The 56,350-nt window shown below is 67.9% G+C and carries 50 protein-coding genes; 30 read left to right on the top strand and 20 right to left on the bottom strand.

All coding sequences use genetic code 11. From position 1 onward, the window contains the following. Positions 1-48 precede the first annotated feature (48 nt). From DM194_RS24050 to DM194_RS24035, 4 genes are read left to right on the top strand one after another with little or no spacing between them, the layout of a single operon-like run. Positions 49-1,647, top strand: a complete 1,599-nt coding sequence (locus DM194_RS24050; RefSeq protein WP_111070074.1) for an MBL fold metallo-hydrolase — start codon at positions 49-51, stop codon at positions 1,645-1,647. A gap of 2 nt (positions 1,648-1,649) precedes the next feature. Continuing rightward, positions 1,650-2,843: an HlyD family secretion protein gene (locus tag DM194_RS24045; RefSeq protein ID WP_111070073.1), complete on the top strand. Its 1,194-nt coding sequence runs from the start codon at positions 1,650-1,652 to the stop codon at positions 2,841-2,843. Further along, on the top strand, positions 2,840-5,716 hold the full coding sequence (gene rbbA / locus DM194_RS24040) for a ribosome-associated ATPase/putative transporter RbbA (protein WP_111070072.1): 2,877 nt from the start codon (positions 2,840-2,842) through the stop codon (positions 5,714-5,716). Before DM194_RS24045 ends, rbbA begins: the two co-directional genes overlap by 4 nt. A gap of 3 nt (positions 5,717-5,719) precedes the next feature. Continuing rightward, positions 5,720-6,847 (top strand): ABC transporter permease, encoded by a 1,128-nt coding sequence (locus DM194_RS24035; RefSeq protein ID WP_176581496.1) that lies wholly within the window; start codon positions 5,720-5,722, stop codon positions 6,845-6,847. Positions 6,848-7,004: 157 nt separating this feature from the next. Here DM194_RS24035 and pgmG read toward each other — a convergent pair whose 3' ends face one another. The 3 genes from pgmG to galU all read right to left on the bottom strand — a co-directional run bounded on the left by pgmG (position 7,005) and on the right by galU (position 10,838). Further along, positions 7,005-8,405, bottom strand: coding sequence for a phosphoglucomutase/phosphomannomutase PgmG (pgmG, locus tag DM194_RS24030; RefSeq protein ID WP_111070071.1), 1,401 nt, complete (start codon positions 8,403-8,405; stop codon positions 7,005-7,007). 38 nt (positions 8,406-8,443) lie between these two features. Beyond that, a complete protein-coding gene (locus DM194_RS24025) occupies positions 8,444-9,775 on the bottom strand; it encodes a UDP-glucose dehydrogenase family protein (RefSeq protein ID WP_111070070.1) in 1,332 nt (443 codons plus the stop codon). Between the two features lie 193 nt (positions 9,776-9,968). Then, positions 9,969-10,838 (bottom strand): UTP--glucose-1-phosphate uridylyltransferase GalU, encoded by an 870-nt coding sequence (gene galU / locus DM194_RS24020; protein WP_111070069.1) that lies wholly within the window; start codon positions 10,836-10,838, stop codon positions 9,969-9,971. A 390-nt stretch (positions 10,839-11,228) separates the two neighbouring features. Between galU and DM194_RS24015 the strand changes: the two genes are divergently transcribed. The 4 genes from DM194_RS24015 to DM194_RS24000 all read left to right on the top strand — a co-directional run bounded on the left by DM194_RS24015 (position 11,229) and on the right by DM194_RS24000 (position 14,393). Next, a complete protein-coding gene (locus DM194_RS24015) occupies positions 11,229-11,960 on the top strand; it encodes an RluA family pseudouridine synthase (RefSeq protein WP_246024566.1) in 732 nt (243 codons plus the stop codon). Between the two features lie 91 nt (positions 11,961-12,051). Then, a complete protein-coding gene (locus DM194_RS24010; protein WP_111070068.1) occupies positions 12,052-12,324 on the top strand; it encodes a GNAT family N-acetyltransferase in 273 nt (90 codons plus the stop codon). Positions 12,325-12,471: 147 nt separating this feature from the next. Next, positions 12,472-13,494, top strand: a complete 1,023-nt coding sequence (locus tag DM194_RS24005) for a sodium-dependent bicarbonate transport family permease (RefSeq protein ID WP_111070067.1) — start codon at positions 12,472-12,474, stop codon at positions 13,492-13,494. 23 nt (positions 13,495-13,517) lie between these two features. After that, a complete protein-coding gene (locus tag DM194_RS24000) occupies positions 13,518-14,393 on the top strand; it encodes a LysR substrate-binding domain-containing protein (RefSeq protein WP_111070066.1) in 876 nt (291 codons plus the stop codon). 81 nt (positions 14,394-14,474) lie between these two features. Here DM194_RS24000 and DM194_RS23995 read toward each other — a convergent pair whose 3' ends face one another. Further along, positions 14,475-15,341, bottom strand: coding sequence for a GNAT family N-acetyltransferase (locus DM194_RS23995; protein ID WP_111070065.1), 867 nt, complete (start codon positions 15,339-15,341; stop codon positions 14,475-14,477). Positions 15,342-15,796: 455 nt separating this feature from the next. Here DM194_RS23995 and DM194_RS23985 point away from each other — a divergent pair, with 455 nt between their 5' ends. Both DM194_RS23985 and DM194_RS23980 read left to right on the top strand, forming a co-directional pair. Further along, positions 15,797-17,065 carry an O-antigen ligase family protein gene (locus DM194_RS23985; RefSeq protein WP_246024565.1) on the top strand — a complete coding sequence of 423 codons (1,269 nt, stop codon included), beginning with the start codon at positions 15,797-15,799 and terminating at the stop codon, positions 17,063-17,065. Beyond that, positions 17,062-18,000: a glycosyltransferase family 9 protein gene (locus DM194_RS23980; RefSeq protein WP_111070063.1), complete on the top strand. Its 939-nt coding sequence runs from the start codon at positions 17,062-17,064 to the stop codon at positions 17,998-18,000. The genes DM194_RS23985 and DM194_RS23980 overlap by 4 nt, the downstream gene beginning before the upstream one ends. On the opposite strand, the gene DM194_RS23975 is transcribed toward DM194_RS23980, so the two are convergent. Then, a complete protein-coding gene (locus tag DM194_RS23975; RefSeq protein ID WP_111070062.1) occupies positions 17,997-19,625 on the bottom strand; it encodes a glycosyltransferase family 39 protein in 1,629 nt (542 codons plus the stop codon). The two genes, DM194_RS23980 and DM194_RS23975, sit on opposite strands and share 4 nt — an antisense overlap. Positions 19,626-19,893: 268 nt before the next feature. On the opposite strand from DM194_RS23975, the gene DM194_RS23970 reads away from it, so the two are divergent. The 4 genes from DM194_RS23970 (at position 19,894) to DM194_RS23955 (ending at position 26,345) form a co-directional block, all read left to right on the top strand. After that, the gene (locus DM194_RS23970; protein ID WP_246024564.1) at positions 19,894-20,424 is read left to right on the top strand and encodes a DUF2934 domain-containing protein; all 531 of its coding nucleotides are present in this window, start codon (positions 19,894-19,896) and stop codon (positions 20,422-20,424) included. A gap of 87 nt (positions 20,425-20,511) precedes the next feature. After that, positions 20,512-20,862, top strand: coding sequence for a four-helix bundle copper-binding protein (locus DM194_RS23965; RefSeq protein WP_111070060.1), 351 nt, complete (start codon positions 20,512-20,514; stop codon positions 20,860-20,862). A 199-nt stretch (positions 20,863-21,061) separates the two neighbouring features. Beyond that, positions 21,062-22,927 carry a dihydroxy-acid dehydratase gene (ilvD, locus tag DM194_RS23960; protein WP_111070059.1) on the top strand — a complete coding sequence of 622 codons (1,866 nt, stop codon included), beginning with the start codon at positions 21,062-21,064 and terminating at the stop codon, positions 22,925-22,927. Positions 22,928-23,171: 244 nt separating this feature from the next. After that, a complete protein-coding gene (locus tag DM194_RS23955; RefSeq protein ID WP_111070058.1) occupies positions 23,172-26,345 on the top strand; it encodes an ATP-binding protein in 3,174 nt (1,057 codons plus the stop codon). A gap of 5 nt (positions 26,346-26,350) precedes the next feature. Here the strand turns inward: DM194_RS23955 and DM194_RS23950 are convergent, their stop codons facing one another. Further along, positions 26,351-26,512, bottom strand: coding sequence for a ribbon-helix-helix domain-containing protein (locus DM194_RS23950; RefSeq protein ID WP_246024622.1), 162 nt, complete (start codon positions 26,510-26,512; stop codon positions 26,351-26,353). 279 nt (positions 26,513-26,791) lie between these two features. Here DM194_RS23950 and DM194_RS23945 point away from each other — a divergent pair, with 279 nt between their 5' ends. The 5 genes from DM194_RS23945 (at position 26,792) to DM194_RS23925 (ending at position 30,407) form a co-directional block, all read left to right on the top strand. Beyond that, positions 26,792-26,989 (top strand): hypothetical protein, encoded by a 198-nt coding sequence (locus DM194_RS23945; RefSeq protein WP_111070057.1) that lies wholly within the window; start codon positions 26,792-26,794, stop codon positions 26,987-26,989. A gap of 121 nt (positions 26,990-27,110) precedes the next feature. Continuing rightward, a complete protein-coding gene (locus tag DM194_RS23940) occupies positions 27,111-28,382 on the top strand; it encodes a YcaO-like family protein (RefSeq protein ID WP_111070056.1) in 1,272 nt (423 codons plus the stop codon). Further along, on the top strand, positions 28,379-29,131 hold the full coding sequence (locus DM194_RS23935; RefSeq protein WP_111070055.1) for a TfuA-like protein: 753 nt from the start codon (positions 28,379-28,381) through the stop codon (positions 29,129-29,131). Before DM194_RS23940 ends, DM194_RS23935 begins: the two co-directional genes overlap by 4 nt. 77 nt (positions 29,132-29,208) lie before the next feature. Then, complete coding sequence (locus tag DM194_RS23930; RefSeq protein ID WP_111070054.1) at positions 29,209-29,919, top strand: Crp/Fnr family transcriptional regulator; 711 nt, start codon at positions 29,209-29,211, stop codon at positions 29,917-29,919. 179 nt (positions 29,920-30,098) lie between these two features. After that, entirely contained in the window at positions 30,099-30,407 is a 309-nt protein-coding gene (locus DM194_RS23925; RefSeq protein WP_111070053.1) for a ribbon-helix-helix domain-containing protein, read from the top strand. 71 nt (positions 30,408-30,478) lie between these two features. Here the strand turns inward: DM194_RS23925 and DM194_RS23920 are convergent, their stop codons facing one another. Genes DM194_RS23920 through DM194_RS23905 form a run of 4 tightly spaced genes read right to left on the bottom strand, consistent with a single transcriptional unit; the run spans position 30,479 to position 33,998 of the window. Beyond that, the gene (locus DM194_RS23920) at positions 30,479-31,267 is read right to left on the bottom strand and encodes a 3-hydroxybutyrate dehydrogenase (RefSeq protein WP_111070052.1); all 789 of its coding nucleotides are present in this window, start codon (positions 31,265-31,267) and stop codon (positions 30,479-30,481) included. A 13-nt stretch (positions 31,268-31,280) separates the two neighbouring features. Further along, complete coding sequence (locus DM194_RS23915) at positions 31,281-31,928, bottom strand: 3-oxoacid CoA-transferase subunit B (RefSeq protein ID WP_111070051.1); 648 nt, start codon at positions 31,926-31,928, stop codon at positions 31,281-31,283. 16 nt (positions 31,929-31,944) lie between these two features. Continuing rightward, the gene (locus tag DM194_RS23910; protein WP_111070050.1) at positions 31,945-32,604 is read right to left on the bottom strand and encodes a CoA transferase subunit A; all 660 of its coding nucleotides are present in this window, start codon (positions 32,602-32,604) and stop codon (positions 31,945-31,947) included. Positions 32,605-32,606: 2 nt separating this feature from the next. Further along, entirely contained in the window at positions 32,607-33,998 is a 1,392-nt protein-coding gene (locus DM194_RS23905) for a GntP family permease (RefSeq protein WP_111070049.1), read from the bottom strand. A 428-nt stretch (positions 33,999-34,426) separates the two neighbouring features. On the opposite strand from DM194_RS23905, the gene DM194_RS23900 reads away from it, so the two are divergent. Then, the gene (locus tag DM194_RS23900) at positions 34,427-34,627 is read left to right on the top strand and encodes a heavy-metal-associated domain-containing protein (protein ID WP_111070048.1); all 201 of its coding nucleotides are present in this window, start codon (positions 34,427-34,429) and stop codon (positions 34,625-34,627) included. A gap of 90 nt (positions 34,628-34,717) precedes the next feature. Here DM194_RS23900 and hemP read toward each other — a convergent pair whose 3' ends face one another. The 4 genes from hemP to ftsE all read right to left on the bottom strand — a co-directional run bounded on the left by hemP (position 34,718) and on the right by ftsE (position 37,294). Beyond that, on the bottom strand, positions 34,718-34,885 hold the full coding sequence (gene hemP, locus DM194_RS23895; protein ID WP_111070047.1) for a hemin uptake protein HemP: 168 nt from the start codon (positions 34,883-34,885) through the stop codon (positions 34,718-34,720). Positions 34,886-35,009: 124 nt separating this feature from the next. After that, on the bottom strand, positions 35,010-35,642 hold the full coding sequence (locus DM194_RS23890; protein WP_246024563.1) for a YdcF family protein: 633 nt from the start codon (positions 35,640-35,642) through the stop codon (positions 35,010-35,012). A 13-nt stretch (positions 35,643-35,655) separates the two neighbouring features. Continuing rightward, complete coding sequence (locus DM194_RS23885) at positions 35,656-36,549, bottom strand: cell division protein FtsX (RefSeq protein WP_111070045.1); 894 nt, start codon at positions 36,547-36,549, stop codon at positions 35,656-35,658. 4 nt (positions 36,550-36,553) lie between these two features. Beyond that, the gene (ftsE, locus tag DM194_RS23880) at positions 36,554-37,294 is read right to left on the bottom strand and encodes a cell division ATP-binding protein FtsE (protein ID WP_111070044.1); all 741 of its coding nucleotides are present in this window, start codon (positions 37,292-37,294) and stop codon (positions 36,554-36,556) included. A gap of 147 nt (positions 37,295-37,441) precedes the next feature. Between ftsE and DM194_RS23875 the strand changes: the two genes are divergently transcribed. From DM194_RS23875 to DM194_RS23860, 4 genes are all read left to right on the top strand, one after another. Next, entirely contained in the window at positions 37,442-38,224 is a 783-nt protein-coding gene (locus tag DM194_RS23875) for a lysophospholipid acyltransferase family protein (protein ID WP_111070292.1), read from the top strand. Between the two features lie 129 nt (positions 38,225-38,353). Further along, positions 38,354-40,195: a DUF2491 family protein gene (locus DM194_RS23870; protein ID WP_111070043.1), complete on the top strand. Its 1,842-nt coding sequence runs from the start codon at positions 38,354-38,356 to the stop codon at positions 40,193-40,195. A 25-nt stretch (positions 40,196-40,220) separates the two neighbouring features. After that, positions 40,221-40,646 carry a DUF350 domain-containing protein gene (locus DM194_RS23865; protein WP_111070042.1) on the top strand — a complete coding sequence of 142 codons (426 nt, stop codon included), beginning with the start codon at positions 40,221-40,223 and terminating at the stop codon, positions 40,644-40,646. Positions 40,647-40,763: 117 nt separating this feature from the next. After that, the gene (locus tag DM194_RS23860; RefSeq protein WP_111070041.1) at positions 40,764-41,534 is read left to right on the top strand and encodes a hypothetical protein; all 771 of its coding nucleotides are present in this window, start codon (positions 40,764-40,766) and stop codon (positions 41,532-41,534) included. 121 nt (positions 41,535-41,655) lie between these two features. On the opposite strand, the gene DM194_RS23855 is transcribed toward DM194_RS23860, so the two are convergent. Continuing rightward, the gene (locus DM194_RS23855) at positions 41,656-42,357 is read right to left on the bottom strand and encodes a hypothetical protein (RefSeq protein WP_111070040.1); all 702 of its coding nucleotides are present in this window, start codon (positions 42,355-42,357) and stop codon (positions 41,656-41,658) included. A 307-nt stretch (positions 42,358-42,664) separates the two neighbouring features. Here DM194_RS23855 and DM194_RS23850 point away from each other — a divergent pair, with 307 nt between their 5' ends. Then, positions 42,665-43,528, top strand: coding sequence for a HEPN domain-containing protein (locus DM194_RS23850; RefSeq protein ID WP_111070039.1), 864 nt, complete (start codon positions 42,665-42,667; stop codon positions 43,526-43,528). A gap of 88 nt (positions 43,529-43,616) precedes the next feature. Here the strand turns inward: DM194_RS23850 and DM194_RS23845 are convergent, their stop codons facing one another. After that, positions 43,617-45,005 carry a replication initiation protein gene (locus DM194_RS23845; RefSeq protein WP_111070038.1) on the bottom strand — a complete coding sequence of 463 codons (1,389 nt, stop codon included), beginning with the start codon at positions 45,003-45,005 and terminating at the stop codon, positions 43,617-43,619. A gap of 711 nt (positions 45,006-45,716) precedes the next feature. Further along, positions 45,717-46,469: a TSUP family transporter gene (locus DM194_RS23840; protein ID WP_111070037.1), complete on the bottom strand. Its 753-nt coding sequence runs from the start codon at positions 46,467-46,469 to the stop codon at positions 45,717-45,719. A 118-nt stretch (positions 46,470-46,587) separates the two neighbouring features. Here DM194_RS23840 and DM194_RS23835 point away from each other — a divergent pair, with 118 nt between their 5' ends. From DM194_RS23835 to DM194_RS23825, 3 genes are all read left to right on the top strand, one after another. Next, positions 46,588-47,478 carry a LysR substrate-binding domain-containing protein gene (locus tag DM194_RS23835; RefSeq protein ID WP_111070036.1) on the top strand — a complete coding sequence of 297 codons (891 nt, stop codon included), beginning with the start codon at positions 46,588-46,590 and terminating at the stop codon, positions 47,476-47,478. Positions 47,479-47,606: 128 nt separating this feature from the next. Next, positions 47,607-48,824 carry an MFS transporter gene (locus tag DM194_RS23830; RefSeq protein ID WP_111070035.1) on the top strand — a complete coding sequence of 406 codons (1,218 nt, stop codon included), beginning with the start codon at positions 47,607-47,609 and terminating at the stop codon, positions 48,822-48,824. Between the two features lie 24 nt (positions 48,825-48,848). Further along, on the top strand, positions 48,849-49,817 hold the full coding sequence (locus DM194_RS23825) for an aldo/keto reductase (protein WP_111070034.1): 969 nt from the start codon (positions 48,849-48,851) through the stop codon (positions 49,815-49,817). Positions 49,818-50,080: 263 nt separating this feature from the next. On the opposite strand, the gene DM194_RS23820 is transcribed toward DM194_RS23825, so the two are convergent. Continuing rightward, positions 50,081-50,284 (bottom strand): hypothetical protein, encoded by a 204-nt coding sequence (locus DM194_RS23820; protein ID WP_246024562.1) that lies wholly within the window; start codon positions 50,282-50,284, stop codon positions 50,081-50,083. A 309-nt stretch (positions 50,285-50,593) separates the two neighbouring features. After that, positions 50,594-52,924, bottom strand: a complete 2,331-nt coding sequence (locus tag DM194_RS23815; protein ID WP_111070032.1) for a carbohydrate-binding domain-containing protein — start codon at positions 52,922-52,924, stop codon at positions 50,594-50,596. Positions 52,925-53,333: 409 nt separating this feature from the next. Here DM194_RS23815 and DM194_RS23810 point away from each other — a divergent pair, with 409 nt between their 5' ends. After that, positions 53,334-53,819 carry an acyl-CoA thioesterase gene (locus DM194_RS23810; protein ID WP_425457321.1) on the top strand — a complete coding sequence of 162 codons (486 nt, stop codon included), beginning with the start codon at positions 53,334-53,336 and terminating at the stop codon, positions 53,817-53,819. A gap of 124 nt (positions 53,820-53,943) precedes the next feature. Beyond that, a complete protein-coding gene (locus DM194_RS23805) occupies positions 53,944-54,369 on the top strand; it encodes an Lrp/AsnC family transcriptional regulator (RefSeq protein WP_111070031.1) in 426 nt (141 codons plus the stop codon). A 66-nt stretch (positions 54,370-54,435) separates the two neighbouring features. Here DM194_RS23805 and pyk read toward each other — a convergent pair whose 3' ends face one another. Then, on the bottom strand, positions 54,436-55,860 hold the full coding sequence (gene pyk, locus DM194_RS23800; protein WP_111070030.1) for a pyruvate kinase: 1,425 nt from the start codon (positions 55,858-55,860) through the stop codon (positions 54,436-54,438). Positions 55,861-56,350: the final 490 nt, after the last annotated feature.

The raw sequence follows: 56,350 nt of genomic DNA, 5'->3' as shown, positions 1-56,350 counted from the left end.
GCTCTTTCTCCTCCGGGGGCGAGGGATGCAAACCGAAGGAGCCGAACCATGTCCCTGTCGCTGACCTTCCATGGCGCCGCCGGAACGGTGACCGGTTCCTGCTTCCGCCTCTCCACGCCCGAAGGCGACGTGCTGATCGATTGCGGCATGTTCCAGGGCACCAAGACGATCCGGGAACTGAACTACCGCCCCTTTCCCTTCAATCCGGCCTCGATCAAGGCCGTCCTGCTGACCCATGCCCACATCGACCATTCCGGCCTGCTGCCCAAGCTGACCCGTCTCGGCTTCCGCGGCCGCATCCACGCCACCGCCGGCACGGTGGACCTGCTGGAATACATGCTGCCCGACAGCGGCTACATCCAGGAGGGCGAGGTCGAGCGCCTGAACCGCCGCAACCGCCAGCGCGGCCGTCCGCCGGTCCAGGCGATCTACACCCAGGACGACGCCATCCGCAGCCTGCGCCGGCTCCGCCGAGTCGAGTACGACCGCTGGACCGAGATCCTGCCGGGCCTGCGCGCCCGCTTCTGGCAGGCCGGCCACATCCTGGGCTCGGCCTCCATCGAAGTCGAGGCCAGGAACGGCGCCTCCGGCCCCACCCGCATCCTGTTCTCCGGCGACCTCGGCCCCGGCGGCAAGAGCTTCCACGCCGATGCCGACGGGCCGGAGCGGCCGGACTGGATGGTGCTGGAGACCACCTATGGCGACCGCGACCGCACCGACCTGGACGAGGCGGGCCGGCAGGCGGTGCTGCGCGCCGAGGTGTCCACCGCCCTGGCGGCCGGCGGCGTCCTGCTGATCCCGGTCTTCGCGGTGGAGCGCACGCAGGAACTGCTCTACGACCTCGACTGCCTGTTCGACAGCGGCCAGCTGCCGGCGGTGGACGTCTTCCTCGACTCGCCGCTCGCCGACGCGGTGACCGGCGTCTTCCGCCGCCATCTCGACGATCTGGAGACCGACGGCGATCCCTTCACCCGCAGCAATTTCCACCATGTCCGCAGCGTGCAGGAGAGTCAGCGCCTGAACAGCGTCTCCGGCGGCGCCATCATCATGGCGGCCAGCGGCATGTGCGACGCCGGCCGCATCCGCCACCATCTCAAGAACCGGCTGTGGCGCCCGCAGGACACCGTGCTGCTGGTCGGCTACCAGGCCCCCGGCACGATGGGCCGCCTGCTGCAGGAGGGCGCCCCCCGCGTCCGCATCCATGGCGAGGAGATCGCCATCAAGGCGAAGATACGCTCCATCGACGTCTATTCCGGCCATGCCGACCGCTCCACGCTGCTGGACTGGGTGGAGGCGCGCAAGGGCGTCGGCCATGGCCTGTTCCTGGTCCATGGCGAGGAATCCGCCCGCGCCTCCATCCGGCAGGCGCTGATCGACAGGGGTTGGGCGCCGGATTCCATCGCGCAGCCGGCGCTGGACGACCGGCTCGATCTCGCCGCCCCGCGCCCGCTGGAGCCGGCCGAACGCCACCCGCGCCTCGCCCCCGCCGACCTCGGCGGACGGGACTGGCACAACCATTATGCCGAAGCGCTGTTGACCCTGCGTCGCACGCTGGATGCCGCGCCCGACGACGCGGCGCGGGAACGCATCCTGGCCGGCGTGATGGGCGCGCTCGACACCACCGGCAACGCAGGCAAGGGAGCGTAGCCATGACCGTCAGACGCCTTCTCATCGCCGTCGTCCTGCTGGCGATCCTCGGTGCCGGGGCCGCCTATGGCTGGCGGGCGATGCAGGGCAACCGCCTGCCCGCCGGATTCGCCTCCGGCAACGGCCGGATCGAGGCGAACGAGATCGACGTCGCCACCAAATACGCCGCCCGCGTCCAGACCATCCCGGTGCAGGAGGGCGATCTGGTGGAGGCCGGCGCCGTCATCGCCACGCTCGACACCCGCGACCTGGAGGCGCAGCTCCGTTCCGCCGAGGCCCAGCTGCGCCAGACCCGGCGCGCCCGCGAGGAAGCCGCCGCCCTGGTCGCCCAGCGCAGCAGCGAGGCCGACTACGCCGCCAAGGAGATGGAGCGGGCGCTGGTCCTGTTCGGCAAGGGCCATATCGCCGAACAGCGCGTCGATCAGGCCCGCAACGCCCGCCGCACCGCCGACGCCGCGCTGGAGGCCGCCAAGAGCCGCCTCGCCAGCGCCGACGAGGCCATCGACGCCGCGGCCGGCGACGTGGACCGGCTGACCACTCTGGTCGCCGACGGCGTGCTGAGGGCTCCGCGCAAGTCCCGCGTCCTCTACCGCTTGGCCGAACCCGGCGAGGTTCTCGGGGCCGGCGGCAAGGTGGCGACTCTGCTCGACCTGTCGAACGTCTACATGACCTTCTTCCTGCCGACCGACACCGCGGGAAACCTCGCGCTGGGCGCCGACGCCCGCATCCTGCTGGACGCGGTTCCCGACACCGCGATCCCCGCCGCCGTCACCTTCGTCGCGCCCCGCGCCCAGTTCACGCCCAAGCAGGTGGAAACCAAGTCCGAACGCGACCGCATGATGTTCCGCGTCAAGGCCCGCGTCCCGGAATCGCTGGTCACCCGCTACATCGACCGGGTGAAGACCGGCCTGACCGGCATGGCCTATGTGAAGCTGGACGACGCGGCGGTCTGGCCGGACTGGCTGGAATCGAGGCTGACGCGGGCAGAGACCTCGTCCTCATCCCTTATCCCCCCCTCTCCCCCGCCTCAATCCCCCTCTCCCCCCCGGGGAGAGGGTCGGGGTGAGGGGGGCGCGCCGCATGACTTCGCCGATAATCAGACACCCTCCGCTTCCCAATCCACCCCACGCAACCCCCTCACCCTAACCCTCTCCCCGGGGGGGAGAGGGGATCCCTCGCAAGGGTCGAGGTCATGACCCCCGCCTCCGCCGTCTCGCTGTCCGGCGTGCGGCACCGCTATGGCGGGACGGTGGCGCTGGAGCATGTGGCTCTCGACATTCCCACCGGCACCAGCGTCGCGATCATCGGCCCGGACGGCGTCGGCAAATCGACCCTGCTCGGCCTGATCTCCACCGCCAAGAAGATCCAAGAGGGCAGCGTCCGCGTGCTCGGCACCGACGTTTCCGACCGCCATGGCCGCGCCGCGCTCCAGCCGCGCATCGCCTACATGCCGCAGGGGCTCGGCCGCAACCTCTACGCCGAGCTGACCGTCGCCGAGAATCTCCAGTTCTTCGGCCGCCTGTTCGGCCTCGACGCCGCGGAGCGCCGGCGCCGCATCGCCGACCTGCTGGAATCCACCGGCCTCGCCCCTTTTCCCGACCGCCCAGCCGGCAAGCTGTCCGGCGGCATGAAGCAGAAGCTCGGCCTGTGCTGCGCCCTGCTGCACGACCCCGACCTGCTGATCCTCGACGAGCCGACGACCGGCGTCGATCCGCTCTCCCGCCGCCAGTTCTGGGAGCTGATCGACCGCATCCGCGCCGGCCGTCCCGGCATGACGGTGCTGGTCGCCACCTCCTACATGGACGAGGCCGAGCGCTTCGACCAGGTGGTGATGATGAACGCCGGCCGCCTGCTGGCCTACGATACCCCCGCCGCGGTGAAGGCGCAGACCGGCGCCGCCGATCTGGAGGGGGCGTTCGTCGCCCTGCTGCCGGAGAATGCCCGGCGCGGCTACGAACGCCTGACCGTTCCGCCCCGCCCGCCCGAGCCCGTCGGCGCGGAGCCGGCGATCGAGGCGATCGGCCTGACCCGCCGCTTCGGCGATTTCACCGCGGTGTCGGACGTCAGCTTCCGCATCGGCCGCGGCGAGATCTTCGGCTTCCTGGGGTCCAACGGCTGCGGCAAGACCACCACGATGAAGATGCTGACCGGCCTCCTGCCCGCCAGCGCCGGCGAGGCGAGGCTGTTCGGCAAGCCGGTGGACGCCGGCGATCTGGAAAGCCGCCGCCGCGTCGGCTACATGGCGCAGGCCTTCTCGCTCTATGGCGAGCTGACGGTGCGCCAGAACCTGGACCTGCACGCCCGCCTGTTCGACCTCGCCGACGCCGACAGCCGGCTGGCGGCGCTGGTCAAGCGCTTCGGCCTGTCGCCCTACATCGACGCGGTGGCCGACAGGCTTCCGCTCGGCGTGCGGCAGCGGCTGTCCCTGGCCGTCGCCATCCTGCACGGGCCGGAACTGCTGATCCTCGACGAGCCGACCTCCGGCGTCGATCCGGTGGCGCGCGACCAGTTCTGGCGCGACCTGATCGCGCTTTCGCGCGACCAGGGGGTGACGATCTTCGTTTCCACCCATTTCATGAACGAGGCGGCGCGCTGCGACCGGGTGGCCTTCATGAACGCCGGCCGCGTCATCGCCTCCGGCCCCCCCGACGAGCTGCGCCGCCAACAGCAGGCCGACAGCCTGGACGACGCCTTCATCGGTTTCATGCGCCAGGCGGAGGGGGAGCAAACCGAGGAGAATCGCCCTCTCCCGCCCCGGGAGAGGGAGGGGCCCCACGAAGTGGGGAGTGTGAGGGGTGTTCCAAGCATCCCGAACCCCATGGACCAGATCCCCATGGACCAGATCCCCATGGCCCAGCCCCCCATGGCTTCCGGCCTCTCCCCTCACCCTTCCCATGCTCCGCATGGGCCCCTTTCCTCTCCCGGGGCGGGAGAGGGAGGCTCCTCCTTCTCCCGCCGCCGCCTGCTGGCCTACGCATGGCGCGAGACGCTGGAGCTGCGCCGCGATCCCGTCCGCCTGACCGTCGCCCTGCTCGGCACCGTGCTGCTGATGCTGGTCTTCGGCTTCGGCATCACCATGGACGTGGAGAATCTGAGCTTCGCCGTGCTCGACCACGACCGCACGCCGGAAAGCCGCGCCTATATCGAGCAGTTCGACGGCTCGCGCAGCTTCCGCGCCACCCCGCCGGCCGTGGATGCCCGCGACCTCGCGCTGCGCCTGCAGCGGGGCGAGGCGTCGCTGACCATCGAGATCCCCGAGGGCTTCGGCCGCGACCTGCGCCGCGGCCGGGTGCCGGAGGTGGCGGTGCGCATCGACGGCGCCATGCCTTTCCGGGCGGAGACCATCCAGGGCTACGTCTCCGGCCTGCACCAGCGCTTCATCCAGGACGCCGCCCTCGCCGCCGGCGTCTCCCTGCCCACCGCGGCGGCCACCGTGGAGATGCGCTACCGCTACAACCAGGCCTTCCGCAGCCTCGACGCCATGGTCCCGGCCGTCATCGGCCTGCTGCTGGTCTTCATCCCCGCCATCCTCGCCGCGCTCGGCGTGGTGCGGGAGAAGGAGCTGGGCTCCATCACCAACCTCTACGTCACCCCGGTGACGCGGCTGGAATTCCTGCTGGGCAAGCAGTTGCCCTACATCGCGCTCGCCACCTTCAACCTGCTGCTGATGGTGGTGATGGCCGTCCTGCTGTTCGGCGTGTCGGTGAAGGGCAGTCTCGTGGGGCTGTTGCTGGGCGGGCTGATCTATGTGGTGGCGACCACGGCGCTGGGGCTGCTGATCTCCGTCTTCACCTCGACCCAGACGGCGGCGGTGTTCGGCACCGCCATCGTCACCATGCTGCCGGCCACCCAGTTCTCCGGGATGCTTCAGCCGGTCTCGACCCTGGAAGGCGGGGCGTGGCTGTTCGGCACGCTGTTCCCGACCACCCATTTCCTGAAGCTGTCGGTCGGCGCCTTCACCAAGGGCCTGGGCCTGACGGAACTCCTCCCCTTCATCCTGGCGACCGCCGCCTTCGTCCCCGTCTTCCTGGCGCTGGGCGTCGCCTTCCTGCCGAAGCAGGAGCGCTGAACCATGATGCGCTTCCTCCGCAACAGCCTGACATTGGCGCGCAAGGAATGGATCAGCCTGCTGCGCGACGTCTTCATGCTGGCCTTCGTCGTCTATTCCTTCACCTTCTCGGTCTATTCCCAGGCGACCGGCATCTCGCACGATCTGCACAACGCCGCCATCGCCATCGTCGACGAGGACAATTCCACCCTGTCGCAGCGGCTGATCTCCAGCTTCCGCGCGCCGGAGTTCCAGAGGCCGGCCATGATCGGCCATGCCGAGGTCGATCCGGCGATGGATGCCGCGCGCTACACCTTCGTCCTCGACATCCCGCCGAACTTCCAGGCCGACGTGCTGGCCGGCCGCAGCCCGACGATCCAGCTGCTGATCGACGCCACCGCGATGATGCAGGCCGGCATCGGCGCCGGCACCATCCAGGGCATAATCGAGGACGAGGTCGGCCGCTTCGTCCGCCGCGAGGCCGACGGCAGCGCCGCTCCGGTCGATCTCCAGCTCCGCATCGCCTACAACGAGGGGCTGGATACGAAATGGTTCACCGGCACCATGTCGGTGGTCAGCAACATCACCATGCTGGCGGTGCTGCTGGCCGGCGCCGCCCTGATCCGCGAGCGCGAGCACGGCACGCTGGAGCATCTGCTGGTGATGCCGGTCCGCCCGGCCGAGATCATGACCGCCAAGGTGCTGGCCAACGGCTCGGTGATCCTGCTGCTGACGCTGGTGTCGCTCTACGTGGTGCTGCGCGGCATGCTGTCGGTGCCGCTGGCCGGATCGGTCCCGCTGTTCCTGGTCGGGACGGCGCTCTACCTGTTCTTCGCGACGGCGCTCGGCATCTTCCTCGGCACCGTGGCGCGGTCGATGCCGCAGCTGGGGCTGCTGTTCATCCTGATCGTGCTGCCGATGAACATGCTCTCCGGCGGCTTCACCCCGCTGGAAAGCGAGCCGGAATGGCTGCAGATGGCGATGCAGCTGTCACCCTCGACCCATTTCGTCGCCTTCGCCCAGGCCATCCTGTTCCGCGGAGCGGGCTTCGACGTGGTATGGCCGCGCTTCGCGGCGACCGCCGGCATCGGCGCGCTGTTCTTCGCCTGGAGCCTGGCGCGATTCAGGCGGCATCTGGCGAGCTTCCGGTGAGGGCGGCGCCCTGCCCCCCTCCCCGACCCTCCCCCGCCCAGCTCTCGCACAAAGCTTCGCTTTGTGCTGACGCGACAGGCGGACCGTGGGTCCGCTGAGAGCGGGGGGAGGTTAGGTGGGGGCACCGTCAACCGACGATTCCCCCACCCCCTGAACCTCAGTGCGATCCGCCGCCCTCGAAGGACGGCGCGCTCAGCCCCGAGGCCACCAGCTGCTCGATCAGCGCGGTCTTCAGCCGCTCCAGACCTTCCTGGCTGTAGGACTCGGCGCGGGCCACCAGAACGTCCTGAGTGTTGGACGCGCGCAGCAGCCACCAGCCGTCGTCGGTCGTCACGCGGACGCCGTCGATGTCGTTGACCTTGGCGCCCGACGCCTTGACCCGGCCCTTGACCTCCTCGACCACAGCGAACTTGCGTTCCTCGTCGATCTGGAAGCGGGTCTCCGGGGTGTTGAGCATGTCCGGCAGGGCGTCGCGCAGCGCGGCCAGCGTGGTGTTCAGCTTGCTGACCAGCCCGACGAGGCGGACGCCGCAATACAGCGCGTCGTCGAAGCCGTACCACTTGTCGGCGAAGAAGATGTGGCCCGACATCTCGCCGGCCAGCGGCGAACCGGTCTCCGCCATCTTGGCCTTGAGCAGCGAGTGGCCGGTCTTCCACATCAGCGGGTTGCCGCCATGCTTGGCGATCTCGTCGAACAGGGCCTGGCTGGCCTTGACGTCGGCGATGATGGTGGCGCCCGGATGGCTCTTCAGCACGTCGGCGGCATAGAGCGCGACCAGCTGGTCGCCCCACACCACGCGGCCCTTGTGGTCGATGGCGCCGATGCGGTCGCCGTCGCCGTCGAAGCCGATGCCGAGGTCGCAGCCATGCTCCGCCACCGCCTTCTTCAGGTCGACCAGATTGGCCTCGACCGTCGGATCGGGATGGTGGTTGGGGAAGTTGCCGTCGATCTCGTCGAACAGCAGGATATGCTCGCCCGGCAGCTTGGCGGTCAGGCGGCGCAGGATTTCGCCCGCCGCGCCGTTGCCGGCGTCCCAGGCGACCTTCAGGTCGCGCGTGCCGTCATAGTCCTTCAGCAGACGGGCGACATACTCGTCCTGGACGTCGATCTTCTCCGACGAGCCCTGGCCCTGCACCCAGTCGGCCTTGGCCGCCATGGTGCCGAGATCGAGGATCTGCTGGCCATAGACCGGGCCCTTGCCCAACATCATCTTGATGCCGTTGTAGTCCGGCGGGTTGTGCGAGCCGGTGATCATGATGCCGGCCGCCGCATCGCGGTCGCGGGTGGCGAAATACAGCATCGGCGTGGGGCCGAGCCCGATGCGCAGGACGTGCAGGCCGGTGGAAACCAGCCCCTCGACCAGCGCCTCCTCCAGTTCCGGCGAGGACAGACGGCCGTCATAGCCGACGCAGACCGTCTTGCCGCCCTGGCGCACCACCACGGTGCCGAAGGAGCGGCCGACCGCGCGGGCGTCGGCGGGAGTCAGCGTCTTGCCGACGATGCCGCGGATGTCGTACTCGCGCAGCACCGTGGGGTGGAAGGTATGGGCTTCGCTCATGATCTCGTTAGTCCTCTGTTGGACGTCGTCTTAGGACCTTAACCGCGGTCCATCCCGCCGGCCGGCGACGGCCGGCCGATGGAGGTATAGGTGAAGCCGGCCTTTGCCATGTCCTCTGGGTTGTAGATGTTGCGCAGGTCGATCATAACCGGCCGCTTCAGCATCGACTTGACCCGACGCAGGTCGAGCGCGCGGAATTCGTTCCACTCCGTGAGAATAGCGACGCAATCGGCCCCTTCCAAGGTGCCGTAGGCGTCCTTGGCCCACTCCACGCCGGGCAGCAGCTTTTCGGCCTCGTGCATCGCGGCGGGATCGAAGGCGCGCACATGGGCGCCCGCCGCCTGCAGCGCCGGGACGATGTCCAGCGACGGGCTGTCGCGCATGTCGTCGGTGTTCGGCTTGAAGGCGACGCCCAGCACCGCGACGGTCTTGCCGTCCACCGACCCGCCGCAGGCGGCGATGATGCGCTCGGCCATCTGCTTCTTGCGCTTGTCGTTGATGTCCACCACCGTCTCGATGATGCGCAGCGGGCTGCCGACCTGCTGGGCGGTGCGGACCAGCGCCAGCGTGTCCTTCGGGAAGCAGGAGCCGCCATAGCCCGGACCGGGGTGCAGGAACTTCCTGCCGATGCGTCCGTCCAGCCCGATGCCGCGCGCCACGTCGTGGACGTTGGCGCCGACCTTCTCGCAGAGGTCGGCGATCTCGTTGATGAAGGTGATCTTGGCGGCCAGGAAGGTGTTGGCGGCGTATTTGGTCAGCTCCGCCGTCTCCAGCGAGGTCACCACGATCGGCGTCTCGATCAGGTAGAGCGGGCGGTAGAGCCGGCGCATCACGTCGCCCGCGCGGTCGGAGGTGGCGCCGATGACGACGCGGTCGGGCCGCATGAAGTCGCCGATGGCGGAGCCTTCGCGCAGGAACTCGGGGTTGGAGGCGACGTCGAACTCGGCGTCGGGGCGGGCGCGGCGGATGATCGCCTCGACCTCGCGGCCGGTGCCGACCGGGACCGTCGATTTCGTCACCACCACCGTGTAGTGGTCGAGATGCCGGGCGATCTCCTCGGCGGCGCCATAGACATAGGACAGGTCGGCGTGGCCGTCGCCGCGGCGCGACGGGGTGCCCACCGCGATGAACACGGCATCGACGCCCTGCATCGCCTCCTTCAGATCCATGGTGAAGGACAGGCGGCCGGCGGCGACGTTGCGGGCGACGAGGTCGTCCAGCCCGGGCTCGTAGATCGGAATCTCCCCGCGCTTCAGCCGCTCGATCTTGCCGGCGTCCTTGTCGACGCAGGCGACATGCACGCCGAACTCGGAAAAGCAGGCGCCGGAGACCAGGCCGACATAGCCCGTACCGATCATCGCTATGCGCATCGCGTCCCCCCTCAAGTCCTTGAAAAATCAGAAAACCCGTCAATCATTGGATTACCCCGGCGGGGGCGTTCCTCACGTCCGGCCTTGTTCGCGCGGCCGGTTCTTTTTGAATGCGTCGGTCCAAACGCACGTGCCCGCCGCCGTCCGGATCAGGGGACGGGGCGGGCGCGGCATCAGGGATGCTGCCCGTCGGTCAGCAATATTTGCGCAGCATCTCGCGCACCTTGTCGGCCATGTCCGGCCGGTTCAGCGCGTGGGCAAGCGTCGCCTCGATGAAGCCGACCTTGTCGCCGCAGTCGTAGCGGGTGCCTTCGAAGCGCAGGCCGTGGAAAGGCTGGTTGCCGATCAGCTTGGCCATGGCGTCGGTCAGCTGGATCTCGTTGCCGGCGCCGCGCTGCTGCTTTTCCAGATGGTCGAAGATTTCCGGCTGCAGGATGTAGCGGCCGATGATCGACAGGGTCGAGGGCGCTTCGGCCGGCTTCGGCTTCTCCACCAGACCGCGGACGGTGGCCAGACGGCCGTCGTCCTTCTCGACGTCCAGGATGCCGTAGCTGCTGGTGCGTTCGCGCGGCACGTCGACGACGGCGACGATGTTGCCGCCGACCTCCTCATACGCCTCGACCATCTGCTTCAGGCAGGGGGTCTTGCCCTGGACGAAGTCGTCGGGCAGCACGATGGCGAAGGGGTCGTTGCCGATCAGGGCGCGGGCGCACCAGACGGCGTGGCCGAGGCCCAGCGGAACCTGCTGGCGGGTGTAGAAGCAGCGGCCGGGGGCGATCTCGCTGTGGCGGACCTCCTCCAGCGCGTCCATCTTGCCGCGCTCCTCAAGCGTGCGGTTCAGTTCGGTGTCGGCGTCGAAATGGTCTTCGATGGCGCGCTTGGAACGGCCGGTGACGAAAACGAAATCCTCGATGCCGGCGGCGCGCGCCTCTTCGACGGCGTGCTGCAGCAGGGGGCGGTCGACCAGGGGCAGCATCTCTTTCGGGATTGCCTTGGTGGCCGGCAGGAAGCGCGTGCCGAGACCGGCGACCGGGAACACCACCTTGCGCACGGGTTTCCGCATTGGACGTCTCTTGTGGTTGAGGCGAAGTCAAATCCATGGTTCCACGGCATTGCCCGACCGCAAGCGGAGCCGGCGGAAGCACTACCGTGGTTACGGGCTTTCTGCCACGCCTTCCCCGACTGCGCAACAAACCTTCCGAGACCGGGCAAAAGGCTAGTCCTGGCGGCCGAAATCAAATGAAAACCGGCCGAATGTCCTCGTTCAGTCCGGTCTTTATCCGCAAGGTCCGACGCCGCCCCGGACCTTTCTCATAGGCAGTATCGATTGTAAAAGGTTGGAAAATCAAAGGCGCGACACCGTGCCGCTGCCGGCAGCGGTCCATCCCGCCGCCATCGCTGAGCCCGCCCGCAATCCGTGGGTCATGCGGTTCACGGCCCTTGCGCGGGAGGCATGGCGGCGGCCATGTTGCGCGCCATGACCCCCGACTCGCTGCGCGCCCGCGTGCTCCACCAGGACGAGCTCTGCTTCGTCATCGACAAGCCGGCCGGCCTGGCCGTCCACAAGGCCGGACGCATCACCGACCATCTGGAGCTTTACCTGCCTTTCCTCGGCGGACCGGACGGGGAGCCGCCGAAGCTGGCCCACCGGCTGGACCGCGACACGGCCGGCTGCCTGATCCTGGGCCGCACCCCCTGGGCGCTGAAGCGTCTCGGCCAGATGTTCGCCGCCGGCCATGTGGAGAAGACCTATTGGGCGGTCGCCGACGGCATCCCGAAGGCCGAATCCGGGGTGATCGACCTGCCGCTGCTGAAGCGTATCGAACCCAAATCCGCCGCGGGGGCCGGCCGCTCCTCCTGGACCATCCTGCCCGATCCGGCCGGGCAGCCGGCGGTCACCGAATACCGCGTCCTGGGCACCAGCGCCGATGGCCGTTCCTGGCTGGAGCTTCGCCCGCGCACCGGCCGCACCCACCAGATCCGCGTCCATTGCGCCGCCATCGGCTGTCCGCTGGTGGGGGAGCCCTTCTACGGCCCCGAACGCCTGCCCCCCGGCACCCTGCACCTGCTGGCCCGCTCCGTCGCATTCCGCATGGCCTTCGAATATGCGGCGGTCGATGCCGCCGCCCCAGCGCCGGCGCATATGAGGGACGCTCTGTCGGCCTGCGGCTGGCCGGGCGGATAAGGGAGTTTCCACGCAAAAGGAGGGCTGCCGCCCTGTTCGACGCATTCCACTGTTAGAGGTCGAGAACCCCACAACCGACGGAGCGATCAGGATGGGACAGGCGGTCACCGACAACCAAGCCATGAACCGGTTCGAACTGGCGGTCGGCAACCAGACGGTCTACGCCGATTACCGCCGCAACGGAGGGACGCTGGTGATTTCCTATGTCGAGGCCCCGCCCTCGCTGCGCGGCACCGGCGCCGCCGGCCGCCTGATGGAAGGCGTTATGGAGGCCGCCCGCGCCGAAGGGCTGAAGATCGTGCCCCTGTGCAGCTACGCCGCCATGTGGATGCGCCGCAACCGGCAGGACGACCTGCTGGCGTGAGGCCCTCCGCCTCCCATTGAGAAAATCAATGGAAGCCCCGAAAACTATCAATTTCCCATGAAGGCCATCCCTCGTTAGCGTCCGCCCAATGGGTTGCCGCAGTGCGGCAAAACCCGCACCAGCGATCTTGACGAGGGATGATCCATTATGGACGCGCTGCTGTCCGCACCGATTCTGTTCTTCGGCCTCGGAGCCGCGATCGCGCTGACCGGGGCGCGCATTCCATTCCCGGAAGGATTCGGCAAGGCGCTCGCCGCCTATCTGCTGGTCGCCATCGGCCTGAAGGGCGGCGTCGCGCTGGCCGGCGCCGATGTCGGCTCCGTGCTGCCGCTGCTGCTGACGGCGGGGCTGCTCAGCCTGCTGATGCCGATCCTGGGCTTCGCCCTGCTGCGCTCGGCGGTCGGGCTGGATCAGGTCAATTCGGCCGCCGTCGCCGCCCATTACGGATCGGTCAGCCTCGTCACCTTCGTCACCGCCACCAAGCTGCTGGAAAGCCAGGGCGTCACCTTCGGCGGCCACATGGTCGCGGCGCTGGCGATCATGGAAGCCCCGGCCATCGTCAGCGGCCTGCTGCTGGCCGGCGCCACCGGGATGGTGTCCGGGGCCGCGGCGGGCGGAAACGGCGGCACAATGCCGGTCCCGCTCGGCGACGCGGGCCGCGGCGGGCCGGACCAGGGCGGTTCGATCAAGGACGCGATCCGCGAGGCGGCCTTCAACGGCTCGGTCCTGCTGCTGGCCGGGTCGCTGCTGGTCGGCCTCGTCATCGGCAAGCCCGGCCTGCAGAGCCTGCACGGCCTGTTCATCGCCCCCTGGGACGGCGTGCTGTGCCTGTTCCTGCTGGAAATGGGCTATCTCGCCACCTCCCGCCTGCGGGAAGCGGCCTCGCTCAGCCCGCGGCTGGTCGCCTTCGGCATCGCCATGCCGCTGATCGGCGCCGGCATCGGCCTTGCCGCCGCCTCGGCCCTGGGGCTCGGCCTCGGCGACGCCGCCCTGCTGGTGACGCTGTGCGCCAGCGCCTCCTACATCGCGGTGCCGGCGGCGCTGCGCCATGCCCTGCCGACGGCGGAGCCGGGCCTGTCGCTTCCGCTGTCGCTGGGCATCACATTTCCTTTCAACATCCTCGTCGGTATTCCACTCTACCTCGCAGTGAGCCGGGCGGTGCTGACCTGACCGGCCGAGCCGGAACCACCGCCATGCCCGCCCCGCTGCCGCCCTTCGACCTCGACCTGCTGCGCACCTTCGTGACCATCGTGGACAGCGGCGGCTTCACCCGGGCGGCGGAGCGGCTGGGCCGCACCCAGTCCACCATCAGCCTGCAGATCAAGCGGCTGGAGGACGGGCTGGGCAAGCGCCTGTTCCTGCGCGAGGGCCGCGGCCTGGACCTGACCCCCGACGGCGAGGTACTGCTGACCTACGCCCGCCGCCTGCTGGGCATGGCGGGCGAGGCCTGCGCCCTGCTGATGGAGCCGGAGGTGGGCGGCGTGGTGCGCCTCGGCACGCCGGAGGATTTCGCCACCACCCATCTGCCCGACGTGCTGTGGCGCTTCTCCCGCGCCCATCCCCAGGTGGCGCTGGAGGTTCAGTGCGACTTCACCGTCAACCTGCTCGACCGCTTCGCCCGCGGCGAATACGATTTGGTGCTGTGCAAGCGGGAGCCGCAGGGTCCGGCCGGCGGCGTGAAGGTCTGGCGCGAGCCGCTGTTCTGGGTGGCCTCCGACCGCCTGATCCTCGACGCGGGCGCCCCGGTCCCGCTGGTCCTCGCCCCGCCGCCGGACATCCACCGCAAGCGCGCCATCGACGCGCTCGACGCCCGCGGCCGTCCCTGGCGCATGGCCTACACCAGCCCCAGCCTCGCCGGCATCAAGGCGGCGGTGACCGCCGGGCTGGGGGTGACCATCCTGCCCAAGGACATGCTGGCCCCCGGCTTCCGCATCGTGAACGCCGAACACGGCCTGCCCGCCCTGCCCGACATCGAAATCGCCCTCTACCGTCAGCCCGGCCCCCAGCCCAAGGCGGCGGACCTGCTGGCCGAACACATCATCCGCTCGCTGGAGAAGACGGCGGGGTGACAGACGATTGGAAAGGCTTGGTTCCGAAGGTGTATCGATTCAGGATTCACACGCGGAACGAGGGGGCCCAAGCAATATTGTCTAGCCCAACTCGAAGCTCGTGATCCCGAACACCCGCGCCGGATCGGTCACCGGCGCCGGCCCCAGATACATCCGCGCCGTCTCGAACTGCGGCGACAGACCCAACTCCTCCGCCATCCGCAATCCGGCCCCGTTCGGTTCCGGCACGTCGAGGAACACCGGCCCCTCGCCGGCCGCCCGGCCCAGCGCCACCACCAGATCCCGCGCCACCCCGGCATCGGCGGCATAGAGCGGGCCGATCTTGCAGCCGCTGTGGCAAGGCCGGATCACCCCGAAACCCGTCACCTCGCCATCCCTCACCGCCGCCAGCGCCGTGGCGCCGGGAAGGGCGATCCAGTTGGCGAGAAAGCCGGGGCGCGGCGCCGGGAACAGTTCCGCATCCAGCGCCGTCAGCCGGTCGAAGGGCACCGTGTTCGCGTCCACCAGCGTGGTCCGCGCCTCTCCGCCGTCCGGGATGCCGCCACCGAAGCGGATGTTGCGATGGGACAGCGCGAAGCCGGATTTGCGGTAGTTCTCCTGCTGGGCGACCACGCCGTCGAGGCCGACGGTGCAGCCTTCGAGATAGCGCAGCCCCGCCTGCCACAGCCGCCAGCCATGGCCCCGCCCGCGCGCCTCCGGCCGCACGATGTAGAAGCCGAGGAAGCCGAAGCTCCCCGGATACCGCACGACGGACAGCGAGGCCACCGGCCGGCCGTCGAGCAGTCCGACCAGAAAGCCCGCCGGATCGACGGCATGGAAGGCGCCGGCATCGTGCAGGCCGGGGTTCCAGCCCTCCGCCCGCGCCCAGTCGACGGCCAGATCGAGTTCGGCCCGGCTCATCACGCGGATCCGGTAACCGTCCGTCCCCTGCTCTTCGTTCCCCTGCATCTCCGCGACTCCTCCAAACAGGCGCCCACCGCGAGACACAGCGTAACCGTCAGCTTGCGGCACGGAAAGGATCCCCTCTTCCCCGGAGCGCGAGAGGTAGTCGCGCGCAATTTTCACCCACCCTTTTCCCACAGCCCGGCATCCATGATAGGAATATCATCCCGAAAATCGCCGGGAAGGGACCGCCATGCACCACCCTGCCGCCGCTCCGCCGCCGGATGAAACGATGGAACACCCCCCGAAATCCTGTTTCACCGCGTTTCAAACGTTCAGTCCGGCACCGCTCCCGTGCCGCTCCGCCATCGGTTGAAACAGTGGAACGCCACCCGTCATCCTGTTTCACGGCGTTCCAAATGTCCCATCCGGCGCCTCTGCGCCGCAGGCCGCGCGCCGTTGCTTTCGCGGCGGGAGTGCGGTTAAGTCCCCGCCGGTTTCCGCTGATCCTCTCCGAGTCCATGCCCGCCAACTCCCCGGACCTCACGACGCCCCGCCCCGACCCGACCTCGGCGCCCGCCGCTGGCGGGGTCGATGCCGTGCCGCGGGTGCTGGCCGGGGCCGCCGCCCTGCTGCTGGGGCCTGTCGCCGCGGTCGCGCCGCGCGGGCTGCCGGTGTGGGCGATCCTGGTGCTCGTGCTGTCGCTGGCGGGACTGGCGCGGCAGGGCGCGTTCGGGCGCATCCTGCGGCTGACTCCTGCGGTCGCGGCGGTCGCCGCCTTCCTGGCGCTGGCGCTGGCCTCCTCGCTGTGGAGCCCGTCCGACCGCGCGGCGGCGACGGTGGGGGAGATCGGCTACATCGCGCTGGGGGCGCTGGCCGGCGGCGCCTGGATCGCCGGGCTGCCGGGACCGGAGGTGCGGCGGCTGGCCGGGCTGTTCCTGGCCGGCGGGCTGGCCGGCGGGCTGCTGTTCGCGGCGGAGGCGGCGCTGGACTTCCCGCTGAACCGCTGGTGGAACGGAGTCCCCGACGACCAGCTGCCCAACCTGCTGAACGGCAATGTGCCGAAGCGGACGGCGGCGCTGCTCTGCCTGCTGGTCTGGCCGGCCGCCCTGGCGGTGGACCGCTACGGACGCCGGGCGCTGGCGCTGCTGCTGCCGGCGGGCTATGCGCTGGCCTGCCTGCCGCTGACCAGCCGGTCGGCCATGCTGGGCATCGCCGCCGGGCTGGCGACGCTAGCCGCCGCCCGCGCCTCCGCCCGCTGGACCCGCCGGCTGTTCGCCGCCGCGGTGACGGCAGCCTTCCTGCTGGTGCTGCCGGCCGCCCTGCTGTTCTCCGGCCCGCTCGATCTCGACAATTCCGGCCTGCTGTTCCGCTCCGCCCAGCACCGGGTGGAGATCTGGGGCCATGCGGCGGAACGGGCGTTGCGCACCCCTGTCTTCGGCCAGGGCATCGACGCCTCACGCTCCCTGCCGCCGGAAGGGGCGGTGTCGGAATTCTCGCCGATCGGCGACAGCCTGCTGCCGCTGCATCCGCACAACGCCTTCCTTCAGGTCTGGCTGGAAACCGGGGCGGTGGGGGCGGCGCTGGTGCTGGCCGTGCTGCTGATGCTGCTGGCCGCCACCGCGCGGCTCGACCGCCGCGCCCAGCCCTTCGCATTGGCGCTGTTCGCCTCGGCGCTGGCGATGGGCAGCACCGCCTACGGCATCTGGCAGCCCTGGTGGATGTCAGGCTTCCTTGCCGCCGCGCTGATGCTGCGGCTGGCCGCCCGTATCGGGGAACAGACACGATGAGCAAGCGTCCGCTCCGCATCCTGGTCATCAAGCTGGGCGCCTTCGGCGACTTCTTCCTGGCCCAGACCGCCTTCGCCGCCATCCGCCGCCATCATGCCGGCGACCGGGTGACGCTGCTGACCCTGCCCTCGCTCGCCCCGCTGGCCCGCATGAGCGGCCTGTTCGACGAGGTGCTGGAGGATCCGCGCGACCGCTCGCTGTCGGCCTATCTGGCGATCCGCAGGACGCTGCGCGCCCACCGCTTCGACCGGGTCTACGACCTCCAGGCGCAGACGCGCACCGACCTGTACCACCGGCTGCTGTTCCCCGGCCCCTGGCCGGAATGGTCGGGCACCGCCCGCGGCGCCAGCCATCCCGACCGTTACGAGGGACGGCGCAAGGTGCCGGTGCGCGAGCGCTATGTCCGCCAGCTCGCCCCCTTCGGCATCGTGCCGGACGAGGCGCCGGACCTGTCCTGGCTCGACGCCGACATCTCGAAGTTCGGCCTGCCGGAGCGCTTCGCCCTGCTGGTCCCCGGCTCCTCCCCCGGACGGCCGGACAAGCGCTGGCCGGTGCGCCGCTATGCCGAGGTGGCGGCGGCACTGGCGGAGCGCGGCATCGTGCCGGCGGTGATCGGCACGGGCATCGAGCGCGACCTCGCCCGCGCGATTGCGGACACCTGCCCGCAGGCGGTCGACCTGACCGACCGCACCAGCGTGCCGGAACTGGGCGGGCTGGCCCGCCGGGCCTGGGGGGCGGTCGGCAACGACACCGGCCCCACCCATCTGATCGCCGCGGTCGGCTGTCCCACCGTGGTCGTCTTCTCCGACGCCTCCAACCCGATCCACAGCACCGGCCCGCGCGTGCTGATCCACCACCGTCCCGACTTCGCCGACATCGACAGCGCCGGCGTAATCGAGGCGCTGGACCGCGCCCGCGGAGAGGCGGGGGCCTAACGGCAGAAGGGAAACGGCTCGACCTTGGGCATGTAGATCGGGATCCATTCGCAATGGGTCACCGGGTTGGGCAGGCGGCGGGTCTCGATGACCGGCCAGGCATGGGCCGCCGCCACCACCAACGCCACGCCCGCCAGGATCCAGCGCCGCGGCTTCGCCCGGTCCAGCAGCTCCGGCATCCGCGCCAGCACCCAGGCGGCGGACAGAATCGCCAGCGGGTCGGTGTAGGCGGCATAGGCGCGCTGGAATCCGCGCAGCGAGAACAGCGCCTCCAGCCCCCACGCCACCAGCAGCAGGAACAGCGCCTGCGCCGCTGCCAGTCTCTGCCCGCGCCGCCACAGCACCACCGCCCCGGCGATGGCGAACCACTCCACGACGATGGTCTGCGGGATGTTGTCGGGGTGGAGGACGATGGTGCGGATCGCCAGCGTGCGGCCGATGCCGGCCAGCAGAAGTCCCAGCGTCCCCTGCCCGACCACGCTCCCCTGGTCGTTGAGCGTCGCGCCATGCCGCCAGGAGGAGAAGACGAACATGTGCTCGACGAAATTCGCCACGGCGATGGCGTTCTGCTCGTTCCAGCGGATGTCGAGCGCCAGCAGCCCGACCGACAGCCCCAGCAGCACCGCCGCCGCCCCGGCCGCCGCCCGGCTCGCCGGCACCCGATGCACCACCGCATGGACCAGGATGCCGACCAGCACCCAGCCGGCGACGATGCTCTGATAGCCGCCGCCCGACAGCCCGCCGACGGGGGTGTAGGGGTAGACCGCCCGCCCCCAGCCGGCCAGCCCGGCCTGGATCAGCGCGAAGGCCGGCACCGCCGCAGCCGCCGCCAGCAGCCCGACCAGCGCCGCGACGCCCCAGCCCTTCCCCTTGCCCGATGGGAAATCAGTCTCCGCCCGCCGCCCGAACAGGATCGCCGCCACCGGCAGCCCCATCGCCAGGAACACCGCCTGCACCTTGGTCACCATGGCGAGCCCGACCAGCAGACCGCCCGACGCCAACCGAATGAGCGACGCGCCATCGCACGGGCGGCCATCGGCCGGCCGTACCGCCCGCAGGACCAGCAGCAGTCCCAGCACGACGAAGCCGGCCGACAGCAGGTCGGTGCGCATCTGCCGCCCCTGCGCCGTCAGCCCGACGCCGAAGGCCAGCAGGATGCCGGCCAGCAGCGCCACCCGCCGGTCGTCCACCAACCCGCGCAGCAGGGTGGTGTAGCTGACGGCGAAGGCGGCGGTCAGCAGGATCGACAGCGCCCGCCCGGCCTGGATCAGCGATTGCCATGCGGCTTGCGTCGCCGCGACGTCGCTGCCCGGCGGCAGGGCCGACAGGCTGGCGACCGGCAGGAATCCAAGCGCGTGCAGCAGCCGGTACCAGACGTCGATCACCAGGAAATAGCCGTAGCCGGGATGGTCGAAGTACTCCTGCGGCAGCCCGTCACCGAACAGAAGCCCATGATAGGCCAGCACCAGATCCTGGTCCGAATGCACCCAGTAGGGCAGCCGGAAACCCACCAGCAGGATCGACAGCGCCATCGCCGCGGCCAAACCGGCGCAAAGCAGCCACCAGGGCGCCGCCGCGACGCGGTCGAGAAGGGACGGGCTGGCGGTGGAGGGAACGGGCTTCATCGGCTTCCTGCGCTCACGGTTCAGGTCGGCGGGCGCCTTGTGGCATGGAATGCGCCGGTTGGGAACCGTCTGCCGTCCCGCCCGAAAACCGTCTCCCCGTTCCCTGCGGGAACCACTCCGATTCCACGGTGTTGCCCTCATGGAACGGCGGCGTCGGGAGTCTCCGCCTCTTTCGTGGTGCCTCACAGGAGTGGCTTTGCAATGTTGACGGGCCGCTGCCACAAAATACGGTATGGCAGACCCGCCGCGCAGACAAATGGGGGACTCGATGGCCGATACCGACGATATCCAGGAGCGTATCCGACGCCGTGCCCATGAGCTGTGGGAAAGCGAAGGCCACCCGCACGGCCGCGATGCCGACCATTGGGCGCAGGCGGAAGCGGAAATCCGCGGGGCCGGTGCGCTGGAGCCGACCGAAAAGGTCGCCGGGTCGCGCAGGAAGGCCGGCACCTCCAAAACCTCGGGCAAGAGCACCCGCGCCGCCGCCGAATCGCTGTCGGAGGTCGCGAACGCCCCGGCGGAAGCCCGGCCTGACACCGCCGCGGCACCCAAGGCGAAGGCCTCCGCCAAGCCGCCTGGCAAGTCGAAAGCCGCAGCAAGCCCGGCGGAGGAGACGCCGGCCCCCGAACCGGCCCCCGAGCCTGCCAAAGCTCCTGCGGCGAAGTCCCCGGCGAAATCCGCCGCCAAGGCTTCGGCAGCCAAGACTCCGTCTGCAAAATCTCCGTCCGCCAAGACTGCTTCCGTCAAGCCGCCGCGCGCCGCGAAGAAGGACAACGGCAAGACCGCTCCGGCCGGCTGAGGCCAAAACCCGCATTCGATTTCGGAACCCTGCGGCGCCGGGGCCGGTTGGCAGGTCTATCCTGCGACCTTCCCCGGAGGACCGATCATGTCCGCCCCAGCCGTGCCGTCGATGGACGACTGCATCCGCGACTGCACCGACTGCCATACGATCTGCCTTGAAACCGTCGCGTATTGCCTGGGCAAGGGCGGTGCGCATGCGGAGGCCGGACATATCCGCCTGATGCTGGACTGCGTCGACATCTGCCGCGCCAGTGCCGATTTCATGATCCGCGGCTCCCGCTTCCATCATCTCACCTGCGGCGCCTGTGCCGAGATCTGCGCGGCCTGCGCCGACGACTGCGACCGCATGTCCGACGACCCGATGATGAGGCGCTGCGCCGACATGTGCCGCCGCTGTGCCGAAAGCTGCCGGGCGATGTCGCGGATGACCGCGTAACGGACGGCGGCCGTCAGGATTCCCCTCACGCAAAGCACGTCCCCGCGCCCTCCGCCGCCGCAGTCCTCACGGCGTGCATGGCAGGGCAACACCGCTGTCGCGCCTCTGGCGTCCGCGACAGGAGATTGCTAAGGTGCCCAGCCATTTCGTTCCATTCCTTTCGCCAACTCGCCGAAATCGACCAGCTGAGGACCGATCCATGCCGCACTACCGTTCCCGCACCTCCACCCATGGCCGCAACATGGCGGGCGCGCGCGGCCTGTGGCGGGCGACCGGCATGAAGGACGGCGATTTCGGCAAGCCGATCATCGCCATCGCCAACTCCTTCACCCAGTTCGTTCCCGGCCACGTCCACCTGAAGGATCTGGGGCAGCTGGTGGCGCGCGAGATCGAGAAGGCCGGCGGCGTGGCGAAGGAGTTCAACACCATCGCGGTGGACGACGGCATCGCCATGGGCCATGGCGGCATGCTTTACAGCCTGCCCTCGCGCGAGCTGATCGCCGACGCGGTCGAATACATGGCGAACGCCCATTGCGCCGACGCGCTGGTCTGCATCTCCAACTGCGACAAGATCACCCCCGGCATGCTGATGGCCGCGATGCGGCTGAACATCCCGGCGGTCTTCGTCTCCGGCGGCCCGATGGAGGCCGGCAAGGTCAACTGGCGCGGCAAGGTCAAGTCGGTCGATCTGATCGACGCCATGGTCGCCGCCGCCGACCCGACCGTCTCCGACGAGGAGGCGGCGGAGATGGAGCGCGGGTCCTGCCCGACCTGCGGATCCTGCTCCGGCATGTTCACCGCCAACTCGATGAACTGCCTGACCGAGGCGCTCGGCCTGTCGCTGCCCGGCAACGGCACCATCCTGGCCACCCATGCCGACCGCAAGGAGCTGTTCCTGGCCGCCGGCCGCCTCGCCGTCGACCTCTGCCGCCGCTGGTATCAGGAGGAGGACGCCACCGCCCTGCCGCGCGGCATCGCCAGCAAGGCGGCGTTCGAAAACGCGATGACGCTGGACATCGCCATGGGCGGCTCGACCAACACCGTGCTGCACATCCTGGCCGCGGCGCAGGAGGGCGGCATCGACTTCACCATGGCCGACATCGACCGGCTGTCGCGCCGCGTCCCCAACGTCTGCAAGGTCGCCCCGGCGGTGTCCGACGTCCACATCGAGGACGTGCATCGCGCCGGCGGCATCTTCGGCATCCTGGGCGAACTGGACCGCGCCGGCCTGCTGAACCGCGAGGCTCCGACCGTCCATGCCCCGACGCTGGGAGAGGCGCTGGACCGCTGGGACGTGATGCGTACCCAGGATTCCGCCGTCCACACCCTGTACCGCGCCGCGCCCGGCGGCATCCCGACGGTCGTCCCCTTCAGCCAGGAGCGCCGCTGGCCCGAGCTCGACCTCGACCGCGAGAAGGGCGTGATCCGCAAGGCCGAGAACGCCTTCAGCCAGGACGGCGGGTTGGCCGTGCTGTACGGCAACATCGCGGAGAACGGCTGCATCGTGAAGACGGCGGGCGTCGACGCCTCCAACCTCGTCTTCGCCGGCCCGGCCCGCGTCTTCGAAAGCCAGGACGACGCCGTCGCCGGCATCCTGGGCGACGTGGTCAAGGCGGGCGAGGTGGTGGTCATCCGCTACGAGGGTCCGCGCGGCGGCCCCGGCATGCAGGAAATGCTGTACCCGACCAGCTACCTGAAGTCGAAAGGACTGGGCAAGGCTTGCGCGCTGGTCACCGACGGCCGTTTCTCCGGCGGCACCTCGGGCCTGTCGATCGGCCACGTCTCGCCGGAAGCGGCGCAGGGCGGCGCCATCGGCCTGGTGCAGGACGGCGACCGGATCGAGATCGACATCCCCAACCGCATCATCCGCCTCGCTGTCGGCGATGAAGAGATGCAGCGCCGCCGCGACGAGATGAACGCCAAGGGCCTCGATGCCTGGAAGCCGGCCAGCCGCGAGCGCGTGGTCTCCCCGGCACTCCGCGCCTACGCCGCCCTGACCACCAGCGCCGACCGCGGCGCCGTGCGCGACGTGACACAGGTGGAGAGTATCGCCGTCCGCCGCTGAACGGGGCACCGTCCGCCTGCACTCGTGTCGTATCTCTCCGAGTCAGGCACGTCGAACATGCATCACAAGTAACAATCGAGGCGCCGCGCAAGTCGCGGCGCTTTCTTTTTGAGGCAGAACTACATACGGGGATATGCCACCTTCCGGCTGCGCGAATTTCTGGAGTGCCGCATCGCTCGGATGTTCGCAAAATTCGAAATACATGCTCTAATATGCCCGCGCGATATTCGCGAGGGGGGCGGGCATGGCGGACGCCATGTGGAGCACAGCGACCGACGACGGCGGTCCCGGACAGGATGCATCGCGCCTGTCCGTCGATAAGCCGCGCGAACGCAAGGTGGTGACGGCGATGTTCGTCGACATCGTCCGCTCCTCCGCCATGGTTGCCGGCCGCGATCCGGAAGACGCCGACGACCTGCTCCTGTCCATCCTGAACCGGGTGACGGAGGCGGTGCCGCGTTTCGAGGGCACGGTGACCCAGATGCTGGGCGACGGCTTTCTGGCGACCTTCGGCGCTCCAGGCGCCAAGGAGGACCACGCCCTGCGCGCCTGTCTGGCCGCCCAGGACATCCTCGGCGCCACCCGCGACGAACAGGGCCGCCCGCTCTTCCACATCCGCATCGGCATCAGTTCCGGCGACGCGGTCGCCCATGTGGTGACCAACGGCCTGTGGACGGATTACCGGGCGGTCGGCGAATGCGTGCATATGGCGGCCAAGCTGCAGCAGCGCGCCGCTTCCGACACCGCCCAACTCACCCGCGACACGCTGGACCTGATCCCGGTCGGCGTCGCGGTGCGCCCGATGGGAAGCCTCCGCTTATCGGAGGAGGTGGAGCCGATGCCGGCCTTCCTGCTCGACGGGGCCCGCGCCGTGCGCCGCACCGCCACCGACCTCCTGTCCGCCACCAATGCCCCCTGTATCGGCCGGGAGCGGGAGGTCGCGGCCCTGTTCGCAATGGCCGATGCGGTGGAGGGCGGGACACCGGTTCAGCTCCTGCTGCAGGGAGAGGCCGGGATCGGCAAGTCGCGCCTCGTGGGCGAATTCCTGCGCGACCCGCGCAGCCGGCGCTGGACCCTGCTGCAATGGCCGCAGATGCCGATTCGGCGGCTGGCCGATCCGGACGATCTGGAGGCGGTGGCGCTGAGCTTGGCGGAGCAGGTGGCCGGCTGCGCCAGCGAACAGGGGATCGACTGGGTTTGCGAAGCGGCCTCGCGCCGTTCCGGCTCGCTGTCCGGCGACGCGGTGCGCGCCCTGTTCGGCCGGCCGAGCCTGGACCCGCTATGGACCGGCCTGGACGCCGCGCAGCACCTGTCGCTGGGGATCGAGGGGCTGGTGGGCGCGACGCTGGAACTGGCGGCTCCGCTCCGGTGCCGCGACGGCGTCGAGGCCGCCGACGAGGCGATGGACGGCGTCGTCGGCCGGCCGCTGCTGGTTCTTGTCGAGGACGCCCATTGGGCGCGGCCGGTGATGGTGCGGCTTCTCGAACGGCTGGCGGAAGCGCTGCCGGGCTCCGGCTCCCGCCTGCTGCTGCTCGCCACCCGGCGGCCGCCGCCGCTGGGGCCCGAGTCGCAGGAGCAGGGCTGGAACGGCCGGGCGGGCGGCCGGCGTATGGAACTGGGCATGCTGTCGGCGGAACAGGTGCAGAGCTTCCTGGCGCATTGGCTGGGACCGGACTGGTCGCTGGTCGAACTGAAGGCCCAGGTCGCCGCCCGCTGTCAGGGCGTCCCGCTCTATCTGGAGGAGGTCCTGCGCACGCTGGAGGCCACCAACGCCATCGAGGGCACACCGGGCGCCTACCGCCTGATCGATCCGCTGGTGGTCCACCGGCTGCCGCGCACGCTGCACGCCCTGCTGGCCGAACGCATGGACCTGATGTCGTTGGAGCGGCGCCGGCTGCTGATGAACGCGGCGGTGATCGGTACGACGTTCGACGTCGGACTGCTCCAGGCCCTGGCCGGCATGCCGATGACGAAGCTGTCCGACTGCCTCGCCTATCTGGAGCGCGCCGGCTTCGTGCTGCGCACCCGCCTGCTGCCCAACCTGGAATATTCCTTCAAGCACGCGCTGATCCAGGAGGTCGCCTACGCCACCCTGACCAAATCCGACCGCCGGGCCCTGCATGCCCGTGTTCTGGAGGCGCTGCGCCACCGCCGCGACCACGACCTGCCGAACCGCCTGGATCTGCTGGCCCACCATGCCTTCATGGCGGAAAGCTGGCCGGCCGCCCACCTGTTCGGCCGCCGCGCCGGCGTACGGGCGGAGTTGCGCTCCCGGCTGGAGGATGCGAGCCGGCATTACCGAAACGCGTTGGATGCACTGAATCGTTGCCCAGATCGGCCGCGCAAGCCGTTTCAACGGATTGACACTTCCATTTCGTTAGCACGAGCCAGAATGCCGCGCGGCTTCACCGATACCGGCCAACTGCTGGACGAAGCTCGGAAGCTGTCAATTTCTGTGGGAGATCCGCGCCGCTATGCGCGGGCGTCGTCTATGTTTGCCGCAGTTGAGTGGTCAAACGGCAATATAGACAGAGCCATTCATTTCATTCGCGAAGGGCTTGCTGCCAATGATGGAAGCTTTGATCGCAGAATACAGATACAACTTCTTGGAAGGCTGGGCGGAATATTAGCGGAAAAAGGTCTTTATCTCGATGGGTACAACGTGCTGCGGTCTGCGCGCGAAATGCTACCCCCAAACTGCCTCCATGAACGATTCGGACTTGCTGTGATCGGCAAAGTTGGAGTTTGTGCCAATCTCGCAAGAAATTGTGCCGAAATTGGCTATGAGAGCGAAGCTATCAGTACGGCCATTGAAGCTGTTGAGGCTGCAGATGCAAGCAATCACAATTTTTCCAGACTCTACGCTTATGAGCATATGGGTTGGTCGTATCTGTTGTTGGGGAAAGCGAGAGAGTCAATTTCTTATCTCGAAACCGCGCTTGATATCTGCGAACTGACGCACTCAAAACTTCATAAGCCATTTTTGTTGGGAGCCGTTGCCTATGCAAACGTGCTGATCGGCAGAGCCAATAATGGGCTGACGCTCTTCGAGCAAGCGTTGGCGATCGCCGAACAAGAGCGGGTCAATGCCTATATCAGTCAGGTCCATCTTTGGCTGGCCGAGACACACCACCTGATAGGGGAGCTGGAACAAGCAAGAAAACAGGCAGCGCTTGTCAAACAGTCGGCATCAGCATCGGGCAGGATCGGCTATCTCGCAAAGGCAGATGCGCTGGACGCGGAAATGGCCTTCGCAATGAATAACGGTGCCGAAGGTTCACGGCAGGCTTTAGAGCTTGCGGAACGAAATGCACGGATTCTGTCTCTGACCCGTACCGCCAATAGATGCGCCAGGATATTGGCGGGGAAGGGCTTGAAGTTCGAAAGGCAAGAAGCGACCTCCCATTTAGTTTCATAAAATTTTTAGCGGAAATCGGACCTCCGGAAATAATCGAGCACATAACTGCGGATTGCGTTAGTCAACGGCATCGTTGTCGGTCGAGAAGAATCGACTTCTTGACAGAGTTCACGGACAGGTCGTTCTTCTTTTTTCGCAATTTCGTCCAATCCACTCCAGATTGCCATTTCCAAGCGCAGCTTTGCACGGCGATCCGTAAGAGGAATGGTCCGGGAGACCACTGACGGCCAAACCATCAGGCTACGCAGATCGGTGCCATATGTCACATCAAATAAGGATTTCCTTTGAAAATGCATAGGCCGCTCCTAATGCTGGACGGATTGATGTCGTCGCCCGCGACCACTACACTGGCCCAACCTCAAGCACTGTGAAGTTCTTCACAGCGGAGCATCCCTTCGCATGTGAAGAGTTGGTACATCAGCCACACACACTTGAAGGGCACTCTCATGAATATGTCGATCTCCCAGGCTTCGATGATCCGTGGCGCTGACGGTCGTCTCTATGCCGTGACAGCTCATGGCGTTACGGAAATCGCCGACGCCGCCATCGCCACCGCTCGCACCCATGTCCGTTCCGGTGACCGCGCCGGCTTCGAAACCGCAGATCATGAAGCTGCCCGCACCATGATCGCTCCGGGCGCCTGATCGGGTTCCCGGTTCCGGTTCTTCGGACCGTGGCCACCGGCACCGCTTCAGGCGCTGACCGGCCACGGACCCGGGAACGGGACGCACCCTCTCGATTTTCCTCCGCCCCGGACAAGCCGCGATGCCCTTCGATCTGCTCGATGTCAAAGCCTCCGTTTCGGATGCGGTGAAGGCTCACACGGTCGGCACCCACCGGGTCATGGCGCCCGAACAGACCCTGGCTCGGGTCGCCCCGTTCCTGCCGATCATGGGGATCACCCGGGTCGCGAACGTCACCGGACTGGATGCCGTCGGCATTCCGGTGGTGATGGTGACGCGGCCGAACTCGCGCTCCATCTCGGTGTCGCAGGGCAAGGGGGTGACGCTCGCCGCCGCCAAGGCGTCGGGGGTCATGGAATCGATCGAGAGCTATCACGCCGAACGCATCACTCTGCCGCTGAAGTTCGCCAGCTTCGAGGAGCTGCGCTGGACCCACCCGGTGGTGGATGTCGACCGCCTGCCCCGACTGTCGACCGGCAGCTTCAACCCCAACAGCCCCATCCTGTGGATCGAGGGGCAGGATTTGCTGAACGGCGGCCCGAAATGGGTTCCGTTCGAGATGGTCCACCTGAATTTCACCGTACCGATGGCCCCCGGCCACGGCGCCTTCCTGGCCGGCTCCAACGGTCTGGCGTCGGGCAACCACAAGGTCGAGGCGATCAGCCACGCCGTCACCGAACTGGTGGAGCGCGATGCGACCACCCTGTGGCGCCTGCAGGATCCGGTTGCCCAGGCGGCGACCCGCATCGACCTGGACAGCATCGACGATCCGGTCTGCCGCTCGCTGATCGACCGGTTCGAAGCGGCGGGCGTCGCCGTCGGCGTGTGGGAGACCACCAGCGACGTCGGCCTGCCCGGCTTCCTCTGCCGCATCGTCGAGCGCGAGGAGCTGCCACAGCACTCCATCCGCCCGGCCACCGGCATGGGCTGCCATGTGGCGCGCGAGATCGCCCTGTCCCGCGCCCTGACCGAGGCGGCGCAGAGCCGCCTGACGTTCATCGCCGGCGCCCGCGACGACATGCCCCGTGCCGAATACGAGCGCCACCTCGACCCGGCCCACCATGCCCGCTGGAAGGCGATGATCGTCGATGGCGCCGGCCGGCGCTCCTTCCATCACTGCCCGACCAGCACTGCCCCCACCATCGAGGCCGACCTCGCCCACCAGCTCGACCGGCTGCGCGCCGTCGGCATCCAGGAGGCGGTGGCGGTCGACCTGACCAAGCCCGAATTCGGCATCCCCGTCGTGCGCGTCGTCGTGCCGGGGCTGGAGGGTGCCGACGAATCCCCCGATTACCTGCTGGGCGAACGCGGCCTGCGCGTGCTCGGCGCCCAAGCCATGGAGAAGGCGGCATGAGCGGCGTCTATGTCTTCCTCGGCCCCACCCTGCCGCGCGAGGATGCGGAGCGGGAGCTGGACGCCACCTACCTGCCGCCGGTCGCCCAGGGCGACGTGCTGCGTCTGTGCGCTGAGAAGCCGGCGGCCATCGGCATCATCGACGGCTTCTTCGAAAGCGTGCCGTCGGTCTGGCACAAGGAAATCCTCTACGCCATCCATGCCGGCATCCCGGTGTTCGGCGCCTCCAGCATGGGGGCACTGCGCGCGGCGGAGCTGTATCCCTTCGGCATGATCGGCGTCGGCGCCATCTTCGAGGCGTTCCGCGACGGCCGGCTGGAGGACGACGACGAGGTCGCGGTGATCCACGGCCCGGCCGAGCTGGGCTACACCGCCCTGTCCGAGGCGATGGTCAACATCCGCCGCACCCTGTCCGACGCGGTGGCCGACCGGGTGCTGACCGCCGGAACCTCCCTGCGCCTGGAATCCATCGCCAAGGAACTGCCCTACCGCGAGCGCGGCTATGGCAGGATGCTGCGGCTGGGCGGCGACATCGGGCTGCCGGCGGACGAGCTGGCGGCTTTCCGCGGCTGGCTGCCGCAGGGCCGCTTCGACCAGAAGCGCGACGATGCCAAGACCATGCTGCGCAGCATGGCACGAAGCCTGGGCCGTCCCACCGGCAACGATGCGGCGCCGGAAGCCCGTTTCCATTTCGAACGGACCGTCCTTTGGGAACGCGCTCTGCGGGATGCGGTACCTCTCGCGATGTAGGTGCGTTTCCGGTAGATTGATCGCGCCGGGGTGGCGACCATCGCCGCCGCGGCGTGAAACCGTGCCGGGACGGATGGATGAACGCGCCTGTGGATGTGGCGGCGGTGCTGAGGCGCAACCGCCTGCTCGGAGAACTCGACGTCGGGCAAATGGCGGAAATGCTGGGGCTGGGCCGTATCGTCCGCTTCGATGCCGACCGGATCATCTTCGACAAGGGCGATCCCGGCGACAGCCTGTTCGCCGTATTGAAGGGCCAGATCGCCATCCGGACCTCATCGGCGGATGGCAAGACCATGCTGCTGAACATCCTGGAGGCCGGCGATGTCCTGGGAGAGATCGGCCTGATCGACGGCCGGGAACGCACGGCCGCCGCCGTCGCCCTGCGCCCGGTCGAGCTTTACCGCATCGACCGGGCCGATTTCATTCCCTTCCTGGAACGCCACCCCCGCCTGTGCACCAGCATGATGGTGGTCCTGTGCGACCGGCTGCGCTGGGTGTCCGAGAACATCGAGGATGCCGTCTTCCACGATGTCCCGCGCCGGCTCGCCCGCAGGTTGCTGCTGCTGTCGGACAGCTACGGACAGCCGACCCCGGCCGGCTTGCGCCTGACCTTGCCGCTGTCGCAGGAAGCACTCGCCAACATGCTGGGCGTCACCCGCGAAATGGTGAACAAGTGTCTCGGCGCCCTGCGCAAAACCGGCGCAGTGACCTATGCCAAAGGCTTCATCGTCATCAACGATCTGGCCTTGCTCAAGGACATGGCCGGGGATCCCGAAAGGACTCCCTAGGGAGAGTCCTAACAAGCCGAAAGTTTTGTTCCCAAAGCCGGTTATGGTCGCGTTATAGTGGGCGCGCGGTGGGGGCAACCGCAAGGGCAGGACGAGGATTCGATAAAATGTCGAGCGATGGGAACAACAGGTCGCGAGTATATCAACTTTCTGGTGTCGCCTCCCTGGTCTCCCGCACCATGAAATTGTCCGGCCGCGAGGTCTCCATCCGTCTGGAGCCATCCTACTGGGAAGGGCTCGCGGAGATCTCCGAGCGGGAAGACCTGACGGTGGAAGAGCTGTGCGGGGATGTCCGCGACCGCATGGAACAGCAGGGCCGCCATTCCTCCCAGTCCGGCGTATCGCTCGCGAACGCACTGCGCGTCTTCGTGGTCGGCTATTTCCGGCAGGCTGCGACCGAACGCGGCCATGCCCGCGCCGGTCACGGCCAGGGCCGCCCGTTCATCGCCACCCCCTTCGACAAGGTTCCCGCCACCAGCGAAAGCTGAGAAGGCCCGGGCGTCCGGGAAGGGGCGGGCAGTTCGGCCCACCCCCACCCTGAGACATCGGAAGCGCCGCCTTACTGGGCGGTCCAGCCGCCATCCATGGTGAGTGCGACCCCGCGCATGTTGCCGGCCGCGTCCGAGCACAGGAACACCGCCAGTTCACCCAGCTGTTCCGGCGTGACGAAGGATTTCGACGGCTGCTTCTCGCTCAGCAGTTCGCGTCCGGCTTCCTCCACCGACAGGTTGCGCGAGGCGGCCAGCGCATCGATCTGCTTCTGCACCAGCGGCGTCAGCACCCAGCCCGGGCAGATGGCGTTGCAGGTGATGTTGGTCTCCGCCAGTTCCAGCGCCGTCACCTTGGTCAGGCCGATCACGCCGTGCTTGGCGGCGACATAGGCCGATTTGTTGACCGACGCCACCAGGCCGTGCACCGAGGCGATGTTGATGACCCGGCCCCAGCCGCGCGCCTTCATGCCCGGCAACGCCGCGCGGGTGCCGTGGAAGACGGCCGACAGGTTGATGGCGATCACCGCGTCCCAACGCTCCACCGGGAAGGCGTCGACCGGCGCCACATGCTGGATGCCGGCATTGTTGACGAGCACGTCCAGCCGGCCATAGGCCGCCTCGGTGGCGGCGACCATCGCCTCGATCTCCTCGGGCTTCGACATGTCGGCGCCGTTATGGGCGACACGCACGCCGAACTCCGCCGACAGCGACTGGCACAGATCGGCGATGTAGGCGGCGTCGCCGAAACCGTTCAGCATCAGGTCGGCGCCCTGGCCTGCCAGCTGCCGTGCGATTCCGAGGCCGATCCCGCTGGTGGACCCAGTGACGAGCGCGGCCTTCCCCTTCAGATTGGTCATTGTTCTTTACCTTTTAGAGCGGCATGGGACGGAGATCCGGGGCGATGATCAGCTCGCACCCGGTATTGGCGATCACCTGCTCCACCGTGACGGCGGGGGCGGTTTCCTTCAAGACGAGGCCGACGTCGGTCGGCTCGATGACGGCGAGGTCGGTCACCACCAGGTCGACCCGGCGGACCGAGGTCAGCGGCAGGGCGCAACGCTCGACGATCTTCGGTTCGCCCTTGGCGCTGTGCTGCATGGCGACGATCACCCGGCGGGCGCCGGTGACGAGATCCATCGCCCCGCCCATGCCCGGCACCATCTTGCCCGGTACCATCCAGTTGGCGAGCCGCCCCTCGCGGTCCACCTGCAGGCCGCCCAGGACGGTGACGTCCAGATGGCCGCCGCGGATCAGCCCGAAGGAGAAGGCGCTATCGAAGGACGCCGCTCCCGGCAGGGCCGAGATGGGCGAGCCGCCGGCATCGGTCAGGTCGTGGTTCTCCGCCCCGGTGATCGGGCCGGACATGCCGAGGATGCCGTTCTCCGACTGGAAGAACACATGGCGTCCGACGGGGACGTAGCGGGCAACCAGGGTCGGCAGGCCGATGCCCAGGTTGACGAGGTCACCGTCCATCAACTCCAGCGCAACGCGCTTGGCGATCAGGGTCTTTTCATCCATGGCTCGATACTCCCGATCAGCGCGGCGTCGCGGTGACGATGTGGTCTACCAGGACCGACGGCGTCATCACCGCATCGGGCGGGATGCAGCCGACCGGCAGGATATCCTCGGCCTCGGCGATCACGGTGGCCCCGGCCATCGCCATCAGCGGGTTGAAGTTGCGGGCGGTCAGCGCGTAGGTCAGGTTGCCGTACAGGTCGGCCTGCTTGGCGGCGACCAGCGCGAAATCGGCCTTGATCGGCATTTCCAGCAGGTAGGTGACGCCGTCGATCTCGACCTTGCGCTTGCCTTCCTCCACCGAGGTGCCGACGCCGGTGGAGGTCAGGACGCCGCCCAGCCCGACGCCGCCGGCGCGGATGCGCTCGGCAAGCGTGCCCTGCGGCACCAGTTCCACCTCGATGGCGCCGGCGATCATCTGCTTCTGCGTCTCGGGATTCAGACCGATGTGGCTGGTGACGATGCGGCGCACCAGCTTCTCCACCACCAGCTTGCCCAGGCCGTTGTTGGGCCGGGCCGTGTCGTTGGCGATGATGGTCAGGTCGCGCTTGCCCTGGCGGATCAGCTCGTCCACCAGCCGGTTGGGGCCGCCGACGGCCATGAAGCCGCCGATCAGCAGGGAAGCGCCGTCGGGAATGAGCGCGACGGCCTCTTCCAGGGAAACGAGTTTGTTCTTCATGATCAGACGATCCCGGTCAGGTAATAGACGGCGATCACGAAGAAGACCGCCAGCGTCTTGATGCAGGTGATGACGAAGATGTCGCCGTAGGACTGCCGGTGCGTCAACCCGGTGACGGCCAGCAAAGTGATGACGGCGCCGTTGTGCGGCAAGGTATCCATGCCGCCGCTGGCCATGGAGGCGACCCGGTGCAGAACCTCCATCGGAATGCCGGCGGCGTTGGCGGCGGCGATGAACTGGTCGGACATGGCCGCCAGCGCGATGCTCATGCCGCCCGACGCCGAACCGGTGATGCCGGCCAGCACGGTGACGGTCACCGCCTCGTTCACCAGTGGGTTGGGGATGGCGGCCAGCGCGTCGCGAATGACCAGGAATCCCGGCAGCGCTGCGATCACCGCGCCGAAGCCATATTCCGAGGCGGTGTTCATGGCGGCCAGCAGCGACCCGCCGATGGCGGCCTTGGTTCCGTCGGCGAAACGCCGGGACACCGGCTTCCAGGCGAAGGCAAGCACCATCAGGATGCCGCAGAGCAGCGCCCCTTCCACCGCCCAGATGCCGGCGACGGAGGAGACCTGCGTCACCAGCGGCGTGGCGCCGGGAGTCAGCGCCACCTCATTGGTGGTGCCGTAGATGATGGGAATCGCCATGGTGAACAGCTTGTTCAGCACGCCGACGGCGACCAGCGGCGACAGGGCCAGGATCGGGTTCGGCAGCGCTTCCGAGGCGACCGGCTCCGGTTCGTTGATGTGGCCGCTGCCATAGCCCTCGCCCCGCGCGATGGCCGAGCGCACCCGCCATTCCAGATAGAGCAGACCCAGCGCCAGGATGAAGATCGAACCGATCACGCCCAGCCAGGGCGCGGCATAGGCAGTGGTCTTGAAGAAGGTGGTGGGGATGATGTTCTGGATTTGCGGCGTGCCCGGCAGCGCATCCATGGTGACGGTGAAGGCGCCGAGCGCGATCACGCCGGGGATCAGGCGCTTGGGGATGTCGCTCTGCCGGAACATCTCCGCCGCGAAGGGATAGACGGCGAAGACCACGACGAACAGCGACACGCCGCCATAGGTCAGCAGAAGGCAGACCAGAACGATGGAGGTCACCGCGCGCTCGCGCCCGATCAGTTTGATGACGGCCGAGACGATCGACTTGGAGAAGCCGGACAGTTCGATCACCTTGCCGAACACCGCGCCCAGCAGGAAGACCGGGAAGTACAGCTTCACGAAGCCGACCATCTTGTCCATGAACAGGCCGGTGAAGATCGGCGGCACGGCGGACGGGTCGGTCAGCAGCACAGCCCCCATCGCCGCGATGGGCGCGAAGAGGATGACACTGAAGCCCCGGTAGGCGACCAGCATCAGGAACGCGAGCGCTCCCACGCAGATCAGGAAACTCATTCGGACGATGCTCCCTCGGTCATTCCTGTCGGACTGTGACCGTCACGGGTGTGTTCTCGGGATTCATGGCTGAAGCAGAAGGGTACGGTAGCGGTGGGTTCCGGAGGGCGGGGTGAAACCGTAAAAGCAAGGGTCATGCCAGGATTGCATGGACCGATAGTGACGGCAGAAACCTTTGATAAGGCTGATTTTGTGCTTTGCACACAAAATCTCCCGGCCACCTAATAATCTCTTTTTCGAGATTTCTCAGAGGAGATTGTCTCATTTTAGAGATAAAGTCTCGAATAATAGACGGAGACGGCCAAGCGTAACGAACGCTTCTGAAGGTGATTGAGCCGACTGGTGGAATGCCGCTTGACCTTCCAATCGCTGGAAGGCCCAGCCTATGGCAATCTTGTGCATCGCCGCACCGCCAAGGGAGAAGATCCATGCTGACGTTGAAGGTATCCGGTATGTCCTGCGGCCACTGCGCCCAGACCGTGACCAAGGCGGTGGAAGCGCTGCCGTCGGTCGAACGCGCCCTGGTCGATCTGCAGGAAGGCCGAGTGACGGTCGAGGGCAACGCCGACGAATCCGCCATCCGGCAGGCCATCGAGGACGCCGGCTACGAGGTGCAGGGCCGCGCCTGAGGCGCCGTCCGCAAATGAGAATGGGCGCCGGACCATGTGGCCGGCGCCCATTCCCGATGGCGTTTCCCGGAAGGTTCTATTTGACGGTGTTTACTTGGTGAGGATCAGCTTGTTGGCGCGGGTCACGCGCAGGCGATAGCTCTGCCCGGCGTGCTGGATCACGATCTCGCGGCTGCCCGACATCAAACGGGCGGATTCGACCACCGGCAGGGACGCGGCGATGAAGGAGGCGGGAACGGAGACGGCGCTGTCGTGCATGGCGTGTCTTTCTTGCTGGACGGGCGTTGCGGTCGGCGATGTCCGGGCGTGAACCCTGAACCGGACACTACGCCCGCCCGAAGCCAATTGCAAGTCATTCTCATTCGCTCTTGGGCGTAGGCAATCAATCCTGAACCGCCTGATGCACCATCCAGCGCAGGCCGACCACCAGCAGCTTGTTGTACTCATTGATCAGAAGGTTCGCGGTGCCGGGCCACGCCCACCATTCGTCCAGATGGACGGTGGGGGCGACGACGGGATGGGGCACCAACTCCACGTCGGGCATTGCCATCGACAGTTCCAGCAGGCTGCGGCTCATGTGATAGTTGGCGGTCACCAGCCGCAGCGACCGGAATCCCTGGTCACGCATCCAGTCCGCCGTCTCATAGGCGTTGCCGATGGTGCTGTCCGCCGAATAGCCCAGCGTGATGCAGCATTCCAGTTCGGTCGGCGAACGGCGGGACAGCTTCAAAAGTTCCTGCACCTCCACCCCGTCATAGACGCCGGAGACGAACAGCTTCCTCGCCCGGCCGGCGGCCAGCAGTTCCAGCCCGGTGCCCAGCCGGTTGCTGCCGCCGGTCAGAACGACGATGGCATCGGTCGGCCGTTCGGCATCGGCGCCGGCGGGGGATGTGCGCGGCACGTTGGCGGCGTACCAGACCAAGCCGCCAAGCCAGAGGATGGCCGCCACCAGCAAGCCGGACAGCAGATAGGCCGCCGCCCGCGCCACCGCCCCGCCCCGCCGCCCGGCTCTCATCGCGCGCCCCATCTCACGGCATGGACTCCAGCGTGCGCAATACGGTCCAGCGTGCGGTCGCCAAGGCCAGCAGGGCCAGCATTCCCGGCACCAGGAGCAGCACCGCCCACTGCCAGGGCTGCAGCGACAGCTCGGCCAGCAGGCTGGCCCGCAGCCCCAGGGACGCCCGGTACAGCCCATACAGCGTGCCGCCGGCCAGCAGCAGACCGATGGCGCCGCCGCGCAGGCTCAAGGACACCACATGCCGCTCGAACTGGCGGGACACATAGCGGTCGGTGGCGCCCATCAGGTGCAGCAACTCCACCACCGGACGGTGGATGGCCAAGCCGGTGCGCACGGCGAAGACCACCGTCATCACCGCCGCCGCCCCGATCAGCACCACCACCCCAAGCGCCGCCAGCCGCACCGCCCCGGCGAAGGAGCGCAGGTCGGCCAGCCACACCGCATGGTCGTCCAGCGTCGCCCCCGGCGCCGCCGACGTCAGGCGAAGCCGCAGGGCCGCGACGTCGACCGGCCCGTCAGCGGCGACGTCGATCAGCCGCGGCATCGGCAGCAGCGGGTCCGACGCCCCCGACCCCAGCCAGGGCTCCAGCAGCCGGGCTATCTCGCCCCCGTCCAGCACGGTGGCCGACCGGATTCCGGGGAAGGCGCGCAGGACGGCCACCGCCGCCTCGACCCGCTCGTCCAGCGGCGCGACCGGAGCCCCGGACATCGGCGCCACCTGCACGGTCAGCCCGCCGGCAAGGCCGCTGTCCCAGCGTTGCGCCATGTCCGACACCAGCATGGCGCCGGCCAGCGCCAGCGCCGCCAGGAAAGCCATCAACGCGGTGATCCAGCCAAGGAAGCGCGAGGAGGGATCGACCGCCAGCGGCAGATCGGAACGGGGACGGACCGGACGAAGCGCCATGCCTCTACTCCCGCCGCGACTCTTGCGGGCGCGTGTCGCCGGCGCGGCCCTCGGACGCACGGCCGTCATGAACACGGCTTCCGCGCGCGGGCAGCACCATCAACCGGCCATTGTCGAGATGCAGCCGCGGGTGGTCGAAACGGCGGATCAGCGCCTCGTTGTGGGTGGCGATCACCACGGTGGTCCCCAGCTTGTACAGTTCCTCGAACAGATAGAGCAGGCGCATGCCGATCCCGTCGTCGACGTTGCCGGTCGGCTCGTCCGCCAGCAGAAGCCGCGGCCGGTTGATGACCGAGCGCGCGATGGCAACCCGCTGCTTCTGCCCGCCCGACAGGGTGGACGGCTTGGCGTGCAGGTGGTTGCCCAGCCCCACCCAGCGCAAGATTTCGGTGCAGTGGGCGACCACGTCGGCCTCCGGCGTGCCGGCCATGCGCAGCGGCAGCGCCACATTGTCCAGCGCCGACAGATGGTCGAGCAGCGCGAAGTCCTGGAACACGACGCCGATCTGGCGGCGCAGCTCCGGCAGTTCGCGGCGGGTCACCACAGCCATGTCGCGGCCGAACAGGGTGACCAGCCCGCGCGAGGGCCGGTGGGCGAGATACATCAGCTTGAGCAGCGACGATTTGCCCGCGCCGCTGGCGCCGGTCAGGAAATGGAAGGATCCCGGCAGCAGGGTGAAGCTGATGTCGCGCAGCACCTCCGCCTCCGTGCCGTACCGCAAACCGACATTTTCAAAACGAATCACGGTCCCACCACAGCCACGACTCCCCTCCACGCCCGGGACAATGCACCCGGAGCGGGATGGAGTCCACCCCGCCCCGCTCCGCGGCCCCATCGCCGCAACGACGCGGAATACTTGAGAAGTCGGTGAAGACCTGACAAGTTGCCGGCCATGATCTGGATCCGGTCCCTTGCCTTCAACATCGCGTTCCATCTCTGGACCGCGCTGATGTGCTTCGCCCTGCTGTGGATGCTGCTGCTGCCGCGTCCGCAGATGGTCGCGGTCGTGAAATGGTATCTGAGCACCGTCGGCTGGCTGGAGCGCACGCTCGTCGGCATCCGATACGAGGTGCGCGGGCGCGAGAACCTGCCCGACGGCCCCTTCCTGCTGGCGGCCAAGCACCAGTCGGCCTGGGAGACGATGAAGCTCCACCTTCTGCTGAAGGATCCGGCGATCATCCTGAAGCGGGAGCTGATGTGGATCCCGATCTGGGGCTGGTACGCCGCCAAGGCGAAGATGATCCCGGTCGACCGCGGCGCCGGCGGGGCGGCGATCAAGTCGCTGATCCGCAACTCCCGCCCTGTGCGCGACGAAGGCCGGCCCATCGTGATCTTCCCGCAGGGAACCCGCGTCGCCCCCGGCACCTACCGCCCCTACCGGATCGGCGTGGGCGTGCTCTATGACAGCCTGAAGATCCCCATCGTGCCGATGGCGCTGAACGCCGGCCTCTATTGGCCGCGCCACAGCTTCCTGAAGCGCCCCGGCACCGTGGTGGTGGAGTTCCTGCCGCCGATCCTCCCCGGCCGGCCGCGCGCCGAGGCGATGCGCGAGTTGGAGGAGCAGCTGGAGGCCGCCAGCGACCGCCTCGTCACCGAAGCCGGCGGGCCGCCGACCATCCGTCCGCCGCAGGCCGAGCCGGAACGGGGCAAGAAGGCCGCGACCGCCCTATCCTGAAGGATCGGCCCCGGCCTGCCGGCCGCGACGGTTAATTCCTTGAGCCCCGCCGCTTATCTGCCTACCTTTGCGCCACGAATCGCCGGGAGGGCCGGTCGAACCCGCCCCGGATGACGCGCGAGAGGACGGATGACGCAGACCGCGAAGCCCCGGTGTTCCACCCGGCCGCTGGACCTCTGGAAAACGCGATGGCGCGCCGCCGCCGTCGCCATTCTGATGACGGCGCAGCCGCTGGCGGCTCCCGTCGGCGCCATTCTGTCCGTCCCGGCGGCCCCCGCTCCGCTCGCCATCGCCGCCACCGCGGCGGTTTCCGTGGCACTCGCTCCGGACGAGGCCCAGGCCCGCGCCGGTTCACGCGGCCGCTCGTCCGGCGGTTATTCCCGGCCCTCGCGCACCCCGTCCGTCGGCAGCAGCAGCGGCTACTCCCGCCCGTCCGCGCCACGCACGCCTTCGGCCGGAAGCGGCGGCGGATGGTTCTCCGGCGGACGCTCCAGTTCCAGCGGCGGCTATGCCCGGCCGGGCAACAGCGCCCCCTCGGTCGCCGCCCCGCCGGCCTCCGCCGGTGACCGGACCTTCAGCCAGCAGGGTTCGGCCGACGCGCTGAACCGCTACCGCAGCCGCCAGGAAGCCGACCGCGCGCCGCCGGCCCAGCCGGGCGCGGCGCCGCCCGCCGCCTCCACCCAGGGCCGCACCGGCGGTTCCAGCAACTCCGGCGGATCGGGCTGGGGCTGGGGAACGGGCGGCTCGTCCTACCGCACCCCGTCCACCCGCCGCCCGGCGCAGGCCAACCCCTATGGCCGCTACGGCTGGAACCCGCCGCCCTACGCCTACAGCGCGCCGCGCCGCTTCGGCATCTGGGACGGCCTGTTCCTGTGGTTCCTGCTCGACACGCTGACCCGGCCCGGCCACGCCGCCTTCTTCCACAACAACGCCGACGACCCCGGCTACCGCGAGTGGCGGCAGGAAGCCGATAAGTTGGCCCGCGACAATGCGGAGTTGCGCGCCAAGCTGGACCAGCTCGACCAGTCGTTGGCCGCCCAGGCCGGCACCCCGCGCGAGGCGGGGCAACTGCCGCCCGACGTGCCGCCGGAACTCGCCCGCGCCGATTCCGCCAGCTCGGTGGACAGCAGCAGCGCCGCGCAGGCGTCCCAACCCCCGCAGGAGAGCGGCCGCGGCTTCTGGTGGTGGAGCATCGTGCTGCTCGGCGTGGCGGTGCTGTTCCTGCTGTGGCGGGCACGGCGCCGGATGGATGCCCCGGCACAGAAACCAGGCCCAGTCTCCAAGGGAGGATCGGACGTGCCCCTGTTCGGAACGCTCGGCAACTACGTGAACCAGAAGCTCGGCTGCAAGGCCTACAGCCCGTCGCTGTTCCGGCTGGGCATGGCGGTCACCATCGACCCCACCCCCTTCCTGCTGGCGGAGAGCGCCACCAAGGTGAAGGCGCCGGACACCGGCAGCGACCGGCTGGTGTCGATCGAGGCGGTCGGCACCGTCAGCTCCGGCCCGGCCACCGTCTACCGGCTGCATCTGCCGGGCGGACCCGGAAAGACCGGGGGGTTCTTCCAGATCCATCTCGGTCCCGACGGGCAGCCGGACGAATGCCGCTATTTCACCCCCATCGACAGCGTGACGCCGTCCGACGAGGGCGAGTGGGGGTTCTGGCTGGACGATGCCGAGGGGATGATCGGCTGGCCGGAGTTCCAGACCAAGGACGGCAAGCTCTATCCCCGCGTCTGGCAGCCGGGCGCCAGCCGCATCCAGCCCTTCACCCTCAGCGAGGCGCGCCAGACCGTGCGCGGGACCGAGACGGTGGTCAGCCATTCCATGCTGTACGGCGCCCCCACCGGCGCCGCGGCCCCCGCCCCCACCACGGAGTACATCCTGGTGGAGGCGGTGGAGCGGTCGGGCCGCGCCTCGGTCGAGATCGCCGCCGGCATCGACGTGAATCCCGCCTCCCTCTCCCTGTCCTAACCCATACGACAAGAGTGCCGGCCCCATGGAAAGCACCTTCGGTTCCATCCTGACCGCGCTCGGCACCGGCCTTCCGGTGCTGCTGGTCCAGCTCGCCGTCACGCTGGCGCTGCTGGCGGTCGGCGTCGCCGTCTACACCCGCATCACCCCCTTCAACGAACGCCGGCTGGTGGCGGAAGGGAACGCCGCCGGCGGCCTGACGCTGGCCGGCTCCATCGTGGCGATCGCCATCCCGCTGGCGGCGACGCTGGCGACCAGCACCTTCCTGCTGGACATCCTGTTGTGGGGCGTGGTGGCGGTGATCCTGCAGCTGGTCGCCTTCGCGGTGGCCACCCTGCTGATCCGCGACCTGCGCGGCCAGATCGAATCCGGCAACGTCGCGTCGGCGGCGGCCCTGGTCGGGGTGCAGCTGGGGGTGGCGCTGATCAACGCCGCCGCCATGGCCGGATAGGCACGCCCCCGAGCGGTAAGGATAGGGGTCTGGTCGCCGGATCATTCCCTCCCCATCTGTGCAGGCGAGACGCCTCGCGGGGCGCCTCCAACAACCCTCATCGACAGGATTCGAGCCATGCTTGCCTTCATCCGCAACCTTATGGGTGTCAAGACCGACCAGGCCGTCCAGGGCGCCATGGAGGCGCTGGTACGCTGGGATCCGAAATCCGCGACCGAGGCGGAGCTGCGCACCATGGAACAGCATCTCGACGGCCTGGGCCGGCAGGTGGCGGAAGCCCGCGCCATCTACGACCGCGAGCAGCGCGAGGCCGACGAGATCAAGGCCCTGTCGGCCCAGCGCATGGCCGCCGCCGAGCATCTGCAGCGCCAGATCGACGCCGAGACCGACCCTGCCCGCAAGGCCGGCCTGGAAAAGAGCCTGGAAACCATCGTCGGGATGCTGGAGGAGATGGCGCCGGAGATCGAGCGCGAGGTCCGCGACGCGGTGGAAGCCCAGGAATTCCTGGAGATGCTGGAAAAGAACTATGCCGAGGCCGGCGCCAAGCTGAAGGCCGCCCGCGCCGACCTGACCCGCGCCCAGCGCGACATGGGCCGCGCCGACCAGCAGCGCGCCATGGCCGAGCGCCAGGCCGAAGCCGCCCGCCAGGCCGCCGGCCTGGCCGGCGCCACCAGCGGCCTGACGGTCGCGCTGAAGGCGATGCAGGACACCGCCGCCAAGGATCTGGCCGCCGCAGAAGCCGCGAGCGCCAAGGCCAAGCTGCTGCGCCCGTCGGTCCCGGAAAAGGAAGACCCCAACATCGCCGCCGCCCTGGCCGCCGCGTCGGGCAAGGCCACCGCCACCAGCCTGTCCGACCGACTGGCGGCGCTGAAGGCCAAGCATGGGTGATGATTGAAGGGGATCGGCGGAGGGGGCTCCGCCGATCCTTACCTCCTGGGGGATGGAACAGCGTGGAACGGTTTCCGGCTGCTGTTCCATTCCGTCCGCCGGCCCATCCGCAAGGCCCGCCTCACAGACGGCCGAAGGCGGCCTGACCGCCCCGCCGTTCCAGCGCCGAGCCGAGGTTGGGATAGGGATCGTCGGGATTGAAGGTCCAGGGATAGACGCCCTTCGGCCCCTCCGATTCCGGGCGGGCCAGGATCGCGGCGACGGCGCGCGGATCGGGCGGCCTGCGCTCACGCAGGGCGCCGGGGATGTCGTCGTCGTCCAGTTCGGAGGCGGTGACGGCGGAGGCATCTTCAAACGGAGGCGGCTGGGGGGTGTCGGCCGGTTGCCGGGTTCCCGATTGGTTGGCCGGCTGCCGGACGGGTTGGGCGCCGAGCCCGTCGAGGAGGCCGAGCCGATCGGCCAGCCAGCGCACGGTCGACGGATCGCCGGAGGAAACCAGCCGTTCGATCTGCTCGACAACCAGGATGCGCAGCGAGGAGAGGCGCAAGTCGGCTTCCCGCTTCAGGGCCTGCCGTTCCCACCAGACCCTGTGACGGAAATCCTTGGATCCGTAATAGGCCCGCCACAGGGTGGTGCGGCTGCATCCCATGGCGCGGGCGACATAGAGGAAGCTGCTGCCGCGCGCCAGCATCCCGGCGGCCATGATCCATTGTTCCTCATGGAACTGCGATCCGGGAACCAGCGAGCCGTCGGCGGGCACCGGCGGCTCCTCCGCCCAGCAGGGGAAATCGTCGTCGGCAAGGGTACGGCTGTCGAGAGGCATGGCTTTGCTCCGCAGGATGGTGGGACAGGTGCGGAGAGATTATAGGATAATTATCCCAGATGGCGCGTTTTCGTAAAATCCGCTGCGAACGATGCGCCGATGCCGTTCCCCTGCCCCCGATCATGGGGTGTCGGTGATCAGTGTTCCCCCCACAAGCGCAGTAGGGTGGCAAGCTGCACCTGCCCACCATTCGACAGACTGTCAGAAAAGCAGGTTCTCCAGGCCGACCTTGTCAGCAGGAGATTTTTCTATCATCTGTGTGTATCTTTCAGTTACTGAAATTTCATTTTCATTAATGAGCTTATAGATGTTTTATACCCTGAACCACTTAAAATCTGTGTTTGCAAATGAGTTCTTCGTTGAACCGGCAGACCAAAACTATCAGTTGGCTCGGTGGGCGAAAATCCATGGATTTCACCGGGAATTTTACTGGCAGGCAGTTCAAGCAATTGAGAAATACTGCAAGGCAGTTCTCGCTCTTAATGGGGAGAGTGTCATTAAAGATAGCCACAAGATCGAGAAGCTTTTCGACCGATGCTGCATGCGGCTTGACGATCTGGTAGTGCAGCGCCTTGAACGTCCGGCGGAGTTCCCGCAAGAACTCTGGAACGATGAAGATCCGGGGCGGTTCCTCCGATTTCTCTATCAGCAAGGAAACCCGAACAGCCGATATGGAATGACATCATGGTTTAACCGTCCAAGCGATCTTGTGAAACTTGATTGCCTTGTCTTTAGTCTTCGGCGCTGCGCAATCGGCATTGACTGGGTTGTGGGTACGGACTTCAACGTCAATCCAGAGATCCTCGAATTCACCGGGAAATCTTTTGCAGAAGTTCTGCGTGCGAAGCCCACATATCAGGTCCGAGAGGGCTTCAAAACTGTTTCGTCTCCCGCGATCTTGTCCGGAGAGAACATTGAAGATTCTTTGACCATGTGGAATTTTCAAATAGCATCCATGCCATCTAACCTTGATCAACCACTACCGCCGTCCATGTCCTCAATCATTGGTCCCGCTCGGAACTCCTTGTTGCACATCTTCTGTAATGCGATAAACAAACACGAGGGCAAGGATATTGATAAAATTCTTCGAGAAGGGGCATTATGGTTGTTGAATACAGTTAAACTTGACACTCAATTTATAGAATTACTTAAAAAGTATGAAAGTTATTAAATAAATACAAGAGGTGAGAGCGGCGGCGCTACCGGAACAGTGAGAGGTGCAAGCAGCCGGCCATCCACCTCGCCATAGGCCCCAACCCTTACGCCTCGGGGGAGGCCACCTTCGCCGCCTTCGCCTTGCGCGCCGCCACCTCGAAGGCCACGTCCTCGATCATCCCGGCGGTGAGCGAGGACAGGGCCGACTTGAGGCTCGGCCAGTGGTTCATCCGGGCGGTGTCGGCGACGGCGGCGTTCCTGGCCTTCAGCACGAGGCGGCGGCCGCCCTGGGGGGCTTCCTCCACCCGTTCCGGCTCCAGTTCGGCCAGCAGCGGGGCGGGAACCTTGCCCTTCAGGGCGTGCAGGACGGCTGCCCACAGCGCCGTCACGTCGTCGGCATCGGGCAGCGGGCCGAGGTCGGCGAGGCCGGCCTCCACCGGGTCGGCGGGAGCCACGGTGTCGACCTTGCCGATGCGCCGGGCGCGGCGGCCGGCGCTGTGGCGTTCGCGCTCCAGATAGGTTTCGGCCGCCTCTTCCTCGTCCTTGGCGTGGAAATCGAGGGTCACCGCCTCGATCTTGCGGCCTTTCCGCTTCATCTTGTCTTCCGGCATGCTGACGCGGAAGGGGGCGAGCTGGTTCACCTCGGCGATGGCGCGGTCGATGGTGCGGGTGCGCAGGATGCCGAAGTCCTTGTAGGCGCCCTCCGGGACGTTCATCAGCTTGCGCAGCGTGTCGATGTCCAGTTCCAGCGACGGATAATCCATCTGGTAGCGCTGCATGCCGATCTCGTAGAGCTTCAGCGCGTAGGTGCTGGTGACCTTGACCATCGCCGGCCCGGAAAGCTTGGCCCAGAGCTGGGACGAGCGCTGGATTTCCAGGAAGGCGTCGGTGAACTGGAAATGGATGTCGGCGGCGTCGCTGTCCTCCTCCTCCTCCGGCCGGACATAGCTGGAGAGGATGCGCAGTTCGGCACGCGACCGGCGGCCACGGAAGGGGCCGATGACCACCAGGCTGGAATCGAAGATTTCCTTCAGCGCGTCGAAGATCCGCTCGTTGCCCTTGTGGTTGCCGCGCACCACGCGCTTGGGCAGCCGGTAGAGCTTGTTGGCGAAATTCTGGCTGCCGGCGAGATGGATCATGAAGTTCAGCATCTTCTGCGCCGGCAGCGACAGGCGCGTGCCGTTGGCGGGATAGCTGTAGACCGCCTCCGCCGCCTTGATCAGGTGCTTGTAGCCGTCGCGCTCGAAGGTGGCGCTGGCGACGCGGGCGGTCAGTCCGGCGACCGGGGCGGCGGATTCGGCGCCAACCACGGGCACGGCGGCTGCCCCGCCGTCGCCGTCGATCACGGCCCCGCCGGCCAGATCCTGCGGCCCCAACACGACGAGGCCGGGGGCGGCCTTTGCCGAACCGGCCGTGACGGGCGCAGCCGCGTCCGACGGGACGGACTCCTCCGCCACCGCACCACGCGCTTTCCTGCGCCCCGTCCCCGCCATCGCCGTCCTCCGCCGAAATCGAAGGAGGCTAATTCAATCCTTACCCGAAAAACAAGTAAGGAAAGGGTGACGCCGCAGAATCCTGTTCATCCTTACATCCTGGGGGCAGAACCCTTACGCCCCGGGGGGTATGCGAATCGCCCCCACCCGGTAAGGCTGTTTCCCCCACCCTGTAAGGAAGATTCGATGCGACTCGCGGACTCTCCTGGGTTTTTGGGCCGACGAATCCTCTTAAAAGGGAAAGGGAGTCACGGGCGCCTGCTAAGTGCCGGATCTGCAAAGGCTTCCCCGAGTGCGAATCTCACCCCAACTCCCCTCCGAGAGCCTTGCATGCCCCGAATCGGCCCGACTCGATTCCGGAAAGCCGCATCATGGTGCGTAGTCTATCCTTACTCCCTGGGGGCGTTCGGCCATTTTTGCTGTTCGAGGGGCCATGGGCAAGCGCCATCCTTACGGCTTGGGGGCATCCATGGCCGGATTCTGGCCCCCGAGAGGTAAGGATGGTCAGATTCTGGAGACCTGTCGGGTCTTTTTCAGAGCATGTAAGGGATCCAAGGACTTAAGAGCCCCCAGGACGTAAGGAAGCCCGCCCCCAAGCCGTAAGGATCGGGATGCGGGCCGGACGGTTCAGGGAAGCCGGGATCCAGCCCCCAAGGAGTAAGGATAGCGAACGGAAGGAAAGCTAATATATTGATTTATAATGTTTTTCTTTCAGTGCGCAGCCAGCAGGAACAGCCCCTGCCCCAGATAGACGCCGGCGGTTCCCATCACCAGATAGCGGCTCCACAGGCGAAACTGCGCGTCGCTCATGCGGTCCAGCACGCGGCGGGAGAGATTCGTGCCCAGCAGCGCCATGGCGACCGACATCAGAATCGCCGCCGATTCCACCGTGCCGTCGGCGGCTCCGGCGACAAGCGGAGCGAAGTAAGCGATCTTCACCAGATGGCCAACCGACTGAATCGCGGCCTTGGTGGCGACCACGCTCTGCCGGCTCATCGCGCCGCGAATGAAGAAGACGTCCAGCAGCGGACCGGAAATGCCGGCGACCAACTGCACCCCCATGCACAGAAAGCCGCCCAGGAGGCCATGCAGCGGCTTCCGGGCGTCCAGGGCCCAGCGTGCGGGCACCGCCAGCGCAAGGAAGGGCGTCAGCCCCAGAATCAGCAGCGACACCGCCCGGTCGGGAATCGCGCCGACCAGGGCGAACAGCAACCCGGCCCCGGATCCGCCCAGCGCGAATCGCAGGATGACCGGCCAGACGACATGGCGCCGCCACAACCATGCCCGCCAGCCGTTGGAGGCGAACTGCGTCACGCCATGCAGCAGCATCGCCGAGGGGACCGGCAGCAGGATCAGCAGCAGGCCCATCAGCATCATGCCGCCGGCCATGCCGAACAGGCCCGACAGAAACGAGGTCACGAGAACGGTAAGGCCAAGCCCCACCATCAGCGAAAGCGTCAGCATGAATCGGTCCAAATATCGGAGATCAGGCTGAAAATCTCGCACGCGCGCGGTTGCGCCGCAAACGGCATTGCCCGATGCTCAGCCCCAGGAAAAGTTGGGGTCAAGTAAGGATGGAGCGATGCGCCGCCTTCCCTCGTTGAACGGCCTGCGCGCCTTCGAGGCGGCGGCCCGCCATGGCAGCTTCACCGCCGCCGCGGCGGAACTGCATGTCTCCCAGGCCGCGGTCAGCCGGATGGTGAAGCTGCTGGAGGAGCGGCTGGGCTTTGCCCTGTTCGACCGGCGGGCCAACATGCTGGTGCCGACCGAGCGCGGCCGGGCGCTTCAGCCGGCGCTGACGGAGGCGTTCGACGGCATCGCCCGGCGGGTGGAGCAGGTGTCGGCGATGCGGGCCGGGCCGGTGCTGACGGTGGGAATGGGGGCCACGGTGGCGGTGCGCTGGCTGATTCCGCGCCTGTCCGGCTTCCACATCGGTCACCCGGAGATCGAGGTGCGGATTGCCACCGGCGGGGCCGGCGCGCCGATGAACGACGACTGGACCTGCGCCGTCCTGTTGGGCGACGGCCAATGGCCCGGCTACGAGGCGGAGCGGCTGTTCTCCTCCACCCTGCAGCCGGTCTGCGCGCCGCGTCTGGCGGCGGAACTGCGCAAGCCCGCCGATCTGGCCACCGCAACCCTGCTGCACGTCTCCCATTGGCCGGAGGACTGGCCGCGCTGGCTCGCCGCCGCCGGGGTGGCGGAGTTGACGTCCAAGGGGCCGTCGTCCAAGGGGCTGTCCTTCGGCAGCTATGCCATGACGCTGCAGGCGGCCATCGACGGCGTCGGGATGGCGCTGGCGCCGCGGCTCTACATCCTGGACGACATCGCCGCCGGGCGCCTTGCCACGCCCTTCGGGCCGGCGGTGCCGATGGTCCATTCCTGGTATCTGGTCCATCGCGCGTCCCGGCGCGAGGATGCGGGGCTCGCGCCCTTCCGCGACTGGCTCTATGGGCTGTGCGCCGAGATGGAGTAGGCCCCTTCGTCCTTTCGGCGCATGGCCGGGCGGCACAATTCACCGATGCGCCGCCTGCGGGTGCCGACATAGGGTGGCCGCTGTTTCCCCTGTCCATTCCCCGCAGCCAGACCCTACAGGACCGCGCGATGCCGCCCACCGCTGCTCCCCCCGGCGCCTCCCCCCTGGATGCCGCCCATCCGGCGCTGTCCCGCTCGCTCGTCATGCTGATGGCGCTGGCCTGCGGGGTGGTGGTCGCCAACATCTATTATGCCCAGCCGCTGGTCGGGCTGATCGGCCCCGCGGTCGGGCTGTCGCCGGAAACCGCCAGCCTGGTCGTCACCCTGACCCAGGTCGGCTATGGCGCCGGGCTGGTCCTGCTGGTCCCGCTCGGCGACCTGCTGGAGAACCGCCGGCTGGTGGTCGTCACGCTGTGCAGCACGGTGGCGGCGCTGCTGGTGGCGGCCGTCGCCCCCAGCGCCTCGCTGTTCCTGGCGGCGGCCTTCCTGATCGGCGTCACCTCCGTCGCCGTGCAGATGCTGGTGCCGCTCGCCGCCCACATGGCGCCGGAGGCCTCGCGCGGGCAGGTGGTGGGCAATGTGATGAGCGGCCTGCTGCTCGGCATCCTGCTGGCCCGCCCGGTGTCGAGCCTGATCGCCGACAGCCTCGGCTGGCGTGCCGTGTTCGGCCTGTCGGCGGTGGTGATGGTGGGCTTCGCCGTGCTGCTGTGGCGCGTGCTGCCGCAGCGGCGGCCGAACAGCCGGTCCGGCTACGGCACGCTGATCGGCTCGCTCGGGCGGCTGCTGGCGCGGACGCCGGTGCTGCAGCGGCGGACCGTCTACCAGACCATGATGTTCGCGTCCTTCAGCCTCTACTGGACCTCCGTGCCGCTTCTGCTGGCCGGGGCGCCCTTCCATCTCAGCCAGCGGGGGATCGCGCTGTTCGCTTTGTCCGGTGCGGCGGGAGCCCTGGTCGCCCCCATCGCCGGGCGGATCGCCGACCGCGGCTGGACCCGGCCGGCGACAGGCTTCGCGCTGGCGATGGCGGCGTTGTCCTTCTTCGTCGCGCGGGCGGGAGAGGGCTCCATCGCGCTGCTGGTGCTGGCCGGGCTGCTGCTGGACATGGGCGTCCAGATGAACATGGTGCTGGGGCAGCGCGCGATCTATTCGCTGGGGGCGGAGACTCGCAGCCGGATGAACGCCATCTATATGGCGATCTTCTTCCTGGGCGGCGCGGCGGGCTCGGCGCTGGCCGGCTACGCCTTCGCCGTCGGCGGGTGGGAGCCGGTGACCTGGATCGGCTTCGCCTTTCCCGCGTTGGGCCTGCTGTTCTACCTGACCGAATTCCGCGGGCGGCACACCGCCTGACCTGAGCTTGAAGGAGACGATGCAATGGATCGACGCCCGCCCGATCGACGCTCTTTGGGCCGCAGCGGCCTGACGGTGTCCCCGCTCTGTTTCGGCGGCAACGTGTTCGGCTGGACCGCCGACGAGGCGACCTCCTTCCGGCTGCTCGACGCCTTCGTCGATGCCGGCTTCAACTTCGTCGACACCGCCGACGTCTATTCGGCCTGGGCGCCCGGCAACAGGGGCGGCAAGTCCGAGACCATCATCGGCAAGTGGATGAGGAGCCGCGGCAACCGCGACCGCATCGTGCTGGCGACCAAGGTCGGGTCGGAGATGGGGCCGGGGAAGAAGGGCCTGTCCCCGGCCTGGATCCGCAGCGCGGTGGAGGAGTCGCTGCGCCGTCTCCAGACCGACCGCATCGACCTCTACCAGTCCCATTGGGACGACCCGTCGACGCCCCTGGAGGACACGCTGGGCGCCTACAAGGACCTGATCGACCAGGGCAAGGTCCGCGCCATCGGCGCCTCCAACCTGACCGCCGCCCGCCTGCGCGAGGCGCTGGAGGTCAGCGCCCGCACCGGCCTGCCCCGCTACGAGACCCTGCAGCCGGAATACAACCTCTACAGCCGCGAGGGCTACGAGGCGGAGCTGGAGGGGATTTGCCGGGAGAACGGGCTGGGCGTCATCAGCTATTACTCTCTGGCCGGAGGATTCCTGACCGGCAAGTACCGCTCGGCCGGGGATGCCGGCAAGAGCGCGCGCGGCAGCGGCGCGGTGTCGAAATATCTCAATGACCGCGGCCGGGCGATCCTGGCGGCGCTGGACGAGGTGGCCGGCCGGCATGGGGCGACCCCGGCACAGGTGGCGCTCGCCTGGCTGATCGCGCGTCCCGGCCTGACGGCGCCCATCGTGAGCGCGTCGAAACCCGAACAGATTGGCGACCTGATCGCCGCGGCGGAGCTGCGCCTGGATGCCGAGGACATCGGACGGCTCGACCGCGCAAGCGCCTGGTAGTACGGACCAACGGCCGGCGCGGCGGCGGATCCGTCATCGCGCCGCGCTCCCTTCTCCTCCCCTCCACTCCCCATCGGAGTGGAACGGATGGAACGGTGTGAAACGGTTTTCCGGCGATGTTCCACCGTTCGACACGCCCGGTTCGACACGCGCGCGGGCGTCCGGCGGGCCGGAGGCGTGGTGTCGCAGCGGTGTGGCGGTCATGGATGCGGCAGGGGGATGCGGCTAGGCGCGGAGCGAAAAATCCCGTGGCGGGAAGGCCGTCAGCGGCGGACGACGCTGACCGGATGGGTCTTGGGAGCGGGCTTGGCAGCGGAGCGGCCGCTGCGGGCGGCGATGGCGGCACCCTGCAGGTTGCGCTGTCCGCGGCGCTGCGCCAGTTCCACATCGCGGCGGAAGTTGGGACCGAGCGCCTCGAAGGCGGCCTTCAGTTCGGGATCCTGCATCCAGAGTTCACGTCGTTCCATGGTTTCCTCTTGAATTGGCTGGCCCTCGGCGGAACGCCGAGCAAGCCTGCGGCATGCCGCCCGTGTCGAAGACGGTTCGGTGACGAGACATCCGATGTGTTTCACAGGATGGCTCCCGTTTTCCTTGCTTCAAGGCGGGGGCAACATGACGAAGTGACAGGTTGGGGCGGCTGGTCTTGACTTCAAGATCCCTCCGGCATCAGGCCGGGCGACTTTTCAAGAGCTTCAACGTCCTGCCTACCCCAAGGTTCCAGCCGGTTCTTTCCCCGTCCTCGCGTTCTAGAACCCGAGGACGGGGAAAGGAGAGGATCAGCCCAGCAGACCGATGTCGTCATAGGGGATGTGGTCGAAACCCATCCCATAGACCGGCGAGTTCGCCGACAGGGTGAAGTCGCCCGCGCCCGGATTGACGAAGCCCGGATTCAGCGTGACCGAGCCCTTGTCGTAGCCCGCGGCGTGCCACTCCGCCAGATGGCCCTTGCCGCCGCCGGCCAGCACCTGCGGCCAGACGTCGAACAGATCCTTGGACGGATCCAGGCTGCTGTAGAAGTTGTTGTGGATGTTGCCGACGCCGGCCGGGCCGTAGATATGGACGGCCATGCCCTCCCGGACGTCGATGACGTTGCCGAAGATTTCGTTGCCGCTCATCACCTTGCCCTTCCAGCCGCTCCAGGCCACGTCCTGCTGCAGGCCGATCTGGGCGCCGCTGTTGCCGGCGATCACGTTCTCGGTGACGGTGTTGTTCCAGCCGCCATGCAGGAACACGCCGCCGATGTTGTCGTGGACGACGTTGCCCTTCACCGTGGCGCCGCTGGTCCAGTCGTCGAGATAGATGCCCCAGCTCGCCACCTGGCCCGTGGGGTTGGTCGCGGTGGTGCCGCTCACGTCGTTGTTGACGATGGTGTGGCCGGTCAGATCCTGCTGGCGGTTGATCAGGTAGATGCCGCCGCCGTCGTTCGATTCAAGGTTGGCGTTGATCACCTTGTTGAAGGCGATGGTCGCGCGGTAGGTCGCGTCGCTGCCGTCCGTCTGGACCGAGCCGACGGCGATGGCCTTCTCCGGCGAGTTCTCGATCTGGTTATGGGTGATCTTGACGTCGGAGCTGCCGTTGACCCAGATGCCGGCGTCGCCGCGGTCGGCGGCGTTGGGATTCCTGATCAGGTTGTCGGACACCAGCGTGGCGTTGGAACCGGCCTTGACGAAGATCGCTTCGGCGCCGGTGCGGTCGAACTGGTTGCCGATCACCTTGCTGTTGGCGCTGTTCTGCACCGTGATGCCGTAGCCGCCGCCCACCAGGGTATTGTTGGCGAAGGTCAGGCCGGCGGCGTTGTCGGCGTAGACATAGTGGCCGTTGGCGACGCCGCCGGTGAAGGTCAGCCCCTCGATGGTCACGTCCCTGGCGCCGCCCAGGCCGAAGGACACCGACGCCTGCGCGCTGCCGTGGATCACCGCCTTCTCGTTGCCGTAGCCGGTGAAGGTGACGCCCGAATCCTGGCCGTTCAGCCAGACGACGTTCTGCAGGTAATAGTCGCCGCCGCGCACATAGGTGGTGTCGATGGTGGCATCGGCCCGCATGGCGGCCTGCGCCTTCGCCAGACTGGCGAAGGGACCGTCGGTGCCGGCGGCGTTGGGCGCGGCCAGCTTGCCCGACCAGCTGTCGTTGCCGTTCCTGGCGACGAAGAAACCGGGTTCCGTCGGCGTCGGCGTCGGCGTCGGCGTGGGGGTGGGCGTCGGTGTGGGAGTCGGCGTGGGAGTCGGGGTAGGCGTGGGCGTGGGAGTCGGCGTGGGGGCGGCGCCCGGGAAATCGGAGGCCGGGGCGTCCACCACCAGCGTGCCGTTCCACCACATCCCCTTCTGGCCGGCGATCACGTCCTTGCCGTCCAGCGCGCCCTTGTCATAGGTGACGGCGCTGCTGGTCGGGGCATAGCTGTTGCCGTTGATGGTGATGCTGTTGACGATCAGGCTGCGGTCCTGGCCGTTGATCACGGCATCGTTGTCGTACTGGATCTGCACCTTGTGGGCCACGCGGTCGGCGACGTCGGTGGTGAAGGTGAAATCCCGCGCGGCGGTGCCGGCGGTGGCTTCACCGATCACCTTGCCGTCGACCAGCACCTTGAAATGGGCGTTCACGCCGGCGGCCGGGATGCCGGACGCGTTCACCACGATGGTGTCCTTGGCCCCGATTCCCGCCTCGGGGGCCGGAGGGGGAGTGGGGGTGGGAGCCGGGGCGGGGGTGGAGATCGGGGCGGCGGGGAAAAAGCTCTTGTCGGCGTCGACCACCAGCGTGCCGTTCCACCACATCCCGCTCTGGCCCTTGACCACGTCGCGCCCGTCGAGCGCGCCCTTGTCATAGCTGACGATGCCGGCGGTCGGGGAGATCGTCTTGCCGCCGATGCTGATGCTGTTGACGATCAGGCTGCGGTCCTGGCCGTTGATCACCGCATCGTTGTCGTACTGGATCTGCACCTTGTGGGCGGCGTCGGCGGTCAGTACGGGGGTGAAGACGAAATCCTTCGCCGTCGTGCCCACGGTGCCCTCACCCACCTTCCGGCCATCGACCAGCAGGGTGAAATGGGCGTTCACGCCGGCGGCGGCGATGCCATGGGCATTCACGACGATCTTGGAAGTGGTGGTGGCCATCGGTTCGTTATCCTCGCCTGATGTGCCCGATGGCTCCTTGTGGACCGGTCGGGTTTTGATGTCGGTATTCGGGCCTGAACCCGGATGCCCGCGGAGGATGGCGAGGTTGTGGGGGATATTTGTGTGATGTTTGCCTTAAAGGTCGCGAAATCTGGGACAAATTGCGGGTAATCACGTCCGCGGTCAATTCTACTCATCGTATTGATTGCACTGCAGCATTTCCGCAACAGCAAAGAGTCCGAATATTGCGGCTTCCCCTATTCCAGCAGGAAGCCATTGAACGAAAGGTGCTTTTCCCGGATTGTTTGGAATAGCTACAACTGTTCGCCGCCGGAAGAGACGCGGCTACCGCAACGGCCCGGCCACCCCATATGTCCGAGGCCTGAGCGGAACAAGGATTGATCGAGAGATGCACGAGTACAGCGAGCGGCCGCGCCGCCTTGAACAGAACCCCAGCCCCCGGCCCCTGCCGCCGGGCTGTTTCCGGATGCAGCGGCTCATTCGCTTTTCACACTGCGATCCCGCCGGAATCGTCTATTTTCCGGTTTATTTCGACATGTTCAACGGGACGGTGGAGGACTGGTTCACCCAGGGCCTGGACATCGACTATGCGACGATGATCCTGCAGCGGCGGCTGGGGCTGCCGATCGTGCATGCCGAATGCGATTTCGTGATCCCCAGCCGGATGGGCGACACCCTGACTCTGGGGGTCCTGCTGGAGCGGCTCGGCCGCAGTTCGGTCAAGCTGCGCATCAACGGCGAGCATGAGGGGCAGGTCCGGCTGTCGGGCAGCCTGACGCTGGTCACCACCTCGCTGGACGATTTCGCCGCGGTGCCGATCCCCGCCGACATCCGGGCGGCGATGGAACGCTATCAGGCGGGCTGCGAGGGGTAAGGCGGAAAGCGGCCTTCCCGGCCTTCGGCCGGGCCGCACCCCTGATCCCGACCCTTCTCCCACAAGTAAGGTGTGAAGGGATTCGACTGCCCCTCCTGTGCCGCTCCTCCCGTGACGGACCTCCATGGACGACCTCGACCGCCGGCTGATCGACCTGTTGACGGTGAACGCGCGCACCAGCACGGCGGCGCTGGGCCGGGCGCTGGGGGTGTCGCGCTCCACCGTGCAGGACCGCATCGCCCGGCTGGAGCGGCAGGGGGTGATCGCCGGCTACACGGTGAAGCTGGGCGAGCCGGCGCCGCGCCGCGGCGTGTCGGCCCTGGTGATGATCAGCGTGAACGCCAAGCTGGCCGACCGCGCCGTCCACGCCCTGCGCAAGATGCCGGAGGTGATCCGGCTGCACAGCATCAGCGGCCAGTACGACCTGTGCGCCACCGTCGGCACCGAAACCCATGACGCGATGGACGCGGCGCTCGACGCCATCGGCCGCCTGCCGGGGGTGGAGCGGACGATGTCGTCGATCGTGCTGTCGACGAAGATGGAGCGGTAGAAGGCGGCGGAGCGGCGTCACCGCCACGCCCCCTTCTGTCATTGTCCGTTCCGCCCTGCCCTGCCCTCAGGCCGTCGCTTCCATCTGGATGACGCGCAGGTTGTTGGTGGTGCCGGCCTGGGCGAAGGGGATGCCGGCGACGACCACCATGGTGCCCGTCCTGCCGGCGAACTCCTCCGCCCGCGCGGTGGCGATGGCGCGGTCGACCATCTCCTCATAGGTGCGGATGTCGTCGGACAGCACGCTGTGGGCGCCCCACAGCAGGCAGAGCCGGCGCGACACCGCCTTGTCCGGGGTGATCGCCAGGATCGGCACCTCCGGCCGCTTGCGGGCGATGCGCGCCGCGGTGGTGCCGCTGGAGGTGAAGGCGACGATGGCCGAGGAGTGGAGGGTTTCGGCCAGATCGGCGGCGGCGGCGGCCACCGCATGGGGCGGGCTGTGCTCCTCGCCCGGATGGGTCGCCTGGATCAGCGAGTGGTAGAGCTTGTGCTGCTCGGTGGAGCGGATGATGCGGTCCATCATCGTCACCGCTTCGACCGGATACTTGCCCGACGCCGATTCGGCCGACAGCATCACCGCGTCGGCGCCGTCATAGATGGCGGTCGCCACGTCCGACGCCTCGGCCCGCGTCGGGGTCGGGGCGGAGACCATCGAATCGAGCATCTGCGTCGCGACGATCACCGGCTTCACCGCCAGTCGGCAGGCGCGCACCAGCTCCTTCTGGCGGCCGGGCACGTCCTCGTGCGGGATTTCGACGCCGAGGTCGCCGCGCGCCACCATCACCGCGTCCGACAGGCGGATGATGTCGTCGATCCGCTCCAGCGCCTGCGGCTTCTCGATCTTCGCCATGATGCCGGCGCGGTCGCCGATCAGGCTGCGGCCCTCCATGATGTCGCCCGGCTTCTGCACGAAGGACATGGCGACCCAATCGACGCCCAGCTCCAGCCCGAAGGCGAGGTCGGCGCGGTCCTTGGAAGTGAGCGGCGACAAATCCAGGATGGTGCCCGGCAGGTTGACGCCCTTGCGGTTGGAGATGGTGCCGCCGACGATCACGCGGGCCTCGATCCAGTCGTCGCCCAGCTCGGTCACCTCGACGCGGACCCGGCCGTCGTCGATCAGCAGATGGTGGCCGGGCATGATGGCGGCGAAGATCTCCGGGTGCGGCAGCGGAATGGACCTCTTGTCGCCGTCGCTGCCCTGAAGCACGAAGCGGATCGATTCGCCGGTGGCGACGTCGATCTTGCCGTCGCGGATGGTGCCGACGCGGATCTTCGGCCCCTGAAGATCCTGCAGGATGCCGATGGGGCGGCCGACCTCGGCCTCCAGCTCGCGGATGGCGCGGTGGACCTTGGCGTGGTCGTCGTGGGTGCCATGGCTGAAATTCAGCCGGAAAGTGTCGACGCCGGCCAGGAACAGGGTCTTCAGCATCTCGGGCGAGTTGCTGGCCGGTCCGACGGTGGCGACGATCTTGGCGCGGCGATGACGGCGCATGTGGTTCCGGCCGCGGGGGCCGTCCTCTCTTGGCTAGGGCCGTCCGGTGCGCCGGCGGGGCGGCTGCCACCTTTGCAGGACGGCGGGGTGACTGGTCGGCAATGCAACAGCCGGGGCGGAAAACCGTTCTGGCGGCGCCTGACGAACAGTCGCGTACCCTATCAAGGTGTCGCCATTGCCGGCGGAAAGCAAGGCGGCTCACCGGGTTGGAGTTCTTCCAACCGCCCGCCTGGCGTCACGCCGGCGCCGATGCGGGCGCATCCCGCCCCGCCGGCCATCGGCTGGCCTGTCCGCTGCGGGGGCCGGGCGGGCGGTCTTCATGCGGGGCGGCGGCGCCACCGGACCGTCGCTGGGCATCGCCCGGCGTCCTTCCTATGAGCAAAAGGAATAAAATCAGCAAACAAACCCTTTAACGATGCGTTTCCGCAGGGGGGATGGCTCACGAAATTTAACTTTCTTGCCTGCGCAAAAGGTCGTTTGCGAATTGGTC

The sequence above is a fragment of the Azospirillum ramasamyi genome (assembly GCF_003233655.1).
GTDB classification, from domain to species: domain Bacteria; phylum Pseudomonadota; class Alphaproteobacteria; order Azospirillales; family Azospirillaceae; genus Azospirillum; species Azospirillum ramasamyi.
The sequence above is the reverse complement of the archived record's forward strand: the minus strand, read 5'-3'. Positions and strand labels throughout refer to the sequence as shown.

Excerpts from the sequence above, each read along its gene's own strand:
- DM194_RS24050 (WP_111070074.1), top strand. The coding sequence starts at position 49 with ATGTCCCTGTCGCTGACCTTCCATGGCGCCGCCGGAACGGTGACCGGT.
- DM194_RS24045 (WP_111070073.1), top strand. The coding sequence starts at position 1,650 with ATGACCGTCAGACGCCTTCTCATCGCCGTCGTCCTGCTGGCGATCCTC.
- rbbA (WP_111070072.1), top strand. The coding sequence starts at position 2,840 with ATGACCCCCGCCTCCGCCGTCTCGCTGTCCGGCGTGCGGCACCGCTAT.
- DM194_RS24035 (WP_176581496.1), top strand. The coding sequence starts at position 5,720 with ATGATGCGCTTCCTCCGCAACAGCCTGACATTGGCGCGCAAGGAATGG.
- pgmG (WP_111070071.1), bottom strand. The coding sequence starts at position 8,405 with ATGAGCGAAGCCCATACCTTCCACCCCACGGTGCTGCGCGAGTACGAC.
- DM194_RS24025 (WP_111070070.1), bottom strand. The coding sequence starts at position 9,775 with ATGCGCATAGCGATGATCGGTACGGGCTATGTCGGCCTGGTCTCCGGC.
- galU (WP_111070069.1), bottom strand. The coding sequence starts at position 10,838 with ATGCGGAAACCCGTGCGCAAGGTGGTGTTCCCGGTCGCCGGTCTCGGC.
- DM194_RS24015 (WP_246024566.1), top strand. The coding sequence starts at position 11,229 with ATGGCGGCGGCCATGTTGCGCGCCATGACCCCCGACTCGCTGCGCGCC.
- DM194_RS24010 (WP_111070068.1), top strand. The coding sequence starts at position 12,052 with ATGGGACAGGCGGTCACCGACAACCAAGCCATGAACCGGTTCGAACTG.
- DM194_RS24005 (WP_111070067.1), top strand. The coding sequence starts at position 12,472 with ATGGACGCGCTGCTGTCCGCACCGATTCTGTTCTTCGGCCTCGGAGCC.
- DM194_RS24000 (WP_111070066.1), top strand. The coding sequence starts at position 13,518 with ATGCCCGCCCCGCTGCCGCCCTTCGACCTCGACCTGCTGCGCACCTTC.
- DM194_RS23995 (WP_111070065.1), bottom strand. The coding sequence starts at position 15,341 with ATGCAGGGGAACGAAGAGCAGGGGACGGACGGTTACCGGATCCGCGTG.
- DM194_RS23985 (WP_246024565.1), top strand. The coding sequence starts at position 15,797 with ATGCCCGCCAACTCCCCGGACCTCACGACGCCCCGCCCCGACCCGACC.
- DM194_RS23980 (WP_111070063.1), top strand. The coding sequence starts at position 17,062 with ATGAGCAAGCGTCCGCTCCGCATCCTGGTCATCAAGCTGGGCGCCTTC.
- DM194_RS23975 (WP_111070062.1), bottom strand. The coding sequence starts at position 19,625 with ATGAAGCCCGTTCCCTCCACCGCCAGCCCGTCCCTTCTCGACCGCGTC.
- DM194_RS23970 (WP_246024564.1), top strand. The coding sequence starts at position 19,894 with ATGGCCGATACCGACGATATCCAGGAGCGTATCCGACGCCGTGCCCAT.
- DM194_RS23965 (WP_111070060.1), top strand. The coding sequence starts at position 20,512 with ATGTCCGCCCCAGCCGTGCCGTCGATGGACGACTGCATCCGCGACTGC.
- ilvD (WP_111070059.1), top strand. The coding sequence starts at position 21,062 with ATGCCGCACTACCGTTCCCGCACCTCCACCCATGGCCGCAACATGGCG.
- DM194_RS23955 (WP_111070058.1), top strand. The coding sequence starts at position 23,172 with ATGGCGGACGCCATGTGGAGCACAGCGACCGACGACGGCGGTCCCGGA.
- DM194_RS23950 (WP_246024622.1), bottom strand. The coding sequence starts at position 26,512 with ATGGCAATCTGGAGTGGATTGGACGAAATTGCGAAAAAAGAAGAACGA.
- DM194_RS23945 (WP_111070057.1), top strand. The coding sequence starts at position 26,792 with ATGAATATGTCGATCTCCCAGGCTTCGATGATCCGTGGCGCTGACGGT.
- DM194_RS23940 (WP_111070056.1), top strand. The coding sequence starts at position 27,111 with ATGCCCTTCGATCTGCTCGATGTCAAAGCCTCCGTTTCGGATGCGGTG.
- DM194_RS23935 (WP_111070055.1), top strand. The coding sequence starts at position 28,379 with ATGAGCGGCGTCTATGTCTTCCTCGGCCCCACCCTGCCGCGCGAGGAT.
- DM194_RS23930 (WP_111070054.1), top strand. The coding sequence starts at position 29,209 with ATGAACGCGCCTGTGGATGTGGCGGCGGTGCTGAGGCGCAACCGCCTG.
- DM194_RS23925 (WP_111070053.1), top strand. The coding sequence starts at position 30,099 with ATGAAATTGTCCGGCCGCGAGGTCTCCATCCGTCTGGAGCCATCCTAC.
- DM194_RS23920 (WP_111070052.1), bottom strand. The coding sequence starts at position 31,267 with ATGACCAATCTGAAGGGGAAGGCCGCGCTCGTCACTGGGTCCACCAGC.
- DM194_RS23915 (WP_111070051.1), bottom strand. The coding sequence starts at position 31,928 with ATGGATGAAAAGACCCTGATCGCCAAGCGCGTTGCGCTGGAGTTGATG.
- DM194_RS23910 (WP_111070050.1), bottom strand. The coding sequence starts at position 32,604 with ATGAAGAACAAACTCGTTTCCCTGGAAGAGGCCGTCGCGCTCATTCCC.
- DM194_RS23905 (WP_111070049.1), bottom strand. The coding sequence starts at position 33,998 with ATGAGTTTCCTGATCTGCGTGGGAGCGCTCGCGTTCCTGATGCTGGTC.
- DM194_RS23900 (WP_111070048.1), top strand. The coding sequence starts at position 34,427 with ATGCTGACGTTGAAGGTATCCGGTATGTCCTGCGGCCACTGCGCCCAG.
- hemP (WP_111070047.1), bottom strand. The coding sequence starts at position 34,885 with ATGCACGACAGCGCCGTCTCCGTTCCCGCCTCCTTCATCGCCGCGTCC.
- DM194_RS23890 (WP_246024563.1), bottom strand. The coding sequence starts at position 35,642 with ATGAGAGCCGGGCGGCGGGGCGGGGCGGTGGCGCGGGCGGCGGCCTAT.
- DM194_RS23885 (WP_111070045.1), bottom strand. The coding sequence starts at position 36,549 with ATGGCGCTTCGTCCGGTCCGTCCCCGTTCCGATCTGCCGCTGGCGGTC.
- DM194_RS23875 (WP_111070292.1), top strand. The coding sequence starts at position 37,442 with ATGATCTGGATCCGGTCCCTTGCCTTCAACATCGCGTTCCATCTCTGG.
- DM194_RS23870 (WP_111070043.1), top strand. The coding sequence starts at position 38,354 with ATGACGCAGACCGCGAAGCCCCGGTGTTCCACCCGGCCGCTGGACCTC.
- DM194_RS23865 (WP_111070042.1), top strand. The coding sequence starts at position 40,221 with ATGGAAAGCACCTTCGGTTCCATCCTGACCGCGCTCGGCACCGGCCTT.
- DM194_RS23860 (WP_111070041.1), top strand. The coding sequence starts at position 40,764 with ATGCTTGCCTTCATCCGCAACCTTATGGGTGTCAAGACCGACCAGGCC.
- DM194_RS23855 (WP_111070040.1), bottom strand. The coding sequence starts at position 42,357 with ATGCCTCTCGACAGCCGTACCCTTGCCGACGACGATTTCCCCTGCTGG.
- DM194_RS23850 (WP_111070039.1), top strand. The coding sequence starts at position 42,665 with ATGTTTTATACCCTGAACCACTTAAAATCTGTGTTTGCAAATGAGTTC.
- DM194_RS23845 (WP_111070038.1), bottom strand. The coding sequence starts at position 45,005 with ATGGCGGGGACGGGGCGCAGGAAAGCGCGTGGTGCGGTGGCGGAGGAG.
- DM194_RS23840 (WP_111070037.1), bottom strand. The coding sequence starts at position 46,469 with ATGCTGACGCTTTCGCTGATGGTGGGGCTTGGCCTTACCGTTCTCGTG.
- DM194_RS23835 (WP_111070036.1), top strand. The coding sequence starts at position 46,588 with ATGCGCCGCCTTCCCTCGTTGAACGGCCTGCGCGCCTTCGAGGCGGCG.
- DM194_RS23830 (WP_111070035.1), top strand. The coding sequence starts at position 47,607 with ATGCCGCCCACCGCTGCTCCCCCCGGCGCCTCCCCCCTGGATGCCGCC.
- DM194_RS23825 (WP_111070034.1), top strand. The coding sequence starts at position 48,849 with ATGGATCGACGCCCGCCCGATCGACGCTCTTTGGGCCGCAGCGGCCTG.
- DM194_RS23820 (WP_246024562.1), bottom strand. The coding sequence starts at position 50,284 with ATGGAACGACGTGAACTCTGGATGCAGGATCCCGAACTGAAGGCCGCC.
- DM194_RS23815 (WP_111070032.1), bottom strand. The coding sequence starts at position 52,924 with ATGGCCACCACCACTTCCAAGATCGTCGTGAATGCCCATGGCATCGCC.
- DM194_RS23810 (WP_425457321.1), top strand. The coding sequence starts at position 53,334 with ATGCACGAGTACAGCGAGCGGCCGCGCCGCCTTGAACAGAACCCCAGC.
- DM194_RS23805 (WP_111070031.1), top strand. The coding sequence starts at position 53,944 with ATGGACGACCTCGACCGCCGGCTGATCGACCTGTTGACGGTGAACGCG.
- pyk (WP_111070030.1), bottom strand. The coding sequence starts at position 55,860 with ATGCGCCGTCATCGCCGCGCCAAGATCGTCGCCACCGTCGGACCGGCC.